Origin of the sequence: Aeromonas sp. R2-1, assembly GCF_040908425.1 — a bacterium.
Lineage (GTDB): Bacteria > Pseudomonadota > Gammaproteobacteria > Enterobacterales > Aeromonadaceae > Aeromonas > Aeromonas caviae.
Map to the genome: position 1 here is coordinate 1 of NZ_JBFODR010000044.1, position 57,671 is coordinate 57,671.

Sequence of the window (57,671 nt, forward strand, 5' to 3'; positions counted from 1 at the left end):
CCAGCCCGGCCTGAATGGCCTCACCAGCGGCGGCCAGCCGACTCACTATCAGGTCAACGGCAACGTCATCACCCTGCTGGATGCGGGCGGCAAGACCATTCTGACCGTGACCCTGGGGCTGGATGGCAAGTACCAGGTGGTGCTCGACGGCGTGCTGGATCAACCGGTCAGCACCAACAGCGTCAACCTGGGGCTGCAGGTGCAAGGCACCGACTTTGACGGGGACAAGAGCAACCTTGGCACCCTCAATATTCATATCACCGACGGCGTGCTGCCCCAGGTCGACCCCGTCTCCCTCACCCTGGTGGAGGACAGCGACTGGAGCGCAGCCCAGACCCTCACCGGGGATCTGGCCATCACCGCCGGGGCCGATCCCCTGGTCAACATCGTATTCGATGCCAGCCAGCCTGGCCTGCAGGGGCTCACCAGCGGCGGCCAGCCCGTGGTCATCACCATCAGCGGCAACAGCATCAGCGGCGCCGTCAACGGCCAGAACGTCTTCACGTTGACGCTGGATCAGAACGGTCACTACGTCTTCACCCTGAACCAGCCGCTGGATCAGGGGAGTGCAGACAGTCTGCTCAAGGCGGGCTTCACCCTGACCGACAGTGACGGAGATAAAGTCTCCTCCACCCTGAGCGTTGCCATCGGCGACGGGGCCAATCCGGTCATCAGCGCCGTGACCGGCACCGAGATGACGGAGGCGAACCAGGGGGACGGCGCCGTGGTGAGCGCCATGAGCTTCACCGTGAGCCACGGGGCTGATGCGCTCGACACGAGCAGCCTCAAGTTCGACATCGCAGCCATTCAAGGCAGCCTGGATGGCAAGTACAGCAGCCACGGCAGCCCGGTGACCTTCACCCTGGATGCCAACGGCGATCTGGTGGGGACCAGCGCGGACGGCCGCGAGGTGCTGCGGGCCGAGCTGGATTTGGTGGAGAGCAACGGCAACTGGAGCGTCACCGCCAAGGTGACCCTGGGGGCCGAGCTGGATCACCAGGGGAGCGAGTCCCTCGACCTGCCGCTCACCGTCACCCTGACCGACAAGGATGGGGACAGGGTCTCCACCGATTTACCGCTCACCATCAAGGATGGCCATGCGCCGCACTTCGTGGCGGGCAGCGGAGTGAGCCTGGATGAGCGTGGGCTCGACGGCAGCAATACCCTGACCGGCACCGGCCACTTCCAGGTCAATGCGGGCTCGGATCGGGTGAGCGAGGTGTCGTTTGCCGACATCAGTGAGCAGCCGGCCCTGACCGCCCTGGGGCAGAGCGTCAAATACGAGCTGGTCGACGGCGATGCCAGCATCCCGGGCAACCAGGTGCTGAAGGGCTATGTGGAAGTCAATGGCCAGCGCGTCGAGGTGCTTCAGGTCGAACTGGTGGGCAAGCTGGACAATGCCGCCAGCAACGGTTTTGACTACAAGGTGACCCTGTTCGAGGGGGTTCACCAGAGCGGTGGCACCGCCACCGACCTGCCGTTCAAGCTCAATATCGTCGACAGCGACAAGGGCAGCGGCAACAACGACAGCACCACGGGTACCCTCAACATCCGCATTTCGGAAGGGGACAAACCGACCCTCAACCTGACCGGTGTGACGGTGAGTGAAGGGCGCTTCGATGGCGCCGGCAACAACCAGACCGGCGATGATCAGCATGCCACCGGCACCTTGACCATCACGGCGGACTCCGATCCCGTGGTGGACGTGCGGCTGACCCTCTCGGGCCAGGTCGTGGATGGGAGTGGCAAGGCCATCACCCACAATGGTGAGACCCTCACCTGGCAAGAGGTGGCGGGCAGCAACGGCCACAGCTTCCAGGCAGTGACTGCGAGCGGCACCCTGGTGCTGACGGTGACCCTGCCCAATGTGCCGGGGCGCATCGAAGCCCATACCCAGGCAACCCTCGATTACCAGGTGAAGGTGCACACCAACCTGGATCATGGGGTGAGTGATAACCTGAGTCTGAATTTGCCGTTCAAGGTGACCGACAGCGACGGCAGTGTGATCACCGGCAGCACCACAGCGGTGATCACCGATGCGGCGGATCCCGTGATCACCGCCATCGAGGGGGTGACCGTCAAGGAGTCGGACCTCAACGGGGGCAGTGGCCAGCATGGGGGCACCAGCCCGTCAGGCACGGGAGAGGTTGCCATCGGCCAGGTGACGATCGCCGCCGGGAGTGACCGGGTGGTTTCCCTGCAACTGGATGTAGCCCGCTTCAACGCCCTCAATACCCTGACGTCGGGGGGCAAGGCGGTCACCATAGGGGCAGACAGCCAGCCGGGTGTCTACCTTGGCAAGGACAGCGCAGGCAAGCTCATCTTCAAGCTGACCCTGGATGCGTCCGGCCGCTACACCTTCGAGCTGACCGGCAACCTGGATCACAGCGTCCAGGGCAAGGATCTGCTGGATATCCAGCTGCCGTTGCAGGCACGGGACAGTGACGGGGATCTGAGTACCGAAGTGATCGGCCATGTGAGCGTGCAGGATGACGTACCCGTGGCCGTGGACGCGAGCAAGACCCTGAATGAAGGGGCGAAAGTGACCGGCGATCTGCTGGCCACTGCCAGCGAGGGGGCGGATGATGCGGTGGTGAAATCGGTCACCATCAATGGCACCGAGCACCCCATCGCCGCCACGGGCAATACCACCATCTCGGTGACAGACGGAACGGGGCAGATCATCGGCACCCTGGTGATCAATGCCGAGGGTGACTACAGCTTCACCGCCAAATCGGGCATCGATCACAGCAACAGCACTCTGGTACAGCAGATAGGCTTCCACCTGGTGGATGGCGACGGAGATACCGACGACGGTCTTCTGACCCTGACCATCCGGGACGAGGCGGGCAAGCTCACCGTGAGCGCCGTCACCGGCCAGGAGGATGCGGGGGCGAGCGATCCGGGCCAGGGGATCCCCATCACCATGAACCTGGATGTGGGGGATTTCGATCGGGGCGAGCATGTGGAGCAGTTGCTTATCCAGGCGCCAGCCAACGCCCAGGGCACCTTCTATTTCAACGGCGTCGCACTGACCACCATCACCCAGGGGGGCAAGACCTGGTATGAGGTGCCGCCCGCGGCCATGGTGGCGGTGGCCAACACCGATGACAAGTTCCAGCTCACCGGTGTCACCTTTGTGCCGAACCACGACTACTCGAGCTACAACAACGAAGGTGCTCCGCTGCGCTTCCCGGTGCAGTTGCAGGTAGGCGTCACCGAGGGGAGCAAGCCCCCGGTGCTGACCGGCAATCTGGACATCACGGTGCAGGGCATTGCCGACAAACCCCTGTGGGATGCGGGCAGCACGCACCAGCACTACACCGCGGACGAGGACAGCAGCGGCATCGCCCTCAACGTCAAGGCGGGCCTCACCGATACGGACGGCTCCGAGACCCTGAGCTACCAGATAGAGTGGGCCTCCGGCCAGGGCACGCTGACCCTGAATGGCAAGGTGCTCACTCCGGGGGCGAACGGCCTCTATACGGTGGCCGGTGGCGACATCAACAAGGTGACCGTGGTGCCCGGCAAGGACTACAGCGGTGACATCAAGCTCATTGTGACCCCGGTGAGCACGGAGAAGACCCCGGTGGTGACCGGCAAGGAGACGGCCCTCGGCGATCCGCTGGAGGTGATTGTCAACGTAAACCCGCTGGCGGACGACGCCAAGCTGACGGTGCGCGAGATCCAGGGCAAGGAAGATACCCTGATCGATCTGGGCAGCAAGATTGGGCTCGCCCATCTGGGAGACACCACGGATGGCTCCGAGCAGCTGTTCGTGCGCATCAGCGGCCTGCCCGCCGGTGCCACCCTGCTGCTTGGCGGGGTGGCGGTCACTCTGGATGCCAACGGCTACTACGAGGTGCCCTATGACCGCATCAATGACCTCAAGCTGCTGCCGCCCAAAAACAGCAACGTCGATTTCGATCTCACCATCAAGGGGGTGGTGAAGGACACCGCCATCCTGACCGATGCCAGCGGCCAGACCCACACCGTGGTGAACGAGAAGGAGACCGGCAGCCAGAGCCTGCACGTTGATCTGGTGGGGGTAGTGGATGAACCCCATTTCGATCTCAATACCACCGACTGGACCCAGGATGGCAACGGCTACAGCATCACCATCCAGGAGGATGGCCGGGCGCCGCTGGACTTCAAGCTCACCTCGGGGGAGTGGACGGATACCCCGCTCGATCACTCGGAAACCCTCAACCTGGTGCTGGAAGGGCTGCCGGAAGGGGCCAGGGTATTCGACGGCAGTGGCAAGGAGCTGACCCTGACCTTCGCCGGGCTCGATGGCAAGGGCAATCCCCTCTATCAGGTGGATGTGACCAGCCTTGGCAACCTGCAGATCCAGCCGCCCCCCAACAGCACCGCCGATCTGCACCTGGTCGGCCACGTGGTGGTGACCGAGAATGACGGCGACCACAAGAGTTTCGACGTGCCCCTCATCATCAAGGTGGAGCCGGCCATCGACGCTACCGACTATGCCAAGACCAGCCATGGCCTGGAGGATCAGTTCACCGTCCTCGACTGGCAGCCTGACCTGACCGACGGCGCCGAGAAGGTGACCCACCTCAGCCTGTCCGGTATTGAACCCGGGTATGAAGTCTGGATCCGCGTGGGCGGGGTCGAGACCCAGCTGACCGTGAGCGGCGGCGCCGTGGAGTTGAGCGACGCCGAGCTGCAGAGCCTGCTCGGCGGTGGCCAGCTGCTGGTGAGAGGGCCCGAGGACAGCGACAGGGACACCACCCTCCAGAGCCATGTCACGGTGACACAAGTGGATGTGGACTCCAGCGCCACCGCCGAGAAGGTGATCGATGGCACCCTGCATGTGGATATCCAGGCGGTGGTGGAGCCCGATGGCAACCTGGTGCAGACCGGTCAGCTGGAGAGCCCGGACGGGCACGACATTCCGCTGGACGGCGTCTTCGTGTTCGAGGATCTGGACCCCAGCAGCGATGAGGTCATCGACTACCTGGTGATCAGCGATCTGCCCCCCGGCTTCGTGGTGGTGGGCGGCATCAACGATGGCAAGGGCAACTGGACGGTGCCCCACGACGCCCTCGGCAGTTATGCCTTGCGCTCGCCGGATGGCTTCACCGGCACCGTCACCTTCAAGGTGAGCGCCAGGGTGATCGACCTTGGCGACAACAACGAGGGGGATGTGAGTGCTCCGGCCTATCGGGAGATCACCGCCAGCGCCGACTTCCATGGCGCGACCCACTCGGGTCAGGTGGCCGCCGATGTCGATTTTGACAACAGCGCCCCCATCACCGGGGTGGAGGATCACGGCGTCAACTTCGGCAGCCAGCTCAAGCAGATGGTGACCCTGGGCACGGCAGATGCTGATCATGACGAGCTCAGCATCGTCATCACTGGTCTCCCCCCGGGCGTCAACGTACAGGGGCTCACCTATGACTTCGTCAACGGCGAGTACCTCATCAAGTTGCCGGGCGGCCTCGATGATCTCGACCGCCTGACCCTGACCCTGCCGCAAGACTATGCCGGTGACGGCCTGCACTTCAATGTGCGCCTGGTCAACACCGACACCGTGAGCGGTGACACCAAGATGGTGGAGAAGGACGTCACCCTCTCCATCACCCCGGAGGTGGACATCAACGGCGGGGCGGACGGCCTGCCCGAGCTGCAACTGAATGTGAAGGACGTAAACGGCGACGGTCAGCCTGACAACCTGGAAGACACCGACATTCATCTCGATCTCTCGGTCAAGCTCGCCGACATCAGCCCCTCGGTGGCCGATGGCGGTCTCGAGACCGTGGAGCAGGTGGTCGTGACCGTGGATCACCAATATGGTCACTTCCTCGACAAGAACGGCCAGCCGGTCTCCACCCTCACGGTGAACAACCCGGCGGATCTCAAGGATCTGGTGTTCGTGCCCAAAGAACACTTCAGCGGCAAGGTGCCGCTGGCGGTGACGGTGGATATTCTCGATACCGCCACCACGGGCACGGATCGGGGGAGCTGGAGCGGCAACGTGAGCTTCGAGGTGCTGCCGGTGAACGATCCGGCCAACCTCACGGTCCAGAACGTCACGGGCCAGGAAGATGGCAGCGTGAGCCTGGGGGGGCTGGGGGCCAGCCTCATCGACAACGATGGCTCCGAGCAGATCGTCGGGTTGCAGATCAAGGGGGTGCCGGATGGCTTCACCCTGTCCGCCCCGGCGGTCAACAACGGCGGCGGGGTGTGGCAGGTGCCTGTGGGCACCGACTTCTCCAAGCTGACCCTGATCCCGCCTGCGGACTTCAGCGGCACCGTGGATCTGACCCTGAGCGCCTTCACTCTGGACAAAGGGCTGACCTTGCCCCTTGAAACCAGTGCGGGCTTCACCGTCACCGTCAATCCGGTGGGGGATGCGGTCATCACCGACATGCAGGAGCAGGCGAGCGGCACCGAAGGGGATGTGATCACCCTGAACCTGGGGGTGGAGACCCGGGATACCCAGGCTACCGGCGGTAATGCCGGCAATGTGCACGAGAACGGGCCCGAGCAGGTGCGCGTCACCCTGGAAGGGGTGCCGGACGGGGCAGAAATCCGCCTGCCGAGCGGGGTGAGCGGCACCGTAGTGGATCTCGGCGGTGGCCGCTGGCAGGTCACCACGGATGGGGGCAAGCTCGACGCGGTGGAGCTCGTGACCCATGACGCCAACGGCGCCATGGCGATCAAGGTGACGGCCCAGAGCCTGGACAACGGCGCCCTCGGCCCCGAAGTGAACGGCACCATCCATCTCGATGTGAGCCCGGTCAACGACGCCCCCGTCAACGTGCTGCCCGATGATCCCCAGGTGGCCCAGGAGGACGAGCCGTTCGTCATCCAGGGTCTGCAGGTCAAGGACGTGGATGCGGGCAACGGCATCATGGAAGTGCGCCTCTCGGTGGAGCACGGCACCCTGACCCTGCCGGCCGGGAGCGGCGTGACCCTGACCGGCAACGGTACCGGCGATGTGGTGCTGACCGGCACGCTGGCGGATCTCAATGCCCTGCTCTCGGGCGGCGTCACCTATCAGGGCGACCCGGACTTCCATGGCAATGACGCCTTGACCATGGTGACGGACGATCGGGGCAATACCGGCAGCGGTGGCGCCCTGAGTGACACCGATGTGCTGCCCATCCTGGTACAACCGGTCAACGATGCCCCCGTCAACCAGCTGCCGACGACGCCCCAGGTGGCGCAGGAAGATCAGCCCTTCACCATTCACGGGCTGCAGGTGAGCGATGTGGATGCGGGCAACAGCCCCCTCTCTGTCACCCTCTCCGTGCTGCACGGTACCCTGGAACTGGCGGCGGGCAGTGGCGTGACGGTGAGCGGCAGCGGCAGCAACACCCTGGTGCTGAGCGGTTCCCAGGATGCCATCAATGCCTTGCTCGCAGGGGGCGTGACCTATCAGGGCGAGCAGGACTTCAATGGCCAGGATGCCCTGACCATGGTGACCAATGATCTTGGCAACACCGGCAGCGGTGGCCCTCTGAGCGATACCGACGTGCTGCCCATCGAGGTCGAGCCGGTCAATGATGCCCCTGTCACCCAGGTGCCGGGCTCATTGCAGGTGAAAGAGGATGGCTCCCTGTCGCTCACCGGGATCAGCGTGAAGGACGTGGATGCGGGCAGTGCGCCCATCGCCATGGTGCTGCGGGTGGAGCACGGTGTGCTGACACTGCTGGGGGCGGCAGGCGCCGTCTCGGTGCAGGGGGCGGGGACCAGCGTGGTGACCCTGGTCGGGTCACTCGATGATCTCAACGGCCTGCTGGCAGGCAACCTGCACTACGAGCCAGCCAGGGACTTCTGGGGTCTGGACAACCTGAGCATCACCACCTCGGATCAGGGCAATACCGGTGCCGGTGGCGTCCTGACCGACAGCGCCCAGATTGCCATCCAGGTGACGGCCGAGCCGGACGATCCCCAACTGGGGGTCGGCACCCACGATATCCTTGCGCTGCAAGGGGCCTGGGTGCCGCTCAACCTCAGCGCCAGCGTGGTCAATCCGGCCCCGGGCGAGCTGTCGGTGCGGATCCAGAACCTCGGCAACGCCCAGGTGGTGGACGAGCACGGCCAGAGCGTCGGCCACGCGGATGGCAACGACTGGTTGCTGCCGATGGACCAGTCCGTGCCCATCTACCTCAAGGATCTGCCGGCGGGGGATCATGCCCTCACCCTGAGTGCCGAATCCAGCCTGGGTGGCAGCACCCTGAGCTCGGCCACGGAGACCATCACCATCCACAGCGAGAGCGGCCACGATCTGCTGGGCTCGGATCAGGGGGACTGGCTGTTCGGCTCCTCCGGCAATGATCGCCTCCTGGGTGGCATGGGGGATGATGTTCTGCGGGGCGGTCAGGGCAACGACATCCTGACCGGCGGCGCCGGCAGCGATCTCTTCGTGTGGGGCAGTGGTGACGAGGGGACGACGGCCTCTCCGGCGATAGACACCATCACCGACTTCCGTCCCCAGGAGGGGGACAGGATCGATCTGGCGGACCTGCTCAAGGGGGTGACCGACAACAGCGTGGATGGCCTGCTGGGTCATCTCCAGGCATCGGTGACCAGCACCGGCAACGGCCTGAGTGACGTGAGCTTGTCGGTCTCCCCGGCGGGGGATGGCAATGTCACCCAGCAGATCACCCTGAAGGACGTGGATCTGAGTGGCTGGAACCTGAGCGGCTCCTCCTCTCACGACATCCTGCAATCCATGCTGGATCAGCACAGCCTGATCATCCAGCACCCCTGATGGGGTGAGATGATGCAAAGAGCCGGCGAATGCCGGCTCTTTTTTTGGCTGAATATGCTGGCTTGATATTTCCTGGTGGTGGTAATGGGAGATGGATTTTAACGGGGTGGGTGTTGTTGCTGCTTTTCACTGTGTGGGTGGTTCAAACAACCAAAAGGTTCGCCGCCCGGGCCTCCCATCGGGCTGCCCGGGCGGCGTCAGGGCCTTGCCGCGCCGATCCCGGTCAATACCGGCCAGAGGGGGCGCAGGCATTGACCGGGGCGTGTCTCTTCCAAGCCGGTGCCCGTGATGATGGGCGGACCGGGGAGATGGCGGTCAGGCCAGCGCCCGTGCCAGCAGGTGCACCGGGTGTTCGCAGCGAAACGCCGTGCTCATCTCGATCTGCCACTTGCAGGTTTCGCAGTCGGTGATGACCAGATCGGGCTTGAGCCGGTTTATCTGATCAAACAGCCCCTGACCGATGGCCTGGCTGGTGTCGTAGTTCTCCGACTTGAAACCGTAGGTGCCGGCGATGCCGCAGCACTGGGAGTCCAGCACCGTCACCTTGACGCCGGGGATGGCCCGCAGCAGTTCGAGGGTATAGATGACCCCCCCCATCTTCTCCAGGTGACAGGGGGTGTGGTAGGCGATGTGCAGATTGAGGGGCTTCATGGCCGGTTTGTTGCCCCGATCGAACTCGTTCCACAGGAAGCGGGTCACCAGGGAGATGCGATCCCGCACCTTGTGGTTGTCCTGCTCCAGCAGGTGGGGATATTCGTCCCGCAGGGTGAAGCCGCAGGTGGAGGAGGTGGCCAAGAGCGGCATCTCGTTGCCGAGCAGGGTGTTCTCCAGCTGCTGGATATTGAAGGCCGCCTGCTGCTTGGCCTTGTCCATGAAGCCGTTGGCAATCAGCGGCACGCCGCAGCACTTCTCCCGCGCAAGCAACTGGACGCCGATGTTCATGGCGTTGAGCACCTGCACCAGCTCCTTGCCGAGCTGAGGGTGGTTGTAGTTCACATAACAGCCGTGGAAGTAGGCGATCTGGCGCGCAAAGCGGGCCTGAGTCGCTTTCTGCTTCTTGTACCAGCCGCGGAAGGTGCCTTGTGAATATTTGGGCAAGTCCCGGTGGGAGGAGACCCCCAGCGCCTTGTCCAGCACCTGTTTCATCGGCTTGAGGCCGGTGGTGAAGTTGACCACCGGGGCCATCAGGGTGGACATGCTGCCCATCAGATCCGTGTGGGAGAGCACGAACTCGCGGATCCCCGGTTTGAAGCCGCTGTACTGGTGCTTGGCCTTGGCAATAATGTCGCCGATGCGCACCCCGCTCGGGCAAGCCACTTCGCAGCGCTTGCAGTTGGTGCAGTATTTGAGGGCGCTGTCAAAGAGCTCCGGGCTCTTGATGCGCAGCCGCTCCCCATCCGGGCCCGCCTGCTTGGGGCCGGGGTAGGCCGGGTTGGCCTTGGCCACCGGGCAGTAGGCGGTACAGACGGTGCATTTGATGCACTGATCGAAAGTCTGGTTGGCATGATCCAGTAGCATGTCAGTTCTCCTCCCGTTGGGTGTGAAGGCACGGGATATGGGGCGAAATCATCATTGGGCTGAACTCAAAATGTGACCGGCGGCCTGCCAGCCGGTGGCGATCGCGACACCTGAGCCAGAGCCCTCCATGGATTGGGCATCGTCGTGGGCCAGCACGCCGTGTCGTTGGAGTGGGAATATGTGATTCATCTCAGCCCTCCGCCAGAATATGGCCAGCGGCTTGCCAGCCGGTGGCAACAGCCACGCCGGAGCCGGAACCTTCTTTAATGGGGTCATAGTGCGCGAGCACGCTGCCGGCGCCGTAAAGGTTGGTGAGGGGCCTGCCGCCGCGCAGCACCCGCAGCCGCTCGTCGGTCTTGACCCCGAAGCCCATGAAGGGGTGGTGGTCGAACAGGCGGCGGCCGGCCCAGGCGTCGCGCTCGGCAAGGCTCAGTACGTCGGCATCGAAGATGGGTTCACGAATGCCCCCGAGGCGCGACTCCAGCCCGCGGCTGAAGAAGCTGCCGGAGGCGAGCACGAAGTGGTCCGCCTCGAACAGCTGATCCTCCCCGTGCTGGCTGTGCACCCCGATCACCTTGTCGCCGTCATAGCGGGCGCCCAGCACCCGCTCGCTGGTGAGGAAGGTGCCGCCAAGGGCCATGAAGCGGCGCTTGAGGGCCTCCTGCATCCGCATGCCGATGAGGGACGGCGGCATGGTGGCCACCTCCTTGATGGTGCAGCCGGTGCGCCGTTCCAGCTCGCTCAGACGCGGGCCGACCAGCCCCAGCGACAGGCAGGCGGGCAGCACGATATGGCGACAGCCGGGCACGCCGCATCCCTGCACCATGCGGCTGATCTCGCGGGCCAGATCCGCCAGCAGGTCCTGCTGGCCAGGCCCCTGCTTGTCGAACAGGCGGGCGATGTCGGCGGAGCGAAACTCGTGGGGATTGCGGCTGAACTGGGCGAGCTGGGGCAGGCGAATTTCCCCGGTCAGGATGCGGCTGTGGGCAAAGCGGGCGTGGGTCGCGAGATTCGCCGCCGCGAGCGCCGGGTGAAAATCGCGAAACCCTTCCAGGGTGGCGAGCAGGATGGCGTCCGGGGCAGGTGCATCGGTCACGCAGGCACAAGTGTCGGGGGAGAGCCAGGTGGATTTCAGGGTGCCGATGGGGGTCAGGCGATGGTGGTTGTGCTCCTGGCGCATCAGGGGCAGCCCCTCTTCTGCGCAGTGGCGTTGCAGATCGGCCAGACTCCCCTCGATATTCTGCATGCCTACTTTGCTGTAGGGGTGATCCGGATGGGCCGCCATGAAGGCGGGCAGGGCGGCGCGGGGATCTCCCTCGCTCTCCAGCAGATCCACCGAGCCGGAGGAGAAGTGCAGGGCGCTCTGGCCGGAGGCCATCAGCAGGGTCTTCTGGCCCGCCTCGGCGAGGCGCAGGGCTGCGGAGAGGCCCGCCATGCCGCCGCCGATCACGATGCTGTCAAATTTCATGGCTGCGCTCCTTGGTGGAATTGGCGGTGCTGGCATCGAGCGGGAAGGGGGGCTCGCTCACCAGGTGGGGGGCCGTCCACTCGCCAAGGCCGAACAGCCCTTCGTAGATCCAGTAGGTAAATTCCGCTTCCCGCAGGGCATCGCCCCACAGCACGGGCCGGGTGCCCTTGTAGCGCTCCTCCAGGAACTGGCGCAGCATGACGCAGGCCTGACGACCGTCCGCCTTGCCGTACTCCTGCATCAGGCCGGCGGCGCGATAGGCGCACAGCTCCCCCTGACAGGGGCCCATGCCCAGACGAGTGCGGCGGCGCAAGTCCACCAGGTTGTCCACGTCGAGCTCCCGCAGGGCGTATTCAATCTCGCCCGCGGTCACCATCTCGCACTCGCAGATGAGGGCGTTGGCCTTGGGGTTGTCGCGGAAAAAGGCGATGACCCGCTCGCCGTGGCGGTACTGGGCCGAGCCTTCGGCGGGTACCGAGAGGCCGGGGGCGGAGACCTTCTCCGGATCCCGCGAGCCGGGCAGGCTCAGCTCGGCGGTGCGGCAGGGCTTGCTGTTGCCAAGCTTTTTGGCAAGCAAGTCGGTGGCCCATTCGGCCATCAGCCGGTAGGTCATCAGCTTGCCGCCTGTGATGGTGTTGAACCCCTGGAGGCCGTCACGATCGCTGTGATCCAGCAGCACGATGCCGCGGCTGATGTTGCGGCCGGACTCGTCGCCATCCACCGCCACCAGCGGGCGAACGCCGGCGTAGGCGCGCAGCAGACGGGTGCGGGCCATGATGGGGGCCAGTTTTATCCCCTCGCGCAGCAGCACCTCCACTTCTTCGGGCTCGACGGTGAGCTGGTCAATCTTGTGGTAATCGATGCGACTCGACGTGGTGCCGATGAGGGAGATGGTATCGCCCGGCACCAGAATGTCCGCGTCCGCCGGTTTGCGGCAGCGGTTGAGCACCAGCTGGTTGATGCGGTAATCCATGATGAGCAGGGAACCCTTGGCGGGGAACATGCGGATGCCGAGGTCGGCGTACTCGCATATCTGCTGGCCCCAGATGCCGGCGGCGTTGATCACCTCCTGGCACTCCACCTCGAACGCTTCGCCGGTGCGGGTGTTGATGGCCTTGACCCCGTGCACTCTGTCTTGGTTGCGGAGCAGCCCCAGCACCTTGCTGTGGGTGAAGATGCGGGCGCCGTGCTCCTTGGCATCCAGCACGTTGGCGGCAGCCAGACGGAAGGGATCGACCGTGCCGTCCGGCACCTGGATGGCACCGATCAGCGCCGGGTTGACGTTGGGCTCGAGGCGCAGCGCCTCGGCGGGATCCAGCTGGCGGGCGTCGATGCCCGCCAGGGCGCAGGCATCCATGAAGGTATTTTGAAAATGGATGTCATCTTCCGGCAGGGTGATGAAGAGGCCGCCGGTGTCCTCGACGCAGTGGCTGGCGATCCGCTTGAGGATGCGGTTCTCCTGAATGCATTCGCGGGCGGACTCCTGATCCGTCACCGCGTAGCGGGCGCCGGAGTGGAGCAGGCCATGGTTGCGGCCCGTGGTGCCGGCGGCGATGTCGTCCCGCTCAAGCAGGATGCAGTCGATGCCGCGCAGCGCGCAATCACGCATGATGCCGGCGCCGGTGGCGCCCCCCCCTATGATGACGACTTGTGTGGTGATTCTTTTCATTCGTGCCCGTCTCATCTCTTCCAGATGAGGCCAGTGTGGCGCCTTCACGACGTAAAATGTTTGATATGGGCCAAATTAATGTTCGTAAACGCTCATTGAGTGTGAGGGGATGAGCGAAATGTGATGAACCTCACGTCACCGTCGAGGCGGGCAGGGGAAAGCATGACGGGAGGGGAGAAGGCCAGCCCGGAGGCTGGCCAGAGGGCGGCGTGGGGGAAACCTCAGCCGCAGCACTTCTTGAACTTCTTGCCGCTGCCACAGGGGCAGGGGTCGTTTCGCCCCACCCGCAGCGGCGCCGGATCCTGCTCGCCGTCGGTGTAGACCCAGCGCCCCTGATGGCGCACGAAGCGGGAGCGCTCATGGAGGCAGTGACGTTCATCCCCCTCCAGGAACCAGGCTTTGAATTCCACCATGCCGAGGGTGTCATCGGGGCCGCCCTGGCTGGCGAGGATCTCGAGGCCATCCCAGCGGGTGTCGGTCGATGAGAGGTCGGCCGCGGTCAGCCCGTTCAGATAGTCCGGGTGCCAGCTGTGTACCAGATATTCTCCCAATCCCAGTACGAAGGCGCTGTAGCGGGATCGCATCAGCTGCTCCGGGGTGGCGGCGGGCTGACCTGCGTGGAGTACACCGCAGCACTTGGCAAGAAAAAGAGAGGAACCGCAAGGACATAGGTTCATGAGTCAGCTCATCTGGTCGATAATGAAAGGTGGCGGGATTGTAGCGAACGCACTTCCCTTTCGGCCAGCTTCCCATGCCGTTTAGGCAGACATCATGCAGCAATGAACACAGCACAAAGGGTGACACAATGACACTTAAGCAGAAGATCCTGTTACTGGGGGCCATCCCCGTGCTGCTGATGGCCCTGGTGGTCAATCTCAGCAACTACCTGGTGGCCAGGAGCGATCTGGAGTCGGATCTGGTGGTGGCGCGGGAGAGGGCAATCAAGGAGCGCAAGGCGCTGCTCAGCAGTTATCTGATGCTGGCCAAGACGGCCATCGAGGGCAGCTACGGCAAGCCTGACAGTCCCGAAGTGCGCCAGCAGGTGAAGGAGATATTGCGGCCGCTGCGCTATGGCAGCGACGGCTACTTCTTCGTCTATGACTATCAGGGCAATACCGTGCTGCTGCCGACCCGGCCCGAGATGGAGGGGAAGAACCGCTGGCAGGACAAGGATACCAAGGGTGCCTTCCTCATTCAGGGGATCATCAAGTCGGCGCGGGAAGGAGATGGCTTCTCGGAGTACTGGACCAACAAGCCCTCTATCGGGCGGGATGCCCCCAAGCTCTCCTTCAACCTGGTGCTCGACAAATATCAGTGGGTCGTGGGCACGGGCTTCTACATCGACGACATCGACAATGAGCTGGCCACCCTGCGCAGCGAGCGGGAGGAGACCATGTATGGCTCCCTGAAAACCGGGGTGCTGTTCATCCTGGTGATCCTGGGGGTGACCCTGGCGGCCACCGTGGTGATCGGCAACCGGGTCACCCGCCCGCTGGCGGATGCGGTTGCCGCACTCAACGACATCGCCGACGGGGACGGGGATCTGACCCAGCGCCTCAAGGTGCAGAGCAAGGACGAGGTGGGGCAACTGGCCGCCGCCTTCAACCGCTTCGTCGAGCGGATCCAGTCGGTGGTGAGCCAGGTGGGGGAGACCAGCCACCAGTTGCTGGGGGCCGTGGATCGGCTGCATAGCCTGAGCGAGCATGCGGACAGGCAGATGCAGGGCCACGGCAAGGAGACGGATCAGGTGGTGACCGCGGTGACCGAGATGAGCTCCACCGCCCAGGAGGTGGCGGCGAGCGCCTCCAACGCCGCCAGCGCCACCAGCGATGCGGCCCGCGAGTCCGATGCGGCCCGGGGGGTGGTGAACAGCGCCATCGGCAGCATCAACCGGCTGGTGGACGAAGTGCATGTGGCGGCCGGGGTCATCGAGCAGCTCGCCCATGAGACCGGCAAGATAGGCTCCGTGGTGGAGGTCATTCGCGGCATCGCCGATCAGACCAACCTGCTGGCCCTCAACGCCGCCATCGAGGCGGCCCGGGCGGGCGAGCAGGGGCGCGGCTTTGCGGTGGTGGCGGACGAGGTGCGATCCCTCGCGGGCCGTACCCAGCAGAGCACCAAGGAGATCAACGAGATGCTCCAGCGCCTGCAGGGCGGAGTTAAACAGGCGGTGGAGGTGATGCAGGCCAGCGAGGCACGCAGCCAGGAGACGGTGCAGGAGGCGAGCCACATCGCCAGCTCCCTGGACAGCATGGTGGCGGCGGTGGGCACCATCAACGACATGAACATCCAGATCGCCACGGCCGCCGAGGAGCAGCACGCGGTCTCCGAGGAGATCAACAAGAACCTGGTGGCCATCCAGCAGATCGTCAGCGAGCTGACCGAGGCGTCCGGGGAGTCCAGCACCACCACCCGCGCCCTGGCAGGCACGGGTGACAAATTGCGCCAACTCGTCTCCCGCTTCCGTTACTAATCACATTTTTGCCGTCTGGACAGGATTTCCAGACGGCAAATTTGGGGATCGGCGCAGAATGTGTGAAAATCGCGCCATTCGTTCCTTTCGTTAGCCCCAACCCTATGAATGAGATCGTGAAAGGCAGTATCGATTTGATCCGTCAGCTCAACTACGGCCTGGTCTATGCCAGCCTGGAGGAGCACAAGGAGCTGTCCCGTACCGATCTGTCCCGTCTGACCGGCCTGTCGCCGGCCAGCATCACCAAGATCACCCGCGAGCTGCTGGACGGCGGCCTGGTGGTAACCTGCGGCGAGAGCTCGGTGGGGCGTGGCCGTCGCCAGACCCTGCTGCGCATCAACGAGCGCCGCTTCCAGTTTCTCTCCATGCGCCTGGGGCGCGGCTATGTGGACATGGCCCTGTTCGATCTCGCGGGTCACTCCCTGGCGCGCCATCGCCATGTCTTCAACGAGGCGGAGCGTGCCGAGCTGCTGGCCAGCCTGGTGCGGGCCATCGAGGGCTTTTTGCCCAAGAAGGCGCTGCGTCTGGCCTGCATCGCCCTCTGCCTGCCCGGCCAGGTGGAGCGCCACTCCGGCATGGTCAAGCATTTTCCCTATTACGATCTGCGCAACTGGCCCCTCGGTCCCACCCTGCAGGAGGCCTTCTCGGTACCCGTGCTGGTGAGCGGCGACGTGCGCACCTGGATCCAGGCCGAGCGGGAGTGGGGCGCCGCCAGGAACTGCTCGGATGCGGTGCTGGTGTTTGTGCACAACGACATCGGGGTCGGCATGGTGGTCAATGGCCAGCTCATCGAGAGCGAGTCGGCTCTGCTCGGGGATCTCAGCCACCTGCAGCTCGAACCTTATGGCCAGCGCTGCTACTGCGGTGGCTTCGGTTGCGCCTGCACCCTGGTGACCAATCAGGCGCTGGAGGCGCAATATCGGGAGCTGCGCGAACGGATGCAGGAGTTCGATCTGCCCGAAAGCGTCACCATCCGCGAGCTGTGCGAGCTGGCGCTGGCGGGCAACAGCCTGTGTCAGGACATCCTGCACCAGGCGGCGGGCCGCCTCTCCCGGGTGCTGGCGAACCTCATCTGCTTGCTCAACCCGGGCAAGCTGCTGCTCGGGGGGGAGATCACCCGGGCCGATCGACTGCTCTTCCCCATGCTGCACCAGTCCCTGGCAAGCCAGTTGCCCGCCGAGTACCTGGTACGCTTGCAGATTGAATCCACCCACTTTTACGAAGATCCCACCAAACCCACCTCGGTGCAGGTGCACAAGGCCTTGCGCGATGGCAGTCTGCTGCTCGACTTGTTGCGAGGCGACAAGGAGGCATGAGGCTCGGGTTGCAAGGACGCTTCCTGCTCATTCTCTGTCTGGTCAGTCTGTTGCAACTGGTGTTGCTGAGCGGGGCCAGTTACTACTATGTCGCCGAGCAGCGCTACCGGGAGGTGGGGGATCAGGCCCTGGACGTGGCGCGGCTGGTGGCCCGTGAGCCCGGCGTCATCGCCGGGGTGAAGCGAGCCGATAGCACCCGCCTCAACGTGCTGGTGGAGCGGATGCGGGCCGAGGTCGGTGCCAGCTACATCGTCATCGGCGATAAGGAGGCGCGCCGCCTGGTGCACCCAAATGCAGACAGGATAGGCAAACCCATGATGGGGGACGATCCCGGACGCGCCCTACGGGGGGAGTTCTACATCTCCCGCGCTCAAGGGGCCCTCGGGGTCTCGGTGCGCGGCAAGGGGCCCATCCGGGATGAGATGGGCAGGGTCATCGGCGTGGTCTCTGTCGGTTATCTGGTGCGGGACATAGAGGCGGACCTGCAGGGCTTCCTGCGCTTTGGCCTCGCAATGACACTGCTCATAGTGCTGCTCAACAGCGTCGCCGCGGCCTGGCTGGCCAAACGCTACAAGCGGGCCCTGCTGGGGTTTGAGCCCGAGCAGATCGGCCGCCTCTATGCGGAGCTCGACTGCACCCTGCGCACGGTGCGCGAGGGGATACTCACCATCGACGAGCAAGGCAGGCTCACCTCCCTCAACCCCAACGGCATCCGGCTGCTGCGCCTCGATGAGCGGGCTGCGCAGGCCGCCATAGGCCAGCCCGTCACCCGCTTGCTGCCCGGCAGCCGCATGCTCTCCCTCATTCAGGATCCCCGGCCCCAGTATGACGAGGAGATAGTGCTCAACGGTCAGTCCCTCATCGTCAACCGGCTGCCTCTGGTGCAGGAGGGTCGGCTGATCGGCGCCGTGTCGAGCTTTCGGCGCAAGGACGAGTTGGCCGAGCTCAGTGCCCAGCTCTCCCAGGTGCAGGCCTACAGCGATCTGCTGCGGGTGCAGACCCACGAACACAACAACCAGCTCGGCACCATAGCTGGTCTCATCGAGCTGGGGGCCACCCGGGAGGCGCTCGCCTTCATCGGCCGGGAGGCGGCCACCGAGCAGACCCTCCTGAGCTTTTTGATGGGGGCCATCGCCAAGCCCAAGGTGGCGGGCCTGCTGCTTGGCAAGTACCACAGAGCCCATGAGCTGGGACTGGTGCTGGAGGTGGACCCGGATTCCCGCCTGCACGACATCCCCGCCCGGGTCAGCGGCTCCCAGCTGGTGACCCTGCTTGGCAACCTCATCGACAACGCCTTCGAGGCGACCCGCGGCCATGGCGCCCCCTACCAGCCGATCCGGGTCTCTTTGAGCGATCTCGGCCAGGATCTCATTCTGGAGGTGGAGGACGGGGCCGGCGGCGTCGATCCCGCTTTGGCGGACACCTTGTTCGAGCGCGGGGTCAGCAGCAAGGCCGAACCCGGCCACGGCATAGGTCTGGCCCTGGTGCGCAAGACACTGGATGCCCTGCAGGGGACCATCACCATCGAAGCCACGGCGCAGGGAAGTTGCGTCGTCTGTTACATTCCCAAGGAGGTATGAGTGATCAAGATCCTGATCGTCGAGGATGATCCCGCCATTGCCGAGATCCACCGTCGCTTCGTGCAGCGCCTCGCCGGTTTCGAGGTGCTGGGGGTGGCGCTCACCCTGTTCGATGCCAGGGAGCAGATAACCATACTCAAGCCCGATCTGGTGCTGCTGGATGTCTGGCTGCCGGACGGGGAGGGCTTCTCCCTGCTGCGGGAGTTGCGCCAGAGCGGGGCTCACCTCGACGTCATCCTGCTCACCGCCGCCCGCGAGGCGGCGGCCCTGCAGGAGGCGATGCGCCTCGGGGTGGTGGATTTCATCTTGAAGCCCGTGGTGTTCGAGCGACTGCGCGACACGCTCGACAAATATTGCCAGAGCCGCGCCGCGCTTGCGGCGCTGGCGGACATCGATCAGCAGGCGGTGGATGCGCTCCTTGGCTCCCCGTTGCAACAGGTGGCGGCGGGCGGCCTGCCCAAGGGGATAGACGCCCTCACCCTGCAAAGGGTGCTGGCGGCCCTCCATCAGGAGGGGGCCAGCGCCGAGGAGATAGGCAGCCGGGTCGGGGTGAGCCGCACCACGGCGCGCCGCTATCTGGAGTTTCTGGTGGGTCAGCAGCTGGCGAGCCCGGAGCTGGAGTACGGCACCGTGGGCCGGCCGGAGCGGCGCTACCGTCAGCGCTGAGTGGCCGGTTCCAACTCAAGAAAAAGAGCGCCTTTTGGCGCTCTTTTTGTGATGGCTGGGATCAGGTCGGGTCGGATTGCAGGGTCGCTACCGGCGTGCGACGGGCCTGCCACCACTGCCAGAGCGGCAGCAGCAGCATCACCAGGGTGACCAGGGTGAAGCCCAGGGTGATGGGGCGCTCCCACAGGAAACTCAGGGAGCCGTCGTTGATCACCAGGGCCCGGCGCAGGTTGTCCTCCAGCATTCCCCCCAGGATGAAGCCGAGCAGCATGGGGGCCATGGGGAAGTCAAGCAGGCGCAGCCCGATGGCCACCAGGGCCACCAGCACCATCACATAGATGTCCATGGTGTTGAAGGAGACCAGATAGACCCCGATCAGCGAGAACAGCAGCACCATGGGGATGAGCACGGGGCGCGGCACTTGCAGGATCTTGGCCAGGTAGGGAATGAGCGGCAGGTTGAGGATCAGCAGCACCACGTTGCCCAGATACATGGAGATGATCACCGACCAGAACACGTCAGGGTGCTCCATGAAGAGGCGCGGGCCGGGCTGGATGCCGTAGGCGATGAGGGCCCCCAGCATCAGGGCCGTGGTGCCGGAGCCCGGGATCCCCAGGGTCAGCAGCGGCACGAAGGCCCCGCTGGAGGCGGCGTTGTTGGCCGCTTCCGGCGCGGCTATGCCGGTCAGACTGCCCTTGCCAAACTCGTCCCGTTTGCCCTTGCGGGCGAAGTTGCGCTCGGCCCCATAGGCCATGAAGGAGGCGATGGTGGCACCGGCCCCCGGCAGCACGCCGATGAGGAACCCCAGCACCGAGGAGCGGGCGATGGGGGGCGCTATCTCCTTTACCTCGTCCCGGCTCAGCTTGAGGGATCCGAGCTGCTGCATCTTGCTCGCCTCCTCCTGGCTGGTGTCCTTGCCCGGGCGCAGCACCGTCATCAGGATCTCTGCCAGGGCGAAGGTGGCCATGGCCAGCAGCAGGAAGGAGAAACCATCGCGCAAGTCCGGGAGACCGAAGGTGAATCTGTCCACCCCGACGCTGCGGTCGATGCCGACGGTGGAGATCATGATGCCAAACAGCGCCATGATCAGCGCCTTGAGCACTTGGCCCTTGCCGGCAAAGGCCGCCACCGCGGAGAGCCCGAGCACCATGAGGGCGAAGTAGTCCGCCGACTGGAAGGCGAGGGAGACCTTGGCGAGCAGGGGCGCTGCCACCATCAGGAAGATGGCCGACAGGGTGCCGCCGACGAAGGAGGCGTAGGCGGCGATGGCCAGCGCCTTGCCCGCCTGCCCCTTGCAGGCCAGCGGATAGCCGTCGATGGCGGTGATCATGCTGGCGGAGCAGCCCGGGGTGTTGATCAGGATGGAGGCGGTGGAGCCGCCGAACATGGAGCCGTAATAGACCCCGGCCATCAGGATGATGCCGGAAGCCGGATCCAGCCCGTAGGTGATGGGGATCATCAGGGCGATGGCGGTGACCGGGCCCAGCCCCGGCAGCATGCCGATGAAGGTGCCGACGAAGCAGCCGACCACCACCATGAAGAGGTTGATGGGCATCATGGCGGTGCCGAGCCCTTGCAGGATTCCGTCTAACATGGGTTCTCCTTATCCCAGCAACTGGGTGAACAGCCGACCCGGCTCGAGATAGACATTGAGCCCCTTGGTCAGCAGGGCCCAGAACATGAGGGTGAAAGGTATGCTCACCTTGCAGGCGAAGGCGAGGCTCTGCTCGCCCATCAGCCGGATGCCGCCGATGAGGAACAAGATGGTGGCGACGAGGAAGCCGAGCCAGCCAAGGGCTAGGCCATAGACCAGCATCAGCCCCAGCAGGGCGAACACCAGCCGCCAGTTGCCGGACTCCTTGCCCAGTCGCTCTCCTCCCGGGGAACAGATCAGGATCAGGGAGAGCAGGACCCCGACACCTGCCAGGGCATAGGGCAGGGTGCTGGCGGTAAAGGGTTCATATTCATCCCCCGGGTAGCCGGGGATCTGGGTGGCGTGATAGCCGTAGGCGAGGGAGAGCAGCAAAAACAGCAGTCCCCCGAACCTTTCCTTGGTCAGTGGCATGATGACTCCGATGGGCGGGCCTGGCCCGCCACAGGCTGAGGGTTATTTGATGAAGCCGAGCTCGCGCATCAGGCCGCCGATCTGCTGCTCCTGGCTGTTGAGGAAGGCAGTGAACTCGGGACCGGCCTGATACTGGTTGATCCAGCTGTTGCGCGCGCGCACCGCTTCCCACTCCGGCTTGTCGTACATCTGCTTGAGCAGAGCGGCGAACTCGGCGGACTGCTCGGGGCTGACGTCGGGGGAGGCGAAGTAGCCGCGCCAGTTCGCAAACACGGTGGGGTTGCCCTGCTCGGAGAAGGTGGGCACCTGGCTGGCGTCCGGCATCCGCTCGGGGGCGGTGACGCCGAGGATCCGCATCTGGCCGGACTTGACCGCCTCCATCGCCTCGCCAAAGCCGGTGGAGAGCACCTGGGTTTCCCCCGCCAGCACCGCCGCCATGGCGCTGCCGCCGGCGTCATAGGCCACGTAGCGCAGCTTGCCGGCATCGGCCCCCGCATTCTTGAAGGTCATGGCGGCCACCAGGTGATCCAGACTGCCGCGGGCGGAGCCGCCGGCAATCTTCACCTTGGCGGGATTGGCTTCATAGGCGGCCAGCAACTGGGCCCAGTTCTGATAGGGGGAGTCCAGGGGGACCGCCAGCGCCTGATAGTCGGCGATGATGGCGGCGACCGGGGTGAGATCCCGGAAGGATTGCGGCAGCTCCTTGGAGAGGGACTTGACGATGATGGGGGTGGAGTTGACCAGCAGCGTCTTGTCGGACTGTGCCGAGGTCTCGATCAGGTGGGCGATGGCCTTGGCGCCGCCGCCGGCCGAGATGTTCTGGTAGGAAGCGGTGTTGATGAGGCCGGACTTGGTCAGAGCCTCGCCGGTGCCACGGGCCGTGTTGTCCCAGCCGCCGCCGGCGCCGCCCGGGATCAGGAAGTGGACTTCGTTGATCTGGGCGTGGGCGCCGACGCTCAGTGCGAGCAGGCTACCGATCAGGGTGCGTTTGAGGGTTCCTTGCAACATGGTGCTCTCCTTGTGATTGTTGCAAGAAGGTTAATTAATCATGTCTGGCTGGAAAACAATCTGACCGTAATGGCTATTAAGGCTGTTGTGACCATTGTGTTCATTCTGGTCATGGGCCGAAGAGGGGGGCGCGCATAGAAGCGAGGCGCCCGTGAGCGCCTCGTCCGGCAAGGATCACTGGGCCGGTTTCGCCGCCGATGTGCTGACGTCCTCCTTCGCCTCCTGTTTCAGGGCGTCACTCGCCTGCTGGCGCAGGGCCACCTGCTCCATCACCAGCTTGTAGGCGATGTAGTACTTGTAGATGTTGCCCACATAGGTGACCGTCTCGGGGCCGATTTTCTCTGCTGCCACGTACTCGACGTTGTGGAACCAGACGTTGGGATCCAGCCCCCGTTTTCTGGCCTCGGCGCGGAGCCGCGCCACCCGGGCGGGGCCGGCATTGTAGGAGGCGAACGAGAAGAGGGCCTTGTCGAGGGCGGTCATGGGCTCGTCCGCATAGTAGTGATCGATCATCCAGCGCATGTATTTGACGCCGCCGTGAATATTGGGCTCGAGCTTGCGGATGTCGCCGACTTTCAGCCCCTTGCCGGTGGCGGGCATGATCTGCATGATGCCGATGGCGCCCACATTGCTGCGGGCCTGGTGGTTGAGGGCGGACTCCTGGTAGCCCTGGGCCGCCATCAGCAGCCAGTCCATGTCATAGCGTTCGCCATATTCACGGAACAGCGCCACCACCTGCAGGAATTTCTTGCGCTCCGCCTCGGCGGCGGCGCTTTTGACGAACTTGTTCTGCTTGAGATAACGGGCCAGGATCTCGTCCCCCGTCGCCTTGCCACGCAGCGCCTTGATCTGCTCGTTGAGCATGGCGAGCAACTGGGGGCTCTCCTTGCGCACCGCCCAGGCGATGACGCCCCCTTCCCGGAACACGGGGGCGTCGTGAATGGTGATCCCGGGGAAGATCTTTTGCCAGAAGCGGGCCTTGTGCTCGTCCATGACGATGAAGGGGAGCAGGCCCGCATTGACCATCTCCACCAGATCTTCATCTTCGAGCACCTCCGAGGCGGGCTGGAGGTCGATGAGGGGCTCTCCCGCCGACTTGCGGGCCTGGTTGTAGGCGAGCAGGCTCTCGTAGTAGCTGGAGGAGGGGCGTACGAAGACGCGCTGGCCCCCGAGATCGGCGGCGCTTTCCACCTTGGGGGAGAGGGGGCCGGAGACGAGCAGCTCCCGCACGTTTTCAAGCAGGGGATCGGTGAAGGCGATACCCTGCTTCTTGCGCTTGTCCGTGATGGTGAGATTGGCGGCGGCGATGTCGCCTTTGCCCTCGATGAGGGAGGTCAGCAGGGCTTCCCGAGCCACGGGAATGAAGACGAAGTGCACCTTGAGGTGGCGTTTGATCGCCTTTTGCTTGCGCAACTGTTCGTTGAGGCGCTGCTCCACCTGCATGAAGGCATCGTAGGTGACGCCCCGCTGCACGCCCTTGGTGATGAAAAATCCCGTCTTGTTGTAGGTGGTGAGCACTCGGATGGTGCGCTGCTCCAGCATGACGTCGAGATCCCCCAGCCTGGGTCTGGCAAGCTCGTCGTTTGCAAAGCTCAGGGCGCTTTTCTCCGTCTTTTCCTCGGGGGCCACCTGCTTGCCGGACTCGGCCCCCCAGGCTGGCGTCAGGGAGCAGAACCACCAGATCACAATCATCCATGCGCGTTTCATCACTTACACCTCGCTCGTTTTATTGAGTGTAAGTGGCGCCTTGTGGGTGATTTAGCTTATTGGGTTTGATAGAGATGGCCCCATAGCACGATTTCCACTATTCCATCCAGGAGTGCCCGCCCATGAAAAAAGGAGCCTCGAGGCTCCTCTTTTTCTGCGTGTTGCGGGCCCGTTTGGCTAGAACCAGAAGCCGATGATGAAGGAGCCCGCCAGGGTCAGCATCACGTTGGCCACCGCATAGGTGCCGGCGTAGCCGAGCGCCGGGATGGAGCTGTTGGCCGCCTCGTTCACCACGTCCATGGCCGGGGCGCAGGTACGGGCGCCCGTGATGGCACCAAGTAGCAGGGCTGGGTTCATTTTGAGCACCCAGACACCGAACAGGTAGCCTACCAGCACCGGCAAGGTTGTCACCAGCATGCCGGAGAAGAGCACCACCATCCCCACTTCGCTCAGGTGATCAAGGATGCCGCCCCCCGCCTTGAGGCCGGTGCTCACCATGAAGACGGCAAGGCCGAGATCCTTGGCAAGGCGCAGGGCACCGGGTGGCACATAGCCCACCGTGGGGTGGTTGGCCCGCAGGTAGCCCATCAGGATCCCCGCCAGCAGGAGGCCGACGGCGTTGCCGAGGCCGAACTCTATCTGGCCGAACACCAGGGAGACGGAGCCGATCAGCAGGCCCAGCACGAAGAAGGTGGCAAAGGCCACCAGATCCGTGGTCTGGCTGTGGATGCTGATGAAGCCTATCTTGTTGGCCAGCAGCTTGACCCGCTGCTTCTCGCCGCTGATCTGCAGCACGTCGCCCTTTTGCAGCATGATGTTGCGGTCAAAGGGCATCTCTATCTGGGAGCGCACCACCCGGTTGAGGAAGCATCCCTTCTCGGTGAGGTTGAGCTCCACCAGATGACGACCCACCACGGCATCATTCTTCACCACGATCTCTTCGGTGACGATCTGCAGGTCAAGGAGGTTGCGATCGAACACCTCCTTGCCGTTGCGGTAGTTGACGTCGAGCTTCTCGTGGCTCTCGGGGTAGCCCACCAGGGCGATCTCGTCCCCTTCCTGAATGACGGCGTCACCATCGGGGCTGGCCAGAATGCCGTTGCGGCGAATGCGCTCCACATAGCAGCCGGTGTGGGGATAGATGCCGGTTTCGCGCAGGGTGCGACCGCCGATCCAGGCGGCGAGCTCCGGGCCGACCCGATAGGCGCGGATGATGGGCAGATAGGTCTTGCGGCTCTCGCTGTCGGAGAGCCCCCGCTCGCGGGCGATCTTCTGGGCCTCGGTGTTGAGATCCAGCCTGGCCAGGGAAGGAAGGTAGCGCACCACCAGCATCAGGCCCACCAGGCCCACCAGGTAGGTCAGGGCGTAGCCTATCCCCATGTTGTCGAGCACCGACTGCATGTCGGTCTGGTGGGGCAGGTTGAGCAATCCGCTTCGCAGGGCGTCCTGGGCCCCCACCAGGGCCGGCGTGGAGGTGAGGGAACCTGCCAGAATGCCGGCGGCCATGCCGGGCCCCAGATTGAAGAACTTGGCGAGCCCCACGGTCAGCAGCAGGGCCGACAGCAGGATCACCAGGGTCAGGGTGATGTAGTGGATGCCGTCGCGCAGGAAGACGCTGAAAAAGTGCGGCCCCGCTTCAATCCCCACGCAGAAGATGAACAGCATAAAGCCGACGTTTTCAGTGGAGGTGGAAAACTGGAATCCCATCTGGCCAAACAGCAGGGCGGTGAAGAGCACGCCTATGGTGTTGCCTATCTGGAAGTTGCCGATGCGTACCTTGCCCAGCAGCAGCCCGAAGGCCAGTACCACGAACAGCAGCAGGGAGTCGCTTTGATGTAGCAGTGTCACGAAATCTATGGTCATGCCCGGAAAAACCGAGGAAAAAAGTGGGGCCGATATTGTGCCGGATCCTGTATCAAGAAAGAAGCGCCAAAGCAGATTAACAGCCAGTTAAGTGCTGGTCTCTTCGGTGAAGGCAGGGATGCGAGGGGGGGCTGGGGAAAACACCTCTATTTTACGCTGCAAGGCCCGCTGTCAATGAGTGAAATATGCTGTCGAGCAGAGAGGGGATGACGCTCCTGTGGACAATTTATTACCTGCTGCATGGGGAGCAAACGGGCACGTTTTTCAGCATTTTCCACTGAGGAAATTGAAGGGTGACAAAAGAGACTCATGACTCATCCGGCGAGTGCTGACCCGCAGGACGCGGCATAGCGAAAAAAAATCCCCCACAGGCAGCACCGCGAGTCGATTCATCCCATTTAGGGGGGAAGGGAAAAACAGCAGAAAATGGGGAAGAGGGGAGGCGGCCAGCGCAAACCGGGGACAATGGCTGCCAGCCCAGATGAACCGTGGCTTTGGTCAAGTTACCCACAGAAACTGTGGATAACCCTGTTCATGAAACTTGGCGATCAGGCTGAAAGCCGCGCCAATACTGGGCTGCAAGGACTGTTCAAAAAATACCTGCAATAAATTGTTTCTATAAAAATCAAATAGTTATGCGCAGCAGAACAAAACGCTGCTGGTCAGTATCGGGAGATCAAAAGGGAGTCAGGCCGCAGGGAAGGGCTTGTGCATTAAAATTGGAAGAGGAAAGCACTAAAGTGGATAACTTGCACCGAGATGGTGAGGAATTGGCTCCCCCGACTGGACTTGAACCAGTGACATACGGATTAACAGTCCGCCGTTCTACCGACTGAACTACGGGGGAACATCAGGCAAGGAGGTGCATCATACAGAGGTCGTATTTCAGGGTCAATAGCCATCAGGGAGGGTGAGCGGATACCCAGCTCCTTCAACTCAGGGTACACTGCTCCCTTGCCGTTTTTTGCCGGGAGTCGTCATGAGCAAGTTATTCCAGTTGGCCAGCCAGTTTCAACCCGCCGGGGATCAGCCGAGGGCCATCGCCCAGCTGCTCGATGGCATCGAGTCGGGACTGGCCCATCAGACCCTGCTCGGGGTGACCGGTTCGGGCAAGACCTTTACCATGGCCAACGTCATCGCGACCCTCAATCGTCCCACCATGATACTGGCCCCCAACAAGACCCTGGCGGCCCAGCTCTACGGGGAGATGAAGGAGTTCTTCCCCGACAACGCGGTGGAGTATTTCGTCTCTTATTACGACTACTACCAGCCCGAAGCCTATGTGCCGACCACGGACACCTTCATCGAGAAGGATGCCTCCATCAACGATCACATCGAGCAGATGCGGCTGTCAGCCACCAAGGCGCTGCTGGAGCGGCGTGACGTGGTGATCGTCGCCTCGGTGTCGGCCATCTATGGTCTGGGTGATCCCCAGGCCTACCTCAGCATGATGCTGCACCTCAAAGTGGGGGACGTGATCAATCAGCGGGATATCCTGCGCCGCCTCGCCGAACTGCAGTACACCCGCAACGACATGGCCTTCCAGCGCGGCACCTTCCGGGTGCGGGGGGAGGTGATCGACATCTACCCCGCCGAATCGGACAAGCTGGCCCTGCGGGTGGAGCTCTTTGATGAAGAGGTAGAACGCCTCTCCCTGTTCGATCCCCTGACCGGCGCCATCGAGCAGACGGTGGTGCGCTACACCATCTACCCCAAGACCCACTACGCCACCCCGCGGGAGACCATCCTGGGTGCCATCGAGCACATCAAGGAGGAGCTCAAGGGGAGGCGCGAGCAGTTGATGAGCCTCAACAAGCTGGTGGAGGAGCAGCGCATCAGCCAGCGCACCCAGTTCGACATGGAGATGATGCAGGAGCTGGGTTACTGCTCCGGCATCGAGAACTACAGCCGCTATCTGTCCGGCCGTGCCCCCGGCGAGCCGCCGCCCACCCTGTTTGACTACCTGCCGGGGGACGGCCTGCTCATCATCGACGAATCCCACGTCACGGTGCCGCAGATCGGCGCCATGTTCAAAGGGGACAGATCCCGCAAGGAGACTCTGGTGGAGTACGGCTTCCGCCTTCCCTCGGCGCTGGACAACCGGCCCCTCAAGTTTGACGAGTTCGAGGCGCTGATGCCCCAGACGGTGTTTGTCTCGGCGACCCCGGGCCCCTACGAGCTGGAGAAGTCCGGCGGTGACGTGGTGCAGCAGGTGGTGCGTCCCACCGGGCTGCTCGATCCCGAGGTGGAAGTGCGGCCGGTCAGCACCCAGGTGGACGATCTGCTCTCCGAGATCCGCAAGCGGGTGGCGGTGGAGGAGCGGGTGCTGGTCACGACACTGACCAAGCGGATGGCGGAGGACTTGACCGAATACCTGGCGGATCACGAGGTACGGGTGCGCTATCTGCACTCGGACATTGATACCGTAGAGCGGGTGGAGATCATCCGCGACCTGCGCCTTGGCAAGTTCGATGTGCTGGTGGGCATCAACCTGCTGCGCGAAGGCCTCGACATGCCGGAAGTCTCCCTGGTGGCCATTCTGGATGCGGATAAAGAGGGCTTCCTGCGCTCCACCCGCTCCCTCATTCAGACCATCGGCCGGGCGGCACGCAACCTCAACGGCAAGGTGATCCTCTACGGGGATACCATCACCAACTCCATGAAGGTCGCGATTGAAGAGACCGAGCGGCGCCGCGCCCTGCAACACGCCCACAACCTGGAACACGGCATCGTGCCGAAGGGGCTCAACAAGGCCATCGGCGATGTGATGGACATGGGGGGCAGCCGCACGGCGGGCAAGGCCGGCAAGGGGAGTCGCAAGGCTGCCGAACCGCAAGGGGAGTACCATGCCCGCTCTGCCAGCGAGATCAGCAAGGAGATCAAGCGGATGGAAGAGCAGATGTTCCAGCATGCGCGGGATCTGGAGTTCGAACAGGCGGCGGCGCTGCGGGATCAGATCCAGCGGCTGCGCGGCGAGCTGATCGCGTCATGAGCACCAGACGCTGGCTCATCTGGCGGCGTTTGCGCCGCCTCTATCAGGGCTTTCGCCACCCAGGCACGCCCTGGTGGGCGAAGGGGCTGGTGATCCTTATCCTGCTCTATGGCATCAGCCCGGTGGACGTTGTCCCCGATGTGGTGCCTCTCCTTGGCTGGCTCGACGACGCGACCCTGTTGCTGCTCCTCTTGTGGGGCTGGGAGAAATGCCTGCCCGGCGAGGTGCTGGCCGCTCTGGACAAGGCCGAGTGAGCAGAACCCTACGTTCAGGGAAAGGGAAAAAGAAGGGGGATTGAATGACTCCCTTCATGGAGTTCGAAAAAGGGGACCATGGGGAGATTGTGAGCCAGGTCTCATTGGCGTAGACTCCACGCCGTTCACTTCATGGGTACCAAAAAATGGATCTGATCCTCTTTGCCATCGACTTTATTCTGCACGTTGACGTGCATCTGAAAGAGCTGTTCGAGAATTATGGCGTCTGGGTATACGCCATCCTGTTTCTCATCATCTTCTGCGAGACCGGGCTGGTGGTGACCCCCTTCCTGCCGGGAGACTCCCTGTTGTTTGCGGCAGGAGCCCTCACCGTGGGCAGCGTGCTGGACGTGCACACCCTGGCCGCCGTGCTGATCATCGCCGCCGTGATGGGCAACGTGGTGAACTACACCATAGGCCACTTCTTCGGTGAACAGCTGTTTCGCAACCCCGATTCCAAAATCTTTCGTCGGGACTATCTGGTCAAGACCCATGCCTTCTATGCCAAGCATGGCGGCAAGACCATCATCATCACCCGCTTCCTGCCCATAGTGCGGACCTTCGCCCCCTTCGTGGCGGGCATGGGGGCCATGACCTATCCCCGCTTCCTGGTGTTCAACCTGGTGGGGGGGCTCTTGTGGGTGCTCTCCTTCGTCTATGCCGGCCACTTCTTTGGCAATCTGCCGGTAGTGCGCCACAACTTTACCCTGCTCATCTTCGGCATCATCGCGGTCTCCTTGTTGCCCATGGTGATCGGCATGGTGAAGGCCAGGAGAAGTGCCAGCAAGGCTACCTCCGAAGGCGCGTGACATCGCCGTGCACGACATGAAAGAAGGGAGCCGATGGCTCCCTTCTTGTTGGTAGGCTGAGTGGCAGGTCGCTGCTGCGCCCTTTGACCCGCTTGTGGCCTGTTACGATGATGCGCACCCGCAGGCAGCCACTTCATTGGCAGAACAGGGAGAAGGAGATCCGGCCCTCTGGGCATGGGCCGTGAGGTGATAAAAGAGGAGATAAAAAGGGAGCCATGGGCTCCCTTTTTAGGGTCGAGTGAACGACTAGTTGCAGCAGCGCCCTTTTATCAGGTTGCCAGCAGCCACGATGACGAACACCAGCAGGTAGGCGGCAAAGATGACCACGAGCCACTGCGGCATGGAGAAACCGAGGAACTGCCAGCTGATCTCGCTGCAGTCGCCGTCCGGGTAGAACATCCAGGGAACCCACTTATTCAGTGGTGCCCAGGCAGGGAAGTCAACAAACCCTTCGCATACGTTGAAGGGGGAGGGGTTCATCTGGTAATCCACGTGCTTGAGCGCCAGTTTCAGGCCCCAGAAGGCGCTGTAACCCCACAGGAGCATGGCACTCCAGCGCAGGTACCAGCGCTCTGGCGCGACCATGCCGAGGAGGCCGGCCGTGAGCACGCCGAGGAGGGCGATACGTTCATAGATGCACATCACGCAAGGGTGCAAACCCAGCACGTGCTGGAAGAAGAGGGCGCAGAGTTCCAGCGCGAAAGCGGAGGCTGCCAGCAATCCCCAGGCCAGCCGATGACTGGCAATGCGGCGAAGATACTCGATCATCTGATTGATCTCTCAGAGAAAAATAGTGGCTGAATTAGAGCAGAGCCCCATCTGAAAAGAAAGGGGCCGAACAGCCCCTTTCATGATCAGTGTGTGGACGGGGTGGGCAGTGGCACTGCCCCATGATCCAGCAACCACCCTGCCTGATAGAACCATTCGGTTGCAGGACCGAGGAGCAGCTCCACGGAGAAAAAGCCGACAAGCCCCAGCACCAGAGTATAGGGCAGCGCCATCCAAACCATGCGGCCATAAGAGAGGCGCAGCAGGGGAGCGAGGGCCGAGGTGAGCATGAACAGGAATGCAGCCTGGCCATTGGGGGTGGCGACCGACGGCAGGTTGGTGCCGGTATTGATGGCCACGGCCAGCAGATCAAAATGCTCCCGGCTGATGGCGCCGTTGATCAGGGCGGTCTTCACCTCGTTGATGTAGACGGTGCCGACGAAGACGTTGTCACTGACCATGGAGAGCAGACCGTTTGCCAGGTAGAAGAGGGCAAGCTGATCCTCCGGCTTGGCCGCCAGTACCCACTGGATCACCGGTTTGAACAGCTGTTGATCGATGATGACCGCCACCACGCTGAAAAAGACGGTGAGCAGGGCGGTGAACGGCAAAGCCTCCTGGAATGCCTTGCCAAGCGCATGTTCTTCAGTCACGCCGGTGAACGCCGTCGCGAGCACGATGACCGTCAGGCCGATCAGCCCAACTGCAGCCAGATGGAGGGCAAGACCCGTGATAAGCCAGGTGGCAATCAGCGCCTGGACGATCAGCTTGGCCTTGTCCTGCGGGGTACGTTGTGCGTCTTCGTCGCGCTCGTAGGATTCCATGATGTGACGCACGGGCTCGGGCAAGCGGGCGCCATAACCGAACCAGCGGAATTTTTCGACCAAGATGCAGGTCAGCAGGCCGCAGATGAAGACCGGGATGGTGACTGGCGCCATGCGAATGGCAAATTCACCGAAGTGCCACCCCGCCTGTTCACCGATGATGAGGTTCTGGGGTTCGCCGACCAGGGTGCAGACGCCCCCCAGGGCGGTACCGATGGCGGCGTGCATCATCAGGCTGCGCAGGAAGGCACGAAACTCGTTCAGATGCTGGCGGGAGAGCTCGTCAATCTCTTCGTCATCATGATGCAGATTGCCGGACTCATCCCGGGAGGCCACCTTGTGGTAGATGGCGTAGAAACCGGTTGCGACGCTGATGACCACGGCGATCACGGTCAGGGCATCAAGGAACGCGGAGAGGAAGGCAGACACCAGGCAGAAGGCGAGAGAAAGCAACGTCTTGGAGTGGATGCGCACCAGCATCTTGGTAAAGACGTAGAGCAGCAACTGCTTCATGAAGTAGATGCCGGCCACCATGAAGACCAGCAGCAGAAGCACTTCGATATTGGCCACCAGCTCATGCTTTATCTGGTTGGCGGAGGTCATGCCGATGAGCACGGCTTCAATGGCCAGGAGTCCACCCGGTTGCAGCGGATAGCACTTGAGGGCCATGGCCAGGGTGAAAATAAACTCGACAACCAGCAGCCAGCCGGCCAGGAAGGGATCAACGTAGAAAATGATCGGGTTGATCAGCAGGAATAGAACGATGGCAATTTTGTACCATTGCGGAGCATTGCCCAAAAAGTTCTTTGTAAACGCGCGCCCTAGGCTGATTGGCATAATGATGGTTCTCTGTTCTGTTGTTGATATCTGCATCTATGCAGTCGAGCCCGACCCGAGCCGAACATCCGGATATTCACCTGTATCAGATTGATTGCACATGATTTTAATCAAGGGAGCGATAACTATAAATAAGCTCGCTGAACTTGCCCAGCGAGCAAACGCTTATATCCCCATCATTTGGTGTTGGTTGACTCCCCACTTGTTGCTGTATACATATTCTTAACAAAAAGATCGGGGTAATGTGAGCAGAGGACCGACCTTCTGCTTGCCAGCATGACCGGCTTTGCTATTATTCGGGGGCCTTTTTACGCACTACAACAGAGTCATTACATGGTCATTAAAGCGCAAAGCCCTGCCGGGTTTGCCGAGGAATACATCATCGAGTCCATCTGGAACAATCGCTTTCCTCCTGGATCCATTCTGCCGGCGGAGCGCGAGCTGTCCGAATTGATCGGCGTGACTCGCACTACCTTGCGTGAAGTGTTGCAGCGCCTTGCCCGTGATGGCTGGCTCACCATCCAGCATGGCAAACCGACCAAGGTCAACAATTTCTGGGAAACCTCCGGTCTCAACATCCTGGAGACCCTGGCGCGTCTCGATCAGGACAAGGTGCCGGATCTGGTGGCACAGCTGCTCTCTGCCCGGACCAACATCTGCACCATCTTCATCCGTGGCGCCATTCGCAACAACCCGGAACAGGCCGCCGAGATACTGCGTGGTGCCGATGATGTGGAGAACACGGCCGAGGCCTATGCGGACTTCGACTACCGTTTGCATCACCAGCTTTCGTTTGCCTCGGGCAACCCCATCTATGCCTTGATCCTCAATGGTTTCAAGGGCTTGTACAGCCGGGTTGGCCGCTACTACTTCTCGGACAAGCAGGCGCGGGAAACCGCAGATGCCTACTACAAGACGCTGCGCAAGCTGGCCGAAACCAAGGATCACGAAGCCGTGTTCATGACGGTACGCCAGTACGGCATCGAGTCTGGCAAGCTTTGGACCCGTCTGCGTCAGGACATGCCAAGCAACCTGTGTGACAACTGATTGCCCTGACCCAAGAAAAACGCGCCTGATGGCGCGTTTTTTATGCCCGGTACTGACGTCAGGTCATGCTCTTGCGGTCCGGACAACGGCCGATGATATCTGCGGATAGCTCGCCATTGTCCTGCTCCAGCACCACATCGAAGCCCCACAGCTGATGCAGATGCTTGAGCACCTCGTGGCGTGACTCGCCAAGGGGGATGCGGTTGTGGGGAACATAGCGCAGGGTCAGGGAGCGATCGCCTTTCACTGCCACGTTGTAGACCTGAATGTTGGGCTCCAGGTTGCTCAGGTTGTATTGAGCGGACAGGGTGCTACGCACCAGCCGGTAGCCCTCTTCATTGTGAATGGCGGACACCTTGAGGTAGTTCTTCAGATCGTCGTCATCGATGGCAAAGAGCTTCATGTCGCGCATTACCTTGGGACTGAGGAACTGGCTGATGAAGCTTTCGTCCTTGAAGTTCTGCATGGCGAAATGCAATGTCTCGACCCAGTTGGTGCCAGCGTAATCGGGGAACCAGTATCTGTCTTCCTCGGTCGGGTGTTCGCAGATGCGACGCAGGTCCGTGAACATGGCAAAGCCAAGGGCGTAGGGGTTGATCCCCGAGTAATACCGGCTGTTGTAGGGGGGCTGATAGACGACGTTGGTGTGGCTGTGCAGCACCTCCAGCATGAAGCGATCGCTGATTTTTCCCTCGTCATAGAGATGGTTGAGAATGGTGTAGTGCCAGAAGGTGGCCCAGCCCTCGTTCATCACCTGCGTCTGCTTCTGCGGGTAGAAGTACTGACTGATCTTGCGCACGATACGCACCACCTCGCGCTGCCAGGGCTCGAGCAGGGGGGCATTTTTTTCGATGAAATAGAGGATGTTCTCCTGAGGCTCGGCAGGATAGCGCCTGTCTTCCACCCCGGCAATCTTGTGCTGCTTGGGCAGGGTACGCCACAGCTCATTGACCTGGGTTTGCAGATAATCTTCCCGCGCCTTCTGGCGTCGCTTCTCCTCGGCCAGAGAAATCTTCTGGGGCCGCTTGTAACGATCCACCCCGAAGTTCATCAGGGCATGGCAGGAGTCGAGCAGTTTCTCCACCGCATCGATGCCGTGTTTTTCCTCGCACTCGGTGATGTAGTTCTTGGCAAACAACAGGTAGTCGATGATGGAGGAGGCATCGGTCCAGGCCTTGAACAGATAGTTGTTCTTGAAGAAGGAGTTGTGACCATAGCAGGCGTGGGCCATGACCAGCGCCTGCATCGGCATGGTGTTCTCTTCCATCAGATAGGCGATGCAGGGGTCCGAGTTGATGACGATCTCGTAGGCCAGTCCCATTTGGCCGCGCTTGTAGTTGCGTTCGGTGTGGATAAAGCGCTTGCCGAATGACCAGTGTTGATAACCGATGGGCATGCCCACGCTGGAGTAGGCATCCATCATCTGCTCTGCGGTGATCACCTCGATCTGGTTGGGATAGGTGTCGAGCCGATAGAATTTGGCGACCCGGGCTATCTCCTGGTGATAAAGCTCCAGCAGATCGAAGTTCCAGTCAGGACCATCGTCCAGCGGCGCTATCTTTCTTGCGGTTTCTACCATATGTGATCCCTCAAGCCGCTTGCTTCTTGAACAATTCCCGGAACACCGGATAAATGTCCTCGACCTTGCGAATGTGCTCCATGGCGAAGTGGGCGTATTGCTCTGCCACCGCCTCATATTCGTGCCACAGGGTCTGGTGGGCGCGGGTAGTGATCTCGATGTAGGAGTAGTAACGCACCCGCGGCATGATGTCGCGCATCAGGATCTCCCTGCACTGGGGTGAGTCATCGGCCCAGTTGTCACCGTCCGATGCCTGCGCCGCATAGATGTTCCACTGGTTGGCGGGATAACGTTCGTTGATGATGTCGTTCATCATCTTGAGCGCACTGGAGACGATGGTACCGCCGGTCTCCTGGGAGTAGAAGAACTCGTGCTCGTCCACCTCCTTGGCCTGGGTGTGGTGGCGAATGTAGACCACCTCGACATTCTTGTAAGTCCGGCTCAGGAATAGATAAAGCAGGATATAGAAACGCTTGGCCATCTCTTTGGTAGCCTGATCCATGGAACCGGAGACGTCCATCAGGCAGAACATCACCGCCTGGCTCGAGGGGACGGGCCGTTTGACGAAGTTGTTGAACTTGAGGTCGAAGGTGTCGATAAAGGGGACTGCATCGATCCGCCGCTTCAGCTCCCTGATCTCTTTTTCAAGTTGCGCCATTTCGGCGAAATGGTCGTTGGGCTCGCAAGCCAGCTGGGCCAGGCGCTCCTCCAGTTCACGCAACTGACGTTTCTTGCCTGCCTGCAGCGCCATGCGCCGCGCCAGCGAATTTTGCAGGGAGCGCACCACGTTGATGTTGGCAGGCACCCCGTTGGAGGTGTAGCCGGCCCGGTAGGTCTTCATCTCCATCAGCTGGTTGAGCTGGGTCTTTTGCAGCCGCGGCAGTTCCAGATCCTCGAACAGCAAGTCCAGATACTCGTCTTTGGAGATCTGGAAGACGAAATCATCGACGCCCTCTCCTTGATCCGAGGCCTGGCCCTCGCCACTCCCCTGGCCGCCGCCACCCCCTTTGGGCCGGTCAATCTTGTCACCGGAGACAAACTGGTCGTTGCCCGGATGCACCATCTCCCGTTTGCCGCCATGACCCTGATGAAAATGGGGTTCCCCGATGTCCTTGGTCGGGATGCTGATGCTCTCGCCCTTGTCCACGTCCTGAATGCTGCGCTTGGAGACAGCATCCGAGACCGCTTGTTTTATCTGCTTCTTGTAGCGGCGGATGAAGCGCTGCCGATTGACAGCGCTTTTGTTTTTGCCGTTGAGCCTGCGGTCGATAAAATGCGCCATAACTCCCCCTTGAACACGGCAGGGTCAGGATGACTTGCGTACCCTGAGATACCACTCGGAGAGCAGCCGCACCTGTTTACGTGTGTAGCCTTTCTCCATCATCCGTTCGACAAAGTTATCGTGCTTCTTCTGCTCCTCAGCCGAGGTTTTGCTGTTGAAGGAGATAACCGGCAGCAGCTCTTCCGTGTTGGAGAACATCTTCTTCTCGATCACGGTGCGCAGCTTCTCGTAACTGGTCCAGTTGGGGTTACGGCCTGCATTGTTGGCCCGGGCACGCAGCACGAAGTTGACGATTTCGTTGCGGAAATCTTTCGGGTTGCTGATCCCGGCAGGTTTTTCAATTTTCTCCAGCTCGCTGTTGAGAGACGCTCTGTCAAACAGCTGGCCGGTTTCGGGGTCACGATACTCCTGATCCTGGATCCAGAAGTCGGCGTAGGTGACGTAGCGATCAAAGATGTTCTGACCGTACTCTGAATACGACTCGAGGTAAGCGGTCTGGATCTCCTTGCCGATGAACTCGACGTAGCGCGGAGTCAGGTAGCCCTTGATGAACTCCAGATAGCGATCGTGCAGCTCTTGCGGGAACTGCTCGCGCTCTATCTGCTGCTCCAGCACGTAGAAGAGGTGCACCGGGTTGGCGGCCACTTCCGCGTGGTCGAAGTTGAAGACGCGGGAGAGGATCTTGAACGCGAAACGGGTGGAAAGGCCGTTCATGCCCTCGTCAACCCCCGCATAGTCGCGATACTCCTGGTAGCTCTTCGCCTTGGGATCCGTGTCCTTGAGACTCTCGCCGTCATAGACCCGCATCTTGGAATAGAGGCTGGAGTTTTCCGGCTCTTTGAGTCGCGACAGCACCGAGAACTGGCCCAGCAGCTCCAGAGTACCCGGTGCGCATTTGGCCTCGGTCAGCTCGCTGTTGAACAGCAGTTTTTCATAGATCTTCACCTCTTCCGAGACGCGCAGGCAGTAGGGCACCTTGACGATGTAAACACGGTCGAGGAAGGCTTCGTTGTTCTTGTTGTTGCGGAACTGCTGCCACTCGGATTCGTTGGAGTGGGCCAGCAGGATGCCGTCGAAGGGGAGGGCGGAGAGCCCCTCGGTACCGTTGTAATTCCCCTCTTGCGTCGCCGTCAGCAGCGGGTGCAGCACCTTGATGGGCGCCTTGAACATTTCGACGAACTCCATCATCCCCTGGTTTGCCTTGCACAGCGCACCGGAGTAGGAGTAGGCGTCGGCATCATCCTGGGCGAAGTGTTCCAGCATGCGGATATCGACCTTGCCGACCAGGGAGGAGATGTCCTGGTTGTTGTCGTCCCCCGGTTCGGTCTTGGCGATGGCGATCTGATCGAGGATGGAGGGGTTTACCTTCTCCACCTTGAATTTGGTGATGTCACCGCCAAACTCGTGAAGGCGCTTGGCGACCCAGGGAGACATGATGGGGCGCAGATAACGGCGAGGGATGCCGTACTCCTTCTCGAGGATTTCGCCATCTTCGTCGATGTCAAACAGGCAGAAGGGGTGATCGTTCACCGGTGAGCCCTTGATGCGATAGATGGGCACTTTTTGCATCAGGGATTTGAGTTTCTCTGCCAGCGAGGATTTACCGCCGCCAACCGGTCCGAGCAGATAGAGGATCTGTTTCTTCTCTTCCAGACCCTGAGCGGAATGTTTGAGATAGGAGACAATCTGTTCGATGGCTTCTTCCATGCCATAGAAGTCTTTGAAAGCGGGATAACGCGCGACGACGCGATTGGAAAAGAGACGGCTGAGACGTGGATTGGTCGAGGTGTCGATCATTTCCGGCTCGCCGATGGCGGTCAGCAGACGTTCGGCGGCAGAGGCGTAGCAGGATTTGTCCTGTTTGCACATATCCAGAAACTCCTGGATGCTGTACTCCTCCTCTCTGGCCTTCTCATACCGCTGTTGATAGTGCTCGAAGATGCCCATAACTTAGCCCTCGTTATAGTCGCTTACCCTGAAAAAGAGTGGATCACTACTTTTGTTCTGTTTACCTCTTAAGCCTAGTCAACAGCCCCCAGTAATCCATCGCCATCATTGGTTTAAGTTTGTGCGGGAGCTTCCCGATCCTCGTACGGGAAGAAGCAGTAAGTGACATACCTATGTTACTGACTGTTAAATTATTTTTGCCACGACAGTGATGCAAATGTCAAAGACATAAAAAATAAATCTTTGTGTGCCAGAGGGAGAAAATGGTGACGCTCTGTTTTGTCAGGGGGCGGTGCCAGCAAGGGCAAGGGCAGCAGGGAATAGAGGGTGAAAAGACGTGTCGCTTACGTCAACGTAATGTTATTTGTTTGGTGTTTTTGCTCTAATTTTTACATTGACGCTACATTCTGGCTGCTCTAGATTGGCCCTGTGTCGAGCAGTCATCGCTTTAGCAAGAGAGTGGGTGATTGTGCAGATACTAAGCTCTGTTTAAGCACGTTTCCGTTGGCTTGACCCTCGCATCCGCGAGGGTCTTATTTTTTCAGCGCCTGAGCGGCGCCAAACCTGCAAGCTCAGGATCCGGCGGGATAGAGGGCTGACACCGCCGCCAGCACCTCGGCGAAGGGATGGTCCGCCAACTGGCCAAAACCGGCCAGATCCCTGGCCTTGAGACGGGTCGTCAGCGGGGTGGCGATGCCACACAGGAAACGGGTCAGGATCCTGGGATGGCGCTGATGGCACAGGGCGATCAGCGGATCGCACCAGGCGCGCAAACCGTGCTCGTTGGGCAAGCCCGGTGATGCAAGCGGCGGCAACACGGCGATCTCTCCCCGGCAGACGGAACAGTGCCCGCACCGCTCGGGGGCCGCGTCGTCAGCAAAATAGCGGGCAAGCTCATGGCTGAGGCAGGTGGTCGAGGTGAAAAAGGCCAGCAGCGCCTGAAGGCGGGCCAGCTCGCTCTGCTCTTTCTTTTCAAACAATCCATGCAGCTCTTCGGCCAGGGTCGCGGTATCGATTTGCTGGCTCAGCACCCGATAGACCTCGGTCATCTGCTTGCTTTCAAGCTCGATCCAACCCTGCTGCTGCAGGTAGTCCAGCGCCGTCGCGGCGCGCTGGCGTTCCCCCTGGTATCCCTGCCACAGCGCTTCGAAGTCCATGGTGCACCAGGTGCGCGCCTGGGGGGCGCAGGCAAAGACCTGCTCCAGGAACAGGCGGCGTTCGGGATTGAAACGAGCGAGGATCGCCTGTTTTTCCAGTACGAACCTGAAACGGTACTCGGCAAAGTAGCTGTAGGCCGGTGCAATGACCCCTGCCATCTCCAGATAGACCAGCAGCGTCTTGAGGGGCAGTTGGCGAATGTTGGTCTCGTTGGAGAGGCGCAGCAGGCTGAATTCCCACTCGGTGCCGCTCTGGCGCACGATATCGAGCAAGTGCGTGATGGCGTCCCTGTCCGGCGTATCCCCATAGACGAAGTTTTCCAGTACCGGCAACTGGGCGCGGCTCGCCAGCACGGTGCAGCGGGAGGGAAGCCCGTCACGTCCGGCGCGGCCTATCTCCTGGCTGTAGTTCTCGATGGATTTGGGCAGGTCGTAGTGAATGACCCGGCGAATGTCGGCCTTGTCGATGCCCATGCCAAAGGCGATGGTGGCCACGATGCAGTCGAGTCTGCCAGCCATGAAGTTGTGCTGGATCTGGCTGCGCAGGGCGGGATCGAGCCCCGCATGGTAGGCGCATGCCCGGATGCCGCTGGCCTGTAGCTGCGCGGCGCACTGTTCTGCGCTGTGTTGCAGAGTCACGTAGACGATGGTGGGGGCGGCCGGATCCCGGTGCAGCTCCTCGCGCAGCCAGGTATCGCGGGCACTGCCGGCCAGCGGGAGGACGGCCAGATCCAGATTGGGTCTGTAGAAACCGGTGACCACCAGATCGTCCCGGTCGATGGCAAATTTTGCCTGCATGTCCGCCATGACGGCCGGGGTGGCGGTGGCGGTCAGCAACAGCACTTGGGGAATGGCCAGTTCACGGCGATGATCCGGCAGCTTGAGGTAGTCGGGGCGAAAGTTGTGGCCCCACTCCGAGATGCAGTGGGCCTCGTCCACCACCAGCAGTGACAGGGGGATGTGGGCGATGAAGCGGCGAAAGCGCTCATTTTTGAGGCGCTCCACCGAGATCATCAGGATTTTGAGCTGGCCATCGCTGGCCTGCTGCATCACGCGCCGGCTCTCTTCCGCTGTCTGACTGGAGTCCAGAGTGGCGGCGGCGATCCCCTTGCTGCGCAAAAAGGCGAGCTGATCGTGCATCAGGGCCAGCAGGGGAGAGATGACCAGGGTCAGGTGGGGCAGTGCGAGGGCGGGCAATTGATAACAGAGGGATTTCCCCGCGCCAGTCGGGAAGATGGCTGCGGCGCTCTTGCCGGCCAGCAGACGACTGATCACCGCTTCCTGCCCGGGCCGCAAGCGATCAAAGCCGAAGTGTCGGGTCAATAAAGAGGTGATCATGGCAAGGCTCCCAGAAAAAGGGCGTCATCATATCACTTCTGGCCCAGTGGTGGCCGATGATCGGACTGGTTTGGTGACATTTTGACCGTGGTTGATATTGTGTTATCACATTGTTGTAGATTTTTTGTGAGGTAACCCTGATATTTTTCAGTGATTATGTGGAAAAAAACCATGGCAGATGGGATATTCCTGTCCGCAACCCCACGCGAACGGGACAGATCCACCAGAAGAGCTGCCCACGGCGTCACCGTCAACGGACCGGTGCCAATGCGCGGGGCTGGTTGCCAACAGGACTAATGATTCACGCACCATGGGTGCACAGGGACTATTTGATGACACAACAACACCCCCTCATTCGACTGGTGAACAGCACCAGTCTGGTTAGCCAGATCCTGGTCGGTCTGGTTCTCGGTATCCTCCTTGCCATGTTCATGCCGGAATGGGCGAAGGCGGCGGGCCTGCTTGGCAGCCTGTTCGTCGGCGCCCTGAAGGCGGTTGCTCCCTTGCTGGTCTTCGTGCTGGTGATGGCGGCGATCATCGGGCACAAGCAGGGTCAGAAGACCAACATGAAACCCATCCTGCTGCTCTATCTGCTGGGAACCTTCCTGGCGGCTGCCGTGGCCGTGGTCGCGAGCTTCCTCTTCCCCTCCAACCTGCACCTGGTGGCCAACAGCGCCGAGATCTCCCCACCGGGCGGCATCATAGAGGTGCTGCAGACCCTGCTGTTCAACGTGGTGACCAACCCGGTGAAGGCGCTGCTGGAGGCGAACTACATCGGCATCCTGGCCTGGGCCATCGGCCTTGGCATCGCCATGCGCCACGCCAATGAGAGCACCAAGGCGGTGATCACCGACCTGTCCCACGGGGTGTCTACCATCGTCAAGGCCGTGATCCGCTGCGCCCCGCTCGGCATCCTGGGTCTGGTTGCCTCCACCCTGGCCGAGACCGGCTTCGATGCGCTGTTCGGCTATGCCCAGCTGCTGGTGGTGCTGATAGGCTGCATGCTGTTCATCGCCTTCGTGGTCAACCCGCTCATCGTGTTCTGGAAGATCAAGCGCAACCCCTATCCCCTGGTGCTGACCTGCCTGAAAGAGAGCGGCGTGACCGCCTTCTTCACCCGCAGCTCTGCCGCCAACATCCCGGTCAACATGGCGCTGGCCGAGAAGCTGCGCCTGCCGGAAGACACCTATGCGGTCTCCATCCCGCTGGGTGCCACCATCAACATGGCCGGTGCGGCCATCACCATCACAGTGCTCTCCATGGCGGCGGTGCACACCCTGGGGATGGAAGTGGATCTGGCGACCGCCATTCTGCTCTCCGTGGTCGCCACCGTCAGCGCCTGCGGCGCCTCCGGCGTGGCCGGTGGCTCCCTGCTGCTGATCCCGCTGGCGTGCAGCCTGTTTGGCATCAGCAACGACATCGCCATGCAGGTGGTGGCCGTTGGCTTCATCATCGGGGTGTTGCAGGATTCCGCCGAGACGGCCCTCAACAGCTCCACCGACGTGCTGTTCACTGCGGCCGCCTGCATGGCCGAGGATGAGAGCCTGCTGGATGCCGCCCCGGTGCCCAGCCGCGAAGCCTGATCCCCTAAGACGTTCCGCTCTGCACAGGCGCCCTCTTCGGAGGGCGCTTTTTATTTGCGCGGGCGTCAGGCGCCCTGCACCTTCTCGCCGTGTCATGGCATTGACAGTGCTCGGATCCCCCTGTGTGATTTCCCGGGAGGGGCCCGTTGGCCGCCTTCGTGTTCTCGCCACCGCCAACACGCCATTCCCTGTACCAACGTGCTAGGCGCTGCATTCGGCCGGGCATATCGGGCTGCTTATGCTGTCAGCATGGCGGCTTGTGGCATCCCCTCTGGTGACCGAAGGGGTCATCTGTTCTTCGGTCGCTGCACGAGAATCCCGGTCAAGGCCCTCTCGGCGGTTTGCCTGCGCCCTGTGGCCGGAATTTTCCTTGAATGCCTTGAAGAAAGGCTCCATTGGGTGGGGATGTCGGCTCTCTGGGCTAAACCCCGAAGAGCGGGCGTTCCTGGTAAGGGCAAGGGCTCTGGTGTTCTGCCTGGCAAGGCCGATGGCGCGCAGCAGATGACGGGATAACGCAGCACGTCTTGGTCGTGTGTCATGGGCGAAGGAATATGAGCGGCAAGCTGTCACCAAGGGGAAAGAGAGTGGGTGAAAGGGCTGTCTCTGATTTGAGGGCTGGGGGCTCTGATCATCTGAGCCCAGTACCTGATGATCATAACGAACACAGCCCGGCAGAGGAGATCTGCCGGGCTGTGGGAGGCGCCGGGCCAGATGCTGGCCCGACGGTATCGCAGGAAGGCTTAGCCGACCAGTTGATAAAGGATGGCGGAGATGGCGATAAGGCCCATGGTCGCCACGAAGACGTTGCTGATCTGGCCCTGGTATTTCGCCATGGCCGGAACGCGCTTGATGGCGTACATGGGCATGAGGAACAGGATGGTGGCGATGATGGGGCCACCCAGGGATTCGATCATCCCGAGGATGGAGGGGTTGATCACGGCAACGCCCCACAGGGTCAGGATGAAGAAGGCGATGATGAACAGCTCCACCTTCTTGTGGTTCGGTGCCTTGCCGGAGCTGCGCATGTTCTGGACGATCATCCCTTTCAGACCTTCACGGGCACCCAGATAGTGGCCGAAGAAGGAGGAGACGATGGCCACGAAGGCAACCAGCGGACCGAAGTAGGAGATGATGGGGCTCGCATGCTGGTTGGCCAGGTAGGAGAGCACGGCGATGTTCTGGGACTTGGCTTCTGCCAGCTGGGCCGGCGTCAGACTCATCACGCAGGAGAAGACGAAGAACATCACGAAGCCCAGCAGAATGATGGCGGTGCGCTTGAGGATGGCGTCGGACTTGGCGACAGCATGCTCACCGTGATCACGGCGCTGGGCCAGAGCGAAGCTGGAGATGGCCGGGCTGTGGTTGAAGGAGAAGACCAGCACCGGGATGGTCAGCCACAGGGTGGTGGCGAAGTCCTTGGTGCTCGGCATTTCATTCAGGGCCGCACCGGTCCAGTCCGGGATCAGGTACAGGGAGATGCCCGCCAGAATGGCGATGAGCGGATAGACCAGGAACTCGGTCACTTTCAACATCAGCTTCTCGCCAGCCAGCATCACGGACATCATGGCCATGATGAGCACGATGGAGAGGATCCAGCGCGGAGGCGGCGTCATCTGCAATTGGTTGACTAGGAAGCTTTCCACCGTGTTGGTGATGCCCACGCCGTAGATCAGCACGATGGGGTAGATGGCAAAGAAGTAGAGCAGGGTGATCAATTTACCGGCACCCACGCCGAAGTGCTCTTCCACCACCTGGGTGATGTCGGCATTGGGTTGCTTGGAGGAGAGCACGAAGCGCGCCAGACCACGGTGGGCCAGGTAAGTCATGGGGCCGACCAGCAGCGCCATCACCACCAGCGGCCAGAAGCCACCCATGCCGGCGTTGATGGGCAGGAACAGGATGCCTGCACCGACGGCGGTACCGAACAGGCTGATCACCCAGGTGGTGTCTTGTTTACTCCAACCGCGAGATTGGATCGAGCTGATTCCTTGCTCCTGTGCGGCTGCAACATCCTGTGCGCCAGTGACAGTATTGGACATGTGTCTCACCCCGAATGTGTGGTTTTAATTAGTCGGCGCAAGAATACTTTCTTTTTAATCAAAAATGTTGATCAAATTCACCTTTGTGCGGCTGAAACCCGTACTTTCTTGTAGAAATGTGATCAAAAGAATAAAAAATCAAAATTTATTTATCAAATGCGGTGTTATTTGAATGTTAACTGGATAATTTCCCACCTCATCATGTTGTCGAAATGTTATGTCGAGATGTGCTGGGCAAGCTGGCGGATCATGCTGGCAGTGGCCCCCCAGATGAAAGATTGCTCCCAAGGGATCCAATAGATGGTGTGACGTCCGTCCGCCCTTGGCAGGCTCAGGGCTATGTGCTGCCCCGGATCCAGCACGTGGGCGAGGGGGACTTCGAAGGCCTGGGCCACCTCGTCCTGGCTCAGGGTCAGCTCGTAGCCTGGGTCGAGCATGGCGAGGACCGGCAGCACATCGTAGCGCGAGACGGTATTGAGAGGGGTGAGGCTGCCGATGATCCTGATCTGGGAGGGGGGAATGCCAAGCTCCTCCTCGGTTTCCCTGAGCGCGGTGTGAATGAGGTCCCGGTCTTCCGGGTCCTGACGCCCGCCGGGAAAGCTGATCTGCCCCGGGTGGTGGCGCAGGGCGGCGCTGCGGCGCGTCAGCAGCAGGTGCAGGCCCTCGGGGCGCTCCACCAGGGGGATCAGCACGGCGGCAGGTTTGAGCCCGGCTAGTGCCAGGCGATGGGCGGGGGCGGGGCGCTGCAGCAAAAAGCGGGTCAGCAGCTCGGCACTCGTCATCTCCATGGGTCTCCTTGTGTCGGCCCCGCAGGGCCGGATGGGATCAAAGGGCATCGAGCAGTGGCAGGATGCGGGCCACCTTGTCGTAGGTCTCCTGATATTCGGCGTCGGGATCGGAGTCTGCGATGATGCCGCCCCCCGCCCAGCAGTGCAGCTGACCGGCTTCGGCGATCAGGGTACGGATGCAGATGCTGGTATCCATCCTTCCGTGCTGACTCAGATAACCGATGCTGCCGCAGTAGGCATTGCGCCGCACCGGCTCCAGCTCCTCGATGATCTCCATCGCCCGGATCTTGGGAGCCCCTGTGATGGAGCCGCCGGGGAAGCAGGCCCGCAGCAGATCCACTGCTTGCCAGCGCGCATCCAGTTCTCCGTGAATGGTGGAGACCAGATGATGCACCGCCGGGAAGGATTCCACGGCAAAGAGATGCGGCACAGTGACCGATCCCGGCCGGCTCACCCGGCCGATGTCGTTGCGCAGCAGATCGACGATCATCAGGTTCTCCGATCTGTCCTTGTCGGCGCTGGCGAGCGACTCGGCCACCCTGGCATCCTGGGCGGGATCCGGGTGGCGAGGCCGGGTGCCCTTGATGGGCTTGGTCTCAATATGGCGCTTGTCGAGCAGCAGGAAACGCTCCGGGGAGAGGCTCAGAATGGCGCTTTGCGGCAGGCGGATAAAGGCGGAGAACGGCGCCTTGTTGGCGGCGCTCAGGGCGAGATAGGCGGACCATTCATCCCCCTGATAAGGGGCGCTGAAGCGCTGGGTCAGGTTGATCTGGTAACAATCCCCCGCCGCCAGATAGGCCTGGATACGGGCAAACTTGTCGCCGTATTCGGCCCGCGTCATGTTGCTCTGCCAGGGGCCGGTCAGGTGAAGGGGGAGGGTGGTTCGTTCGCGCTGCGCCATCAGCCAGTCGAGCCTGCGGGCGAGGCCGGCTTCATCACCCCAGTGGGCCAGTTGCCAGTGTCCCGTCGCGACATTTCGCAGCAGCGCCCAGTCGTAGATCCCGACCGCCATGTCGGGCACCTGGATGTCCTGCTGCGCCACTGCGGGCAGACGCTCGAATCGTCGGCCCAGATCGTAGCCAAAGAGTCCCAGGGCTCCCCCGATAAACGGCAATCCCGAGTCATCCTCAACGAGCTCCCCGAGCAGGGCTCGCTGGGTCCTGGCGAGCAGGGCGAGGGGATCGCCGTCATGATGGTGCTGGTGGTTATCCTGGGTGAGGCAGGTGCTGGTACCCCGGGTTTCCAGGGTGGCAAGCGGATCGGCGCTGATGATGTCAAAACCGTTGTCAGCCCCCAGGGGGCCGGCGGATTCCAGCAGGATGGCCCAGGGTTGGTGTTGCAGGCAGGCAAACCAGGTGTGGAGCGAGGCCTGCGGGTCGAAATGGTGGATATGCAGTCTTGGTTTCATTTTTTGTTACATAGGCAACAGTTTGCGCCCGGCTCCCTAGCCGGTTCGGGTGGTCAAGCGTATCATGGCCGCCGGCATTTTTAAGAAAAACACCGTTATAAAAACACGCCGCAGTCTGCCGGCTCCAGGTGCATTTGCCACCTGCCGAAGGCCCGGCTCATATGGAAGCCCTTGCTCGCGCAAGCGATAACAAGGACCAGTGAGGATGATATGAGCATCATTAGAAAACAGGACTTTATCGATTCCATTGCTGACGCCCTGCAGTACATCTCCTTCTACCACCCCCTCGATTTCGTGCAGGCCGCCAAGGCCGCCTATGACCGCGAGATCAACCCGGCCGCCAAGGATGCCCTGGCCCAGATCCTGATCAACTCCCGCATGTCTGCCGAAGGTCATCGCCCGCTCTGTCAGGACACCGGTATCGTCACCTGCTTCGTCAAGATCGGCATGCAGGTACAGTGGGACAGCGACATGACGGTCCAGGAGATGGTGGATGAGGGCACCCGCCGTGCCTACACCAATCCGGACAACCCGCTGCGCGCCTCCGTGCTGGCGGATCCGGCCGGCAGCCGCAAGAACACCAAAGACAATGCCCCCGCTGTCGTGCACATCGACATGATCCCCGGCGACAAGGTGGAAGTGAGTATCGCGGCCAAGGGCGGCGGCTCCGAAAACAAATCGAAGATGGTGATGCTCAACCCCTCCGACGATATCGTGGAGTGGGTGCTCAAGACGGTGCCGACCATGGGGGCTGGCTGGTGCCCGCCCGGCATGCTCGGCATCGGCATCGGCGGCACCGCCGAGAAGGCGGCGGTGCTCGCCAAGGAAGCCCTGATGGAGCACATCGACATCCAGGAGCTGATTGCCCGTGGTCCCGAGACCACCGAAGAGAAGCTGAGGGTCGAGCTCTATGACAAGGTCAACAAGCTCGGGATCGGTGCCCAGGGGCTGGGCGGCCTGACCACGGTGCTGGATGTGAAGGTGAAATCCGCACCGACCCACGCCGCCTCCAAGCCCGTGGTGATGATCCCCAACTGCGCCGCCACCCGTCACGTGCATTTCGAACTCGATGGCTCCGGCCCGGCGGAGCTGACACCCCCCAGGCTGGAAGACTGGCCGGAGATCACCCGTGAGTCCGGTGGCAATGTGCGCCGGGTCAACGTGGATGGCATCACCAAGGCAGAGCTTGCCAGCTGGAAGAGCGGCGATACCGTGCTGCTCTCCGGCAAGATCCTGACCGGCCGCGACGCCGCCCACAAGCGCATCGCCGACATGCTGAAAAAGGGTGAAGGACTGCCCGAAGGGGTCGATTTCACCAACCGCTTCATCTATTACGTGGGCCCGGTCGATGCGGTACGTGACGAGGTGGTCGGCCCGGCTGGCCCCACCACGTCCACCCGGATGGACAAATTCACCGACATGATGCTGGGAGAAACCGGCCTCATCGGCATGATCGGCAAGTCCGAGCGCGGCCCCAAGACGGTCGAGAGCATCAAGCAGCACCAGGCTGTCTACCTGATGGCGGTGGGCGGCGCCGCCTATCTGGTGGCGAAAGCCATCAAGAAGGCGCGCGTGGTGGCCTTTGCCGATCTGGGGATGGAGGCCATCTACGAGTTCGAGGTGGAAGACATGCCGGTCACCGTGGCGGTCGACTCCCAGGGCAACAACATCCACGAGACCGGCCCGGCCTACTGGTCCGCCAAGATTGCCGAGCTGGAGACCAAGCTGGCTTGATCAATCGGGCTTCGGTGCAAACGCAGAGCGATTAGCCCCGTACAGCAGCATGTTGAAAGGCGACCCTCGGGTCGCCTTTTTTGCGGGTCCATTTGACGGTCTGGGCCTGAGCAAATTTACTGCTGCTGTGCTGCTGTGCTGCTGTGCTGCTGTGCTGCTGTGCTGCTGTGCTGCTGTGCTGCTGTGCTGCTGTGCTGCTGTGCTGCTGTGCTGCTGTGCTGCTGTGCTGCTGTGCTGCTGTGCTGCTGTGCTGCTGTGCTGCTGTGCTGCTGTGCTGCTGTGCTGCTTTGTCTTTGTCGCCATGACATCCCGGGTCGGAAGCCTGGATAACCCGGTGGGCAATGCCGGCGCATTGGCTGTCACGCCGAAGGGGCGATCAGTGGTTCAGGTAGACATCCTGGCCGCCGTAGCTCAGTGCCCCACCCAGAGGGGTTGAGGGCTCGAAGAAGCGGGTCAGGACACCGGCACGCTGGGCCAGGGTGCTCAATGTGATCCGGTCCAGGGCGACCTGTTCGGGCAGCCAGGTCAGCACGGCGGCGCAGTGACCATTGATCAGGCTCTGCTCCAGCAGGCGCTGCCAATTCTTGATCTTGGGGGCGTGCACGACAAGCACCCTGGCAGGATTGATTCCTCTGGCCTGCAATTGCACGGCGGCGGGCAGGCCTGGCGGGGCGACGAGCAGGATCCAGCCACTGTCGGACTGACTCAGTTGCCCCAGGGCATCCAGCAGCGGCGCTTCCTGATGGAGAGGGCCGCGCCGCTGCTCTTGTCCCATCTTGCTCTGATGGCGAGTGGGCCAGGTGGTGATCAGACCGGCAGAGGAGGAAGGGGGGCAAAGACTCAGGGGCTGGCTCATATGTCGTTCCTGTATGAATAACCATGCTGTATGCGTATACAGTAGTTCTGTTCGCAAGGAGTGACAAGTCATTTGTGGCTAAAAATGTGAGCCGATTAACAGGGGATGATTTTAACTGAATGATTAAAAAGGATATTTATATCTTCCTTATACAGGGTGTTTTTTAACCTGTAGACAAACTTCGGGTCGGCGCTCATGGTTATACAGTCCTGTATAGGGAGAGGAGGGAGCGAGATGGACGTCAGTACCTTGCAACGACTGGATGCGAACATTCTGCTCGGAATCATCAACGAGAAGCTGCGGTTGGAGTGTGATGGTCTGGAAGAGCTGCTGGCTTACTACGACATGACAGAAGATCAGCTGGCTACCCGTCTGCAACAGATCGGGTATCACTACGACCCCATGAGCAATCAGTTCAAGGCGCATGGTTAATTGAAATCAAAGGGTGCTCCGATTGGGGCATCCTTTTTATTACCTGACGAGGAGGTGTGAATTGAAAACGCTTTCAATTTCTCCCTAGTCGGCGGTTATTTTCACGTATTTTCAGTCACAGGCAATCATTGAAAACCTATTCATGAAACTATCTTTTTTGTTTTCATGTATCATCATGATTTAAAACGAAATTTATATTTCATTCAGACTGGCTCAAGGAAAGGGTTTTCATGGTGAAACTGTCATTTTTATGCGTTAAAGTGTGACTCACGTTAACTTTTAAACCCTTGGCTTTAGCTAGTATGCCCCCGCCGGAGCATATTCTGAGATAACAACAGCGCCGGTCCCCCCGATGGGATGACATTTTTTATTTGTAACGAAGGAAAATGGTTTATGGCTACCAAGAAGAAGACAGACCAGGATCTCCAACTGGATAAAGATCAGCTCAAGGCGAGTATCGTGCGTCACCTGCGTTCTACCTTGGGTACAAGCGAACAGAAAGCCTCTCCGGATGCCTGGTGGAAAGCGACCGCTGCCGCCGTCAATGAACAGGTGTACGAGCGCCTGACCCGTACTCAGCAGACTCACTTCAAGAAAGATACTCGTGCGATTCACTATCTCTCTGCTGAATTTTTGATGGGACGTTTGACCTCCAACAACCTGCACAACCTCTCCCTCTACAAAGTCTGTGAAGAGGCGCTGGGTGAACTCGGTCTGGAACTGACCGATCTGTGCGAACAAGAGCCTGACATGGCCCTTGGCAACGGCGGCCTGGGTCGTCTGGCTGCCTGCTTCATCGACTCCCTGGCCACCCTGAACTACCCGGCGGTGGGCTATGGCATTCACTACGAGCACGGCCTGTTCCGTCAGGAGATCCAGGATGGTCGCCAGATCGAGCGTCCGGACTCCTGGCGCGAATATGGCAACCCCTGGGAGATCTGCCGCCCGGAATCGGTGCAGGAGATCCCGCTCTACGGCTACGTGGAGACCGTCTTTGGTGACAAGGGTGGCCTGAAGAAGGTGTGGCACGCCGGTCGCAAGATCAAAGGGGTGCCCTGGGACATTCCGGTGGTCGGCTTCGGTGGTCACACCGTCAACATCCTGCGTCTGTGGGAATCCCGCGCCTCCGAGTTCTTCGACTGGGACGTGTTCAACGCCGGTGGTTATATCGACTCCCAGGCCGAGAAGGCCCAGGCCGAGACCATCTCCAAGGTGCTCTACCCGAACGATGAGACCGACGCCGGCAAGGAGCTGCGCCTGATCCAGCAGTACTTCTTCTGCGCCTGCTCCATCAAGGACATCATGCGTCGCTACAAGCGGGTGCATGGCAGTGACTTCAGCAACTTTGCCGCGCAAATCGCCATCCAGCTCAACGATACCCACCCCACCGTGGCCATCCCCGAGCTGATGCGCGTGCTGGTGGACGAAGAGGGGCTGAACTGGGATACCGCCTGGGGCATCTGCTATCAGGTCTTCTCCTACACCAACCACACCCTGCTGCCGGAAGCGCTGGAGAAGTGGTCCGTCAGCCTGTTCGAGAAGGTACTGCCCCGTCACCTCGAGATCATTTACGAAATCAACGCCCGTTTCCTGAACGAGCTGGTGGAGCCCAAGTGGCCGGGCAACGATGCCATCAAGGCCAAGCTCTCCATCATCGAAGAGGGTGACGTGCGCAAGGTGCGCATGGGCAACCTGTGCGTCATCGGCTCCTCCAAGGTGAACGGCGTGGCCGAGATCCACTCCAAGCTGGTGAAGGAAGATCTCTTCCCCGAGTATGCCGAGCTGTGGCCCGAGAAGATGTGCAACGTCACCAACGGCGTGACTCCCCGTCGCTGGCTGCTGGCCTGCAACCCGGAACTGGCCGAACTCTACAACGAGGTAGTGGGCAAGGAGTGGCCGCTGCAACTGGACAAGCTGCGCAGCGTGGTGAAGTTTGCCGACGACAAGGCGTTCCAGCAGCAGTTCATGACCATCAAGCGTCACAACAAGGAGAAGCTGGTCAAGGTCATCAAGGCGGAAACCGGCATCGACGTGAGCGCGGAGGCGATCTTCGACGTCCAGATCAAGCGTCTGCACGAGTACAAGCGTCAACAGCTGAACCTCATCCACATCATGGCGCTCTACCGTCGCCTGCTGGCGAACCCGGACTATGACATGCATCCGCGGGTGTTCATCTTCGGCTCCAAGGCGGCGCCCGGCTACAAGCTGGCCAAGGACATCATCTACGCCATCAACAAGCTGGCGGAGCGGGTCAACAACGACGCCCGTATCCAGGGCAAGCTGAAAGTGGTGTTCATGCCGAACTACCGCGTGAGCCTTGCCGAGAAGCTGATCCCGGCGGCGGATGTCTCCGAGCAGATCTCCACCGCAGGTTACGAAGCATCCGGTACCGGCAACATGAAGATGGCGCTGAACGGTGCCATCACCATCGGGACGCTGGATGGAGCCAACATCGAGATCGCCGAAGAGGCGGGTGCCGAGAACTGCGCCATCTTCGGTCTGAACGTGGACGAGGTGAAGTCCCTGAAGGCGCGCGGCTACAACCCGTATGACTTCTACTACGCCAACTCCGAACTGAAAGCCGTGCTGGACTGGTTTGATACCGACTACTTCACGCCGGGTCGCCCTGGGGAGCTCTCCTCCATCAAGCGTTCCCTGCTGGAAGGGGGAGACCCTTACCTGACTCTGGCCGATTTCGAGTCCTACTCCGAGGCGCACAAGCTGATCGACGCCTGGTACCGGGATCCGGCCCTGTGGGCGAAGAAAGCCATCATCAACTCGGCCACCATGGGCAAGTTCAACTCCGACCGCTCCATCCAGGATTACGTAGACCGGATCTGGAAACTGACGAGCTGCAGCGTCGGCTGATGTCTGCTCCTGTGAAAAACCCCGCGATGCGGGGTTTTTTTTTATCTGTCGGGCTGAGGGAGGCTCAGGGCCTGTCGACCACCCGGGTGTCCGCCGGCACCCGTTTCTTGCCGGTGATCATCGCCCTGACGAGATCGCCCCGTACCAGACGATCCAGGGCGATGACGGCCAGTACATGGACGAAGATGGCCACCTGCAACCCCTTGGCAAAGAACTCGTGGATCTCTTCCATGGGATGGGTGCCGGAGAGAGGCCCGTATTCGGTCATGATCCCGCTGGCGGCGGTGCCGACAAGGCAGGTCAACAGCAGCAGTATCATCAAGGACCCCAAAGGATTGTGACCGGCGTAGTAGGGGTGGCGCCCCTTGATCGTCTCCTTGAGATAGGTGATGACGCCGACCGGTGTCGGCAGCCACTGGGCGAAGCGGGCATGATAGGAGCCGATGAAACCCCATACGATGCGCAGTACCAGCAGTCCGGCCAGCGCATATCCCGCATAGCGGTGGTTGCGCGCCCCCTCTTCAAGGATGAAGAGATTCAGCACGCACAACAGCACAGTGGCCCAGTGAAATCCCCTGACCACCGGATCCCATACCTTGATTTCACGGTTGTTCTGCATCGTCTTTCCCATGAGGTGATCCCCTTGTCGTGATGTCCATGATCATCGCCATCGTCAGCCATGGCTGCGTGATGGCCGTTGTCAGCATCATGGAGGCGATTTCTTAAGTGCGAGTTAATGTCGCGGTGATGTCACGGGTAGGGAGTGCGGTGGTGTCGGGGCGAGAAAAAGCCCCGGCGATGCGGGGCTTGGAGGGGCATTAGGGGGCGAACCTCAGTGGAGGATATCCCCCATGAAATAGGCCAGCATGGTCAGGATGACGGTGAACACCAGGTTCAGTACCAGGCCGGCCCGCATCATCTCCCGCTGCTGGATATGGCCGCTGGCGAAGACGATGGCGTTGGGGGGCGTGGCCACCGGCAGCATGAAGGCACAGGAGGCGCCGACGGCGATCAGGACGGAGACCACGATGGGGGAGACTCCCAGTGCCTCGGCCACCCCGGCGAACAGCGGCACCAGCAGCGCGGCGGTGGCGGTGTTGGAGACCAGCTCGGTCAGGAACACCACGAAGGCGGCCAGGCAGAGCAGGATCACGAAGATGGGCATGGAGGAGAGGCCGCTGGAGAGGTGCTCCGCCAGGAAGGCGTTGGCCCCGGTCTGCTTGAGGATGGCGCTCAAGGTGAGACCACCCCCGAACAGCAGCAGCACGCCCCAGTCGGTGTTCTGGTTGATGTCATCCCAGCTGGCGACCCGGCTGACGGCGATGGCCAGGATGGCGCCCATGGCGATCAGGGTATCGAACTGGGGAATGCCGCCCAGCGCCTTGGCAAGAGGCTGGGATCCAATCCACAGCAGCACCGTGGTCAGGAAGATGGTCAGGGTCACTTTGCGCTGACCTGTCCATTCGATGGTGACCTGCTCGGTGCTCACCTGGTGGGAGAGATTGGGACGGGTCACCCAGTAGAGCAGGCCGATGCCCACCGGCATGAAGATGATCACCACGGGGATGCCGAACTCCAGCCAGTCGGTGAAGCCCAAGCCCATCTGGGCGGCGGCGATGGCATTGGGGGGGCTGCCCACCAGGGTGCCGATGCCACCGATGCTGGCGCTATAGGCGACGCCAAGCAGCACGAAGACCAGGGTGCGGCGCTCCTTGTGAACGTCCAGCCCCTTTAGCATGCCGAGGGCCAGCGGCATCATCATGGCCGCGGTGGCGGTGTTGCTGATCCACATGGAGAGGGCGGCCGTGATGGTGAAGAGCACGATGGAAGCCCAGCCCAGGTGTCCCTTGGCGAGCTGCATCACCTTGCCGGCGATCTGGGTGTCGAGTCCCTGCTTGGAGAGGGCTGCCGCGAGGGCAAAGCCGCCAAAGAAGAGGAACAGGACGGGGTTGGCAAAGTCGGTCAGCGACTTGCTCATGTCGAACACCCCGAGCAGGGTGGCGAGCACCGGGATGGAGATGGCAGTGATGGTGATGTTCACCGCCTCGGTCAGCCAGAGGATGGCGATGAAGATCAGGATGGCCAGCCCCTTGTTGACCATGGGGTCAAACGGGAGCCATGCCAGCATGGCGCAGAGCAGGAGCAGATCCAGGATGACGATCCCGGACTTGATGTCCAGCCAGCGTGAGGGGGGAGTCGTAGGTACAGCCGATGTGTGCATAACGTTCTCTCGGTTAATTTATGGTTGTTGTTGTGATGCCGAGGTTACATTTATCCCCCTGTTTGAAACAGGGGGATATGGTCAAATCATGTGGCGACTCACAGAGTCAAGTGAAAACGGATCTTCAATCAAACATAAATGAAACATTTTGTTTTCATTTGACAGGGGAGGTGAAGGAGAGCAGCCACTCCTTGAACAGGCTCTTGGGCAGAGAGCCGCTGCGCTGTGCCAGGATCTCCCCCCGCTGGAAGACCATCAGGGTCGGGATGCTGCGGATGCCATAGCGACCTGCGATGGCGGCCTCCTGCTCGGTATCGAGTTTCACGAAGCGAAGGCGGGGCTCAAGCTCCCGGGCGACCTCCTGAAAGACGGGGGCAAACTGCAGGCAGGGGCCACACCAGCTTGCCCAAAAGTCCACCACCACCGGGATGTCGGACTGGATCAGAGCATCGAAGCTGGCCTGACGCCCCGCCACCGGGGTTTGTTCGAAGAGGGGGTGACGGCAGCGGCCGCACTTCGCGTTTGAGTCTGCTTTTTCGACAGGCAGGCGGTTGCGGGTAAAGCATTGGCTACAATAGGTGGTGACAAGTGACATAATTGCTTCCTTATTTCATGGCCCGGCAACATCTTTATTGCAATCAGAGCGCCGACTAACGGTAACATAGCACTCAGTGGTTTTTCACAGTTGGCCTCCGGCCGTGACCTGATGTCACCGGATGGCCGACCATGACATGAGAATCGAGACGGGATGAAGAGTGTTGCACGGGCCAATCGTGTTGTCTTTGGCCTTATCATCGTATCGCTGGTGGGCTTTTCTGCCTATTGCTGGCAGTTGCTCAGCCAGCAGCAGCGTGCCTTCGATTTGAGCGTGGCGGCTGAGATGGTGCTTAATCGGGTCAATACCGATACCGTCTATCTGCTGGGGCGCGAGAAGGCCAGCGATGGCAGCGTACAGCAGCGCCTAAGCCTGCTTTCCAGTCACCTGGACAGGTTCGTCAGGCTGGTGCACGAGGATCCGGAGTCGGTGGACGACCCCGGCTCCCAAGCGTTGCAGCGGGACATCGACGGTTATCTGCTGGATCTCGCCAGGCTCTACACCATGGAGATGACCATCGAGTATCTGGCTCCCCGCTTCCAGGGCCAGCTCAAGGCGTTGCAAGGCACCCTGCCGGTCGGTGAGGCGCAGTACCGCGACCTGACCGAACTCATGCGCCTGCACCACTACCTCAGACGCAGCTGGGATCAGAACGAGCAGCGGCAACTGCTGCAACTCCAGCAGCACCTGCTCGACCGCTATGGCGAGCAGCCGAGGGTCGCGGCCCTCGTTCGGCTGGGCCAGGAGTTCAATCAGCAGGTGATGGAGTACCATCGCCTGCGCAATCAGGTGGTGGAGATGAAGGGGCTGAGCTCGCTGCCCGCCTGGAAGCAGAGCAAGCTGGAGCGGGCCTCCTCCCTCAAGAGCCGCTTCTACCTGATGGTGCTGGGGGGGGCGCTGCTCTGCTTCTCGCTGGTGGCCGCGACCCTGTGGCGTCGCAACCAGAAGCTGAGCGAGCTCTCTCGCCATGCCGCGCTGCTGGCCCAGGCCAAGAGCGACTTCCTGGCCAACATGAGCCACGAGATCCGCACCCCCATGAATGCCATCATCGGCTTCAGCGCCCTGGCACTGCAAACCAGTCTGGATCCCCAGCAGCGGGACTATCTCAACAAGATCAAATCCTCGTCTGATACCTTGCTGCTGCTCATCAACGACATTCTGGATCTCACCAAGGTGGAGTCCGGCAAACTGACCCTGGAGGAGATCGACTTCGATCTCAGCGAGCAGCTCGACTCCCTCGCCGCCATGTTCGCGGATCTGGCGGAGCGCAAGCACATCGAGGTCATCATCAACAAGTCTCCCGCCGTGCCCGACTTTCTGCGCGGGGATCCGCTGCGCCTCGGTCAGGTGCTGGTCAACCTGGTGAACAATGCCATCAAGTTCACCGAGCGGGGCGAGGTGGAGGTGGCCATTACGCTCACCAGCCAGCATCCCATGCGGGTCTGTTTCAGCGTGCGGGATACCGGCATCGGCATCGCCCCAGAGAAACAGGCCCAGCTGTTCCAGCCCTTTACCCAGCTGGAGGCGGGCAATACCCGCAAATATGGCGGCTCCGGGCTTGGCCTCAACATCTCCCAGCGCCTGGTGGGGCTGATGGGCGGGGAGATCACCGTGCAGAGCAAGCCCGGGGTGGGATCCACCTTCCTGTTCGAGATCCCCATCTCCCAGGCGGTGTACGGGGTCTCGGGGCGCCGGGTCTTCTTCGATCACCAGCCCCTGATCCTGATGATGGATGACAACGAGCTGGTGCTGGAGCTGGCCAAGGACATCCTGGGGCGGGCGGGGGCGTCCGTCATCACGGTCAACAGCCTCTCCCGCGCCCGTCAGGTGCTGCGGGAAGAGGGGCATCACCTCCGCCTCGCCATCCTCGACTGGCGCATGGGTCAGGAGGATGGCCTGGACTTGGCCCTCGAGATGTACCAGCACAGCCAGTGGCGGCGCCTGCCTGTCCTGATGACCAGCGCCTGGTCCAGGGAGGGGCTGCACGGGCGGATGGAGAGCATGGGACTGACCCATTTCCTGGCCAAACCCATGACCGAAAACGCCTTGCTGGCCAAGGTGGATGAACTGCTCAACGGCAGCTCCCATGACAGCAAGGTCCGCCAGGCGGAGGCCCAGGGGGATCAGCAGCAGTTCCGGGAGCTGCTGCGCGGTACCCGGGTGCTGCTGGCCGAGGACAACCGGGTCAACCAGCAGCTCATTCTGGAGTACCTGCGCCGGGTGGAGGCCAAGGTCACCGT

37 protein-coding genes and 1 tRNA gene (1 of these 38 running past the window's edge) are annotated in these 57,671 nt (G+C 61.5%); 14 read left to right on the forward strand and 24 right to left on the reverse strand.

Annotated features, from left to right (window positions below; all coding sequences use genetic code 11):
* Positions 1-8,740 (forward strand): type I secretion C-terminal target domain-containing protein (locus AB5Y80_RS16485; RefSeq protein WP_368173214.1); only part of this gene is annotated, 8,740 nt, incomplete at its 5' end.
* A 315-nt stretch (positions 8,741-9,055) separates the two neighbouring features.
* On the opposite strand, the gene glpC is transcribed toward AB5Y80_RS16485, so the two are convergent.
* The 5 genes from glpC to AB5Y80_RS16510 form a co-directional block, all read right to left on the reverse strand.
* Entirely contained in the window at positions 9,056-10,258 is a 1,203-nt protein-coding gene (gene glpC / locus AB5Y80_RS16490) for an anaerobic glycerol-3-phosphate dehydrogenase subunit GlpC (protein ID WP_042017056.1), read from the reverse strand.
* A 51-nt stretch (positions 10,259-10,309) separates the two neighbouring features.
* Complete coding sequence (locus AB5Y80_RS16495) at positions 10,310-10,447, reverse strand: hypothetical protein (RefSeq protein ID WP_187171352.1); 138 nt, start codon at positions 10,445-10,447, stop codon at positions 10,310-10,312.
* Position 10,448: 1 nt separating this feature from the next.
* Positions 10,449-11,726: a glycerol-3-phosphate dehydrogenase subunit GlpB gene (glpB, locus tag AB5Y80_RS16500; protein WP_103260242.1), complete on the reverse strand. Its 1,278-nt coding sequence runs from the start codon at positions 11,724-11,726 to the stop codon at positions 10,449-10,451.
* Positions 11,716-13,395: an anaerobic glycerol-3-phosphate dehydrogenase subunit A gene (gene glpA, locus AB5Y80_RS16505; protein ID WP_323944734.1), complete on the reverse strand. Its 1,680-nt coding sequence runs from the start codon at positions 13,393-13,395 to the stop codon at positions 11,716-11,718. Before glpA ends, glpB begins: the two co-directional genes overlap by 11 nt.
* A 221-nt stretch (positions 13,396-13,616) precedes the next feature.
* Positions 13,617-14,072, reverse strand: coding sequence for a YchJ family protein (locus tag AB5Y80_RS16510; RefSeq protein ID WP_080768035.1), 456 nt, complete (start codon positions 14,070-14,072; stop codon positions 13,617-13,619).
* 128 nt (positions 14,073-14,200) lie between these two features.
* Between AB5Y80_RS16510 and AB5Y80_RS16515 the strand changes: the two genes are divergently transcribed.
* The 4 genes from AB5Y80_RS16515 (at position 14,201) to AB5Y80_RS16530 (ending at position 19,430) form a co-directional block, all read left to right on the forward strand.
* On the forward strand, positions 14,201-15,868 hold the full coding sequence (locus tag AB5Y80_RS16515) for a methyl-accepting chemotaxis protein (protein WP_010674921.1): 1,668 nt from the start codon (positions 14,201-14,203) through the stop codon (positions 15,866-15,868).
* 104 nt (positions 15,869-15,972) lie between these two features.
* Positions 15,973-17,184 carry an ROK family transcriptional regulator gene (locus tag AB5Y80_RS16520; RefSeq protein WP_029314606.1) on the forward strand — a complete coding sequence of 404 codons (1,212 nt, stop codon included), beginning with the start codon at positions 15,973-15,975 and terminating at the stop codon, positions 17,182-17,184.
* The gene (locus tag AB5Y80_RS16525; RefSeq protein ID WP_368173215.1) at positions 17,181-18,764 is read left to right on the forward strand and encodes an ATP-binding protein; all 1,584 of its coding nucleotides are present in this window, start codon (positions 17,181-17,183) and stop codon (positions 18,762-18,764) included. The genes AB5Y80_RS16520 and AB5Y80_RS16525 overlap by 4 nt, the downstream gene beginning before the upstream one ends.
* A complete protein-coding gene (locus tag AB5Y80_RS16530; RefSeq protein WP_323890316.1) occupies positions 18,765-19,430 on the forward strand; it encodes a response regulator in 666 nt (221 codons plus the stop codon).
* A 61-nt stretch (positions 19,431-19,491) separates the two neighbouring features.
* Here the strand turns inward: AB5Y80_RS16530 and AB5Y80_RS16535 are convergent, their stop codons facing one another.
* From AB5Y80_RS16535 to AB5Y80_RS16560, 6 genes are all read right to left on the reverse strand, one after another.
* Entirely contained in the window at positions 19,492-21,024 is a 1,533-nt protein-coding gene (locus AB5Y80_RS16535) for a tripartite tricarboxylate transporter permease (RefSeq protein WP_039041029.1), read from the reverse strand.
* A 9-nt stretch (positions 21,025-21,033) separates the two neighbouring features.
* The gene (locus AB5Y80_RS16540; RefSeq protein ID WP_039041030.1) at positions 21,034-21,495 is read right to left on the reverse strand and encodes a tripartite tricarboxylate transporter TctB family protein; all 462 of its coding nucleotides are present in this window, start codon (positions 21,493-21,495) and stop codon (positions 21,034-21,036) included.
* 42 nt (positions 21,496-21,537) lie between these two features.
* Positions 21,538-22,503 (reverse strand): tripartite tricarboxylate transporter substrate binding protein, encoded by a 966-nt coding sequence (locus AB5Y80_RS16545; RefSeq protein ID WP_104452983.1) that lies wholly within the window; start codon positions 22,501-22,503, stop codon positions 21,538-21,540.
* Between the two features lie 174 nt (positions 22,504-22,677).
* Entirely contained in the window at positions 22,678-24,210 is a 1,533-nt protein-coding gene (locus tag AB5Y80_RS16550) for a transporter substrate-binding domain-containing protein (protein ID WP_368173216.1), read from the reverse strand.
* Positions 24,211-24,387: 177 nt separating this feature from the next.
* On the reverse strand, positions 24,388-26,073 hold the full coding sequence (locus AB5Y80_RS16555; RefSeq protein WP_029314601.1) for an aspartate:alanine antiporter: 1,686 nt from the start codon (positions 26,071-26,073) through the stop codon (positions 24,388-24,390).
* A 771-nt stretch (positions 26,074-26,844) separates the two neighbouring features.
* Positions 26,845-26,920: transfer RNA gene (locus AB5Y80_RS16560), tRNA-Asn, on the reverse strand.
* A gap of 132 nt (positions 26,921-27,052) precedes the next feature.
* Between AB5Y80_RS16560 and uvrB the strand changes: the two genes are divergently transcribed.
* The 3 genes from uvrB to AB5Y80_RS16575 all read left to right on the forward strand — a co-directional run bounded on the left by uvrB (position 27,053) and on the right by AB5Y80_RS16575 (position 30,128).
* Positions 27,053-29,065 carry an excinuclease ABC subunit UvrB gene (gene uvrB / locus AB5Y80_RS16565; RefSeq protein WP_041215067.1) on the forward strand — a complete coding sequence of 671 codons (2,013 nt, stop codon included), beginning with the start codon at positions 27,053-27,055 and terminating at the stop codon, positions 29,063-29,065.
* Positions 29,062-29,319 carry a DUF1232 domain-containing protein gene (locus AB5Y80_RS16570; RefSeq protein WP_041215068.1) on the forward strand — a complete coding sequence of 86 codons (258 nt, stop codon included), beginning with the start codon at positions 29,062-29,064 and terminating at the stop codon, positions 29,317-29,319. The genes uvrB and AB5Y80_RS16570 overlap by 4 nt, the downstream gene beginning before the upstream one ends.
* Before the next feature lie 146 nt (positions 29,320-29,465).
* Entirely contained in the window at positions 29,466-30,128 is a 663-nt protein-coding gene (locus tag AB5Y80_RS16575) for a DedA family protein (RefSeq protein WP_182936239.1), read from the forward strand.
* Between the two features lie 246 nt (positions 30,129-30,374).
* Here the strand turns inward: AB5Y80_RS16575 and dsbB are convergent, their stop codons facing one another.
* On the reverse strand, positions 30,375-30,896 hold the full coding sequence (gene dsbB / locus AB5Y80_RS16580) for a disulfide bond formation protein DsbB (RefSeq protein ID WP_368173217.1): 522 nt from the start codon (positions 30,894-30,896) through the stop codon (positions 30,375-30,377).
* 86 nt (positions 30,897-30,982) lie between these two features.
* Entirely contained in the window at positions 30,983-32,557 is a 1,575-nt protein-coding gene (nhaB, locus tag AB5Y80_RS16585; protein ID WP_266139994.1) for a Na(+)/H(+) antiporter NhaB, read from the reverse strand.
* Between the two features lie 333 nt (positions 32,558-32,890).
* On the opposite strand from nhaB, the gene fadR reads away from it, so the two are divergent.
* Positions 32,891-33,604 (forward strand): fatty acid metabolism transcriptional regulator FadR, encoded by a 714-nt coding sequence (gene fadR / locus AB5Y80_RS16590; RefSeq protein WP_010674906.1) that lies wholly within the window; start codon positions 32,891-32,893, stop codon positions 33,602-33,604.
* 58 nt (positions 33,605-33,662) lie between these two features.
* Here fadR and AB5Y80_RS16595 read toward each other — a convergent pair whose 3' ends face one another.
* The 4 genes from AB5Y80_RS16595 to AB5Y80_RS16610 all read right to left on the reverse strand — a co-directional run bounded on the left by AB5Y80_RS16595 (position 33,663) and on the right by AB5Y80_RS16610 (position 40,907).
* Entirely contained in the window at positions 33,663-35,183 is a 1,521-nt protein-coding gene (locus tag AB5Y80_RS16595; RefSeq protein ID WP_039040868.1) for a SpoVR family protein, read from the reverse strand.
* 10 nt (positions 35,184-35,193) lie between these two features.
* The gene (locus AB5Y80_RS16600) at positions 35,194-36,465 is read right to left on the reverse strand and encodes a YeaH/YhbH family protein (protein WP_010674904.1); all 1,272 of its coding nucleotides are present in this window, start codon (positions 36,463-36,465) and stop codon (positions 35,194-35,196) included.
* 24 nt (positions 36,466-36,489) lie between these two features.
* Entirely contained in the window at positions 36,490-38,412 is a 1,923-nt protein-coding gene (locus tag AB5Y80_RS16605; RefSeq protein WP_010674903.1) for a PrkA family serine protein kinase, read from the reverse strand.
* Positions 38,413-38,984: 572 nt separating this feature from the next.
* Positions 38,985-40,907 (reverse strand): ATP-dependent DNA helicase RecQ, encoded by a 1,923-nt coding sequence (locus tag AB5Y80_RS16610; RefSeq protein WP_368173218.1) that lies wholly within the window; start codon positions 40,905-40,907, stop codon positions 38,985-38,987.
* Between the two features lie 332 nt (positions 40,908-41,239).
* On the opposite strand from AB5Y80_RS16610, the gene sstT reads away from it, so the two are divergent.
* Positions 41,240-42,490 (forward strand): serine/threonine transporter SstT, encoded by a 1,251-nt coding sequence (gene sstT / locus AB5Y80_RS16615; RefSeq protein WP_277855937.1) that lies wholly within the window; start codon positions 41,240-41,242, stop codon positions 42,488-42,490.
* 740 nt (positions 42,491-43,230) lie between these two features.
* Here the strand turns inward: sstT and AB5Y80_RS16620 are convergent.
* The 3 genes from AB5Y80_RS16620 to pabB all read right to left on the reverse strand — a co-directional run bounded on the left by AB5Y80_RS16620 (position 43,231) and on the right by pabB (position 46,725).
* On the reverse strand, positions 43,231-44,529 hold the full coding sequence (locus AB5Y80_RS16620; RefSeq protein WP_368173219.1) for a serine/threonine transporter: 1,299 nt from the start codon (positions 44,527-44,529) through the stop codon (positions 43,231-43,233).
* A 215-nt stretch (positions 44,530-44,744) separates the two neighbouring features.
* Positions 44,745-45,311: a CoA pyrophosphatase gene (locus AB5Y80_RS16625; RefSeq protein WP_368173226.1), complete on the reverse strand. Its 567-nt coding sequence runs from the start codon at positions 45,309-45,311 to the stop codon at positions 44,745-44,747.
* A 43-nt stretch (positions 45,312-45,354) separates the two neighbouring features.
* The gene (pabB, locus tag AB5Y80_RS16630; protein WP_368173220.1) at positions 45,355-46,725 is read right to left on the reverse strand and encodes an aminodeoxychorismate synthase component I; all 1,371 of its coding nucleotides are present in this window, start codon (positions 46,723-46,725) and stop codon (positions 45,355-45,357) included.
* Between the two features lie 210 nt (positions 46,726-46,935).
* On the opposite strand from pabB, the gene AB5Y80_RS16635 reads away from it, so the two are divergent.
* On the forward strand, positions 46,936-48,459 hold the full coding sequence (locus tag AB5Y80_RS16635; protein ID WP_039040872.1) for a fumarate hydratase: 1,524 nt from the start codon (positions 46,936-46,938) through the stop codon (positions 48,457-48,459).
* A 376-nt stretch (positions 48,460-48,835) separates the two neighbouring features.
* Here AB5Y80_RS16635 and AB5Y80_RS16640 read toward each other — a convergent pair whose 3' ends face one another.
* Positions 48,836-49,315 carry a cell division inhibitor gene (locus tag AB5Y80_RS16640; RefSeq protein ID WP_042016553.1) on the reverse strand — a complete coding sequence of 160 codons (480 nt, stop codon included), beginning with the start codon at positions 49,313-49,315 and terminating at the stop codon, positions 48,836-48,838.
* A 234-nt stretch (positions 49,316-49,549) separates the two neighbouring features.
* Here AB5Y80_RS16640 and AB5Y80_RS16645 point away from each other — a divergent pair, with 234 nt between their 5' ends.
* Both AB5Y80_RS16645 and AB5Y80_RS16650 read left to right on the forward strand, forming a co-directional pair.
* On the forward strand, positions 49,550-49,747 hold the full coding sequence (locus tag AB5Y80_RS16645; protein WP_005323525.1) for a DUF4250 domain-containing protein: 198 nt from the start codon (positions 49,550-49,552) through the stop codon (positions 49,745-49,747).
* Between the two features lie 393 nt (positions 49,748-50,140).
* Entirely contained in the window at positions 50,141-52,615 is a 2,475-nt protein-coding gene (locus tag AB5Y80_RS16650; RefSeq protein ID WP_039040874.1) for a glycogen/starch/alpha-glucan phosphorylase, read from the forward strand.
* A 64-nt stretch (positions 52,616-52,679) separates the two neighbouring features.
* Here AB5Y80_RS16650 and AB5Y80_RS16655 read toward each other — a convergent pair whose 3' ends face one another.
* The 3 genes from AB5Y80_RS16655 to trxC all read right to left on the reverse strand — a co-directional run bounded on the left by AB5Y80_RS16655 (position 52,680) and on the right by trxC (position 55,431).
* On the reverse strand, positions 52,680-53,246 hold the full coding sequence (locus AB5Y80_RS16655; RefSeq protein WP_368173221.1) for a cytochrome b/b6 domain-containing protein: 567 nt from the start codon (positions 53,244-53,246) through the stop codon (positions 52,680-52,682).
* A 201-nt stretch (positions 53,247-53,447) separates the two neighbouring features.
* Positions 53,448-54,836: a DASS family sodium-coupled anion symporter gene (locus tag AB5Y80_RS16660; protein ID WP_103254905.1), complete on the reverse strand. Its 1,389-nt coding sequence runs from the start codon at positions 54,834-54,836 to the stop codon at positions 53,448-53,450.
* Positions 54,837-54,990: 154 nt separating this feature from the next.
* On the reverse strand, positions 54,991-55,431 hold the full coding sequence (gene trxC / locus AB5Y80_RS16665; protein WP_041215078.1) for a thioredoxin TrxC: 441 nt from the start codon (positions 55,429-55,431) through the stop codon (positions 54,991-54,993).
* 153 nt (positions 55,432-55,584) lie between these two features.
* On the opposite strand from trxC, the gene AB5Y80_RS16670 reads away from it, so the two are divergent.
* Positions 55,585-57,671, forward strand: partial view of a response regulator gene (locus AB5Y80_RS16670; protein ID WP_042879779.1) — the 5' portion only. The gene runs 712 nt beyond the window's last position; 2,087 of the gene's 2,799 nt are visible here — the first part of the coding sequence; the start codon lies at positions 55,585-55,587; its stop codon lies off the right edge, out of view.

Excerpts from the sequence above, each read along its gene's own strand:
- AB5Y80_RS16600 (WP_010674904.1), bottom strand. The coding sequence starts at position 36,465 with ATGGCGCATTTTATCGACCGCAGGCTCAACGGCAAAAACAAAAGCGCT.
- glpB (WP_103260242.1), bottom strand. The coding sequence starts at position 11,726 with ATGAAATTTGACAGCATCGTGATCGGCGGCGGCATGGCGGGCCTCTCC.
- AB5Y80_RS16555 (WP_029314601.1), bottom strand. The coding sequence starts at position 26,073 with ATGACCATAGATTTCGTGACACTGCTACATCAAAGCGACTCCCTGCTG.
- AB5Y80_RS16610 (WP_368173218.1), bottom strand. The coding sequence starts at position 40,907 with ATGATCACCTCTTTATTGACCCGACACTTCGGCTTTGATCGCTTGCGG.
- AB5Y80_RS16535 (WP_039041029.1), bottom strand. The coding sequence starts at position 21,024 with ATGTTAGACGGAATCCTGCAAGGGCTCGGCACCGCCATGATGCCCATC.
- trxC (WP_041215078.1), bottom strand. The coding sequence starts at position 55,431 with ATGTCACTTGTCACCACCTATTGTAGCCAATGCTTTACCCGCAACCGC.
- AB5Y80_RS16595 (WP_039040868.1), bottom strand. The coding sequence starts at position 35,183 with ATGGTAGAAACCGCAAGAAAGATAGCGCCGCTGGACGATGGTCCTGAC.
- AB5Y80_RS16525 (WP_368173215.1), top strand. The coding sequence starts at position 17,181 with ATGAGGCTCGGGTTGCAAGGACGCTTCCTGCTCATTCTCTGTCTGGTC.
- AB5Y80_RS16545 (WP_104452983.1), bottom strand. The coding sequence starts at position 22,503 with ATGTTGCAAGGAACCCTCAAACGCACCCTGATCGGTAGCCTGCTCGCA.
- AB5Y80_RS16520 (WP_029314606.1), top strand. The coding sequence starts at position 15,973 with ATGAATGAGATCGTGAAAGGCAGTATCGATTTGATCCGTCAGCTCAAC.
- AB5Y80_RS16515 (WP_010674921.1), top strand. The coding sequence starts at position 14,201 with ATGACACTTAAGCAGAAGATCCTGTTACTGGGGGCCATCCCCGTGCTG.
- AB5Y80_RS16650 (WP_039040874.1), top strand. The coding sequence starts at position 50,141 with ATGGCTACCAAGAAGAAGACAGACCAGGATCTCCAACTGGATAAAGAT.
- AB5Y80_RS16660 (WP_103254905.1), bottom strand. The coding sequence starts at position 54,836 with ATGCACACATCGGCTGTACCTACGACTCCCCCCTCACGCTGGCTGGAC.
- fadR (WP_010674906.1), top strand. The coding sequence starts at position 32,891 with ATGGTCATTAAAGCGCAAAGCCCTGCCGGGTTTGCCGAGGAATACATC.
- AB5Y80_RS16510 (WP_080768035.1), bottom strand. The coding sequence starts at position 14,072 with ATGAACCTATGTCCTTGCGGTTCCTCTCTTTTTCTTGCCAAGTGCTGC.
- sstT (WP_277855937.1), top strand. The coding sequence starts at position 41,240 with ATGACACAACAACACCCCCTCATTCGACTGGTGAACAGCACCAGTCTG.
- glpA (WP_323944734.1), bottom strand. The coding sequence starts at position 13,395 with ATGAAAAGAATCACCACACAAGTCGTCATCATAGGGGGGGGCGCCACC.
- pabB (WP_368173220.1), bottom strand. The coding sequence starts at position 46,725 with ATGAAACCAAGACTGCATATCCACCATTTCGACCCGCAGGCCTCGCTC.
- dsbB (WP_368173217.1), bottom strand. The coding sequence starts at position 30,896 with ATGATCGAGTATCTTCGCCGCATTGCCAGTCATCGGCTGGCCTGGGGA.
- AB5Y80_RS16605 (WP_010674903.1), bottom strand. The coding sequence starts at position 38,412 with ATGGGCATCTTCGAGCACTATCAACAGCGGTATGAGAAGGCCAGAGAG.
- nhaB (WP_266139994.1), bottom strand. The coding sequence starts at position 32,557 with ATGCCAATCAGCCTAGGGCGCGCGTTTACAAAGAACTTTTTGGGCAAT.
- glpC (WP_042017056.1), bottom strand. The coding sequence starts at position 10,258 with ATGCTACTGGATCATGCCAACCAGACTTTCGATCAGTGCATCAAATGC.
- AB5Y80_RS16625 (WP_368173226.1), bottom strand. The coding sequence starts at position 45,311 with ATGACGAGTGCCGAGCTGCTGACCCGCTTTTTGCTGCAGCGCCCCGCC.
- AB5Y80_RS16655 (WP_368173221.1), bottom strand. The coding sequence starts at position 53,246 with ATGGGAAAGACGATGCAGAACAACCGTGAAATCAAGGTATGGGATCCG.
- AB5Y80_RS16620 (WP_368173219.1), bottom strand. The coding sequence starts at position 44,529 with ATGTCCAATACTGTCACTGGCGCACAGGATGTTGCAGCCGCACAGGAG.
- AB5Y80_RS16640 (WP_042016553.1), bottom strand. The coding sequence starts at position 49,315 with ATGAGCCAGCCCCTGAGTCTTTGCCCCCCTTCCTCCTCTGCCGGTCTG.
- AB5Y80_RS16575 (WP_182936239.1), top strand. The coding sequence starts at position 29,466 with ATGGATCTGATCCTCTTTGCCATCGACTTTATTCTGCACGTTGACGTG.
- AB5Y80_RS16495 (WP_187171352.1), bottom strand. The coding sequence starts at position 10,447 with ATGAATCACATATTCCCACTCCAACGACACGGCGTGCTGGCCCACGAC.
- AB5Y80_RS16635 (WP_039040872.1), top strand. The coding sequence starts at position 46,936 with ATGAGCATCATTAGAAAACAGGACTTTATCGATTCCATTGCTGACGCC.
- uvrB (WP_041215067.1), top strand. The coding sequence starts at position 27,053 with ATGAGCAAGTTATTCCAGTTGGCCAGCCAGTTTCAACCCGCCGGGGAT.
- AB5Y80_RS16540 (WP_039041030.1), bottom strand. The coding sequence starts at position 21,495 with ATGCCACTGACCAAGGAAAGGTTCGGGGGACTGCTGTTTTTGCTGCTC.
- AB5Y80_RS16570 (WP_041215068.1), top strand. The coding sequence starts at position 29,062 with ATGAGCACCAGACGCTGGCTCATCTGGCGGCGTTTGCGCCGCCTCTAT.
- AB5Y80_RS16550 (WP_368173216.1), bottom strand. The coding sequence starts at position 24,210 with ATGAAACGCGCATGGATGATTGTGATCTGGTGGTTCTGCTCCCTGACG.
- AB5Y80_RS16645 (WP_005323525.1), top strand. The coding sequence starts at position 49,550 with ATGGACGTCAGTACCTTGCAACGACTGGATGCGAACATTCTGCTCGGA.